The sequence below is a fragment of the Mesorhizobium sp. P2_D6 genome (assembly GCF_056404315.1).
Genome location: NZ_JBFUEG010000010.1, coordinates 112,950 through 167,657, shown reverse-complemented (window position 1 = coordinate 167,657; position 54,708 = coordinate 112,950). Strand labels below are relative to the sequence as shown.

The 54,708-nt window shown below is 63.9% G+C and carries 57 protein-coding genes and 1 riboswitch (2 of these 58 running past the window's edge); of the genes, 30 read left to right on the top strand and 27 right to left on the bottom strand.

Translation table 11 applies throughout. From position 1 onward, the window contains the following. Positions 1–363 carry the 3' portion of an electron transfer flavoprotein subunit alpha/FixB family protein gene (locus AC1D1L_RS21855; RefSeq protein WP_477343519.1) on the top strand. Its footprint begins 567 nt before the window's first position, so the window shows 363 of its 930 coding nt (coding positions 568–930); the start codon falls outside the window, past its left edge; the stop codon is at positions 361–363. Between the two features lie 119 nt (positions 364–482). Further along, positions 483–1,361, top strand: a complete 879-nt coding sequence (locus AC1D1L_RS21850) for a 3-hydroxybutyryl-CoA dehydrogenase (protein ID WP_436261516.1) — start codon at positions 483–485, stop codon at positions 1,359–1,361. Positions 1,362–1,385: 24 nt separating this feature from the next. Here AC1D1L_RS21850 and AC1D1L_RS21845 read toward each other — a convergent pair whose 3' ends face one another. From AC1D1L_RS21845 to AC1D1L_RS21835, 3 genes are all read right to left on the bottom strand, one after another. Beyond that, positions 1,386–3,314, bottom strand: coding sequence for a PAS domain S-box protein (locus tag AC1D1L_RS21845; protein ID WP_477343518.1), 1,929 nt, complete (start codon positions 3,312–3,314; stop codon positions 1,386–1,388). Between the two features lie 204 nt (positions 3,315–3,518). Continuing rightward, complete coding sequence (locus AC1D1L_RS21840; protein ID WP_477343517.1) at positions 3,519–4,157, bottom strand: NrsF family protein; 639 nt, start codon at positions 4,155–4,157, stop codon at positions 3,519–3,521. Between the two features lies 1 nt (position 4,158). Then, positions 4,159–4,695: a sigma-70 family RNA polymerase sigma factor gene (locus AC1D1L_RS21835; protein ID WP_477343515.1), complete on the bottom strand. Its 537-nt coding sequence runs from the start codon at positions 4,693–4,695 to the stop codon at positions 4,159–4,161. A gap of 204 nt (positions 4,696–4,899) precedes the next feature. Here AC1D1L_RS21835 and AC1D1L_RS21830 point away from each other — a divergent pair, with 204 nt between their 5' ends. The 3 genes from AC1D1L_RS21830 to AC1D1L_RS21820 all read left to right on the top strand — a co-directional run bounded on the left by AC1D1L_RS21830 (position 4,900) and on the right by AC1D1L_RS21820 (position 8,712). After that, on the top strand, positions 4,900–5,907 hold the full coding sequence (locus AC1D1L_RS21830; protein WP_477343514.1) for an iron ABC transporter substrate-binding protein: 1,008 nt from the start codon (positions 4,900–4,902) through the stop codon (positions 5,905–5,907). A 154-nt stretch (positions 5,908–6,061) separates the two neighbouring features. After that, positions 6,062–7,633, top strand: coding sequence for an ABC transporter permease (locus tag AC1D1L_RS21825; protein ID WP_477343513.1), 1,572 nt, complete (start codon positions 6,062–6,064; stop codon positions 7,631–7,633). Further along, positions 7,630–8,712, top strand: a complete 1,083-nt coding sequence (locus tag AC1D1L_RS21820) for an ABC transporter ATP-binding protein (protein WP_477343511.1) — start codon at positions 7,630–7,632, stop codon at positions 8,710–8,712. Before AC1D1L_RS21825 ends, AC1D1L_RS21820 begins: the two co-directional genes overlap by 4 nt. Before the next feature lie 12 nt (positions 8,713–8,724). Here the strand turns inward: AC1D1L_RS21820 and AC1D1L_RS21815 are convergent, their stop codons facing one another. From AC1D1L_RS21815 to AC1D1L_RS21795, 5 genes are all read right to left on the bottom strand, one after another. Further along, on the bottom strand, positions 8,725–9,528 hold the full coding sequence (locus AC1D1L_RS21815) for a phosphodiesterase (protein WP_477343510.1): 804 nt from the start codon (positions 9,526–9,528) through the stop codon (positions 8,725–8,727). 74 nt (positions 9,529–9,602) lie between these two features. Further along, positions 9,603–10,703 (bottom strand): sn-glycerol-3-phosphate ABC transporter ATP-binding protein UgpC, encoded by a 1,101-nt coding sequence (ugpC, locus tag AC1D1L_RS21810; RefSeq protein WP_477343508.1) that lies wholly within the window; start codon positions 10,701–10,703, stop codon positions 9,603–9,605. A gap of 10 nt (positions 10,704–10,713) precedes the next feature. Further along, positions 10,714–11,628: an ABC transporter permease subunit gene (locus AC1D1L_RS21805; protein ID WP_477343507.1), complete on the bottom strand. Its 915-nt coding sequence runs from the start codon at positions 11,626–11,628 to the stop codon at positions 10,714–10,716. A gap of 7 nt (positions 11,629–11,635) precedes the next feature. Further along, positions 11,636–12,520, bottom strand: coding sequence for a carbohydrate ABC transporter permease (locus AC1D1L_RS21800; protein ID WP_477343506.1), 885 nt, complete (start codon positions 12,518–12,520; stop codon positions 11,636–11,638). A 106-nt stretch (positions 12,521–12,626) separates the two neighbouring features. After that, positions 12,627–13,979 (bottom strand): extracellular solute-binding protein, encoded by a 1,353-nt coding sequence (locus AC1D1L_RS21795; protein ID WP_477343504.1) that lies wholly within the window; start codon positions 13,977–13,979, stop codon positions 12,627–12,629. A gap of 281 nt (positions 13,980–14,260) precedes the next feature. On the opposite strand from AC1D1L_RS21795, the gene AC1D1L_RS21790 reads away from it, so the two are divergent. Both AC1D1L_RS21790 and AC1D1L_RS21785 read left to right on the top strand, forming a co-directional pair. Next, a complete protein-coding gene (locus tag AC1D1L_RS21790) occupies positions 14,261–15,304 on the top strand; it encodes an endonuclease/exonuclease/phosphatase family protein (protein ID WP_477343503.1) in 1,044 nt (347 codons plus the stop codon). A gap of 127 nt (positions 15,305–15,431) precedes the next feature. Further along, entirely contained in the window at positions 15,432–17,876 is a 2,445-nt protein-coding gene (locus tag AC1D1L_RS21785) for a bifunctional diguanylate cyclase/phosphodiesterase (RefSeq protein WP_477343502.1), read from the top strand. Here AC1D1L_RS21785 and tlpA read toward each other — a convergent pair. Then, positions 17,873–18,568 (bottom strand): thiol:disulfide interchange protein TlpA, encoded by a 696-nt coding sequence (tlpA, locus tag AC1D1L_RS21780; protein ID WP_477343501.1) that lies wholly within the window; start codon positions 18,566–18,568, stop codon positions 17,873–17,875. The two genes, AC1D1L_RS21785 and tlpA, sit on opposite strands and share 4 nt — an antisense overlap. Before the next feature lie 35 nt (positions 18,569–18,603). Here tlpA and argH point away from each other — a divergent pair, with 35 nt between their 5' ends. The 3 genes from argH (at position 18,604) to lysA (ending at position 21,609) form a co-directional block, all read left to right on the top strand. Beyond that, positions 18,604–20,004 (top strand): argininosuccinate lyase, encoded by a 1,401-nt coding sequence (gene argH, locus AC1D1L_RS21775; RefSeq protein WP_477343500.1) that lies wholly within the window; start codon positions 18,604–18,606, stop codon positions 20,002–20,004. A gap of 70 nt (positions 20,005–20,074) precedes the next feature. Next, positions 20,075–20,281, top strand: a complete 207-nt coding sequence (locus AC1D1L_RS21770; protein WP_112562243.1) for a hypothetical protein — start codon at positions 20,075–20,077, stop codon at positions 20,279–20,281. A gap of 59 nt (positions 20,282–20,340) precedes the next feature. Next, entirely contained in the window at positions 20,341–21,609 is a 1,269-nt protein-coding gene (lysA, locus tag AC1D1L_RS21765) for a diaminopimelate decarboxylase (RefSeq protein WP_477343499.1), read from the top strand. 20 nt (positions 21,610–21,629) lie between these two features. Here lysA and AC1D1L_RS21760 read toward each other — a convergent pair whose 3' ends face one another. Then, positions 21,630–21,932 carry an ArsR/SmtB family transcription factor gene (locus tag AC1D1L_RS21760; protein ID WP_477343498.1) on the bottom strand — a complete coding sequence of 101 codons (303 nt, stop codon included), beginning with the start codon at positions 21,930–21,932 and terminating at the stop codon, positions 21,630–21,632. Between the two features lie 50 nt (positions 21,933–21,982). Here AC1D1L_RS21760 and AC1D1L_RS21755 point away from each other — a divergent pair, with 50 nt between their 5' ends. The 3 genes from AC1D1L_RS21755 (at position 21,983) to AC1D1L_RS21745 (ending at position 26,116) form a co-directional block, all read left to right on the top strand. Beyond that, entirely contained in the window at positions 21,983–22,924 is a 942-nt protein-coding gene (locus tag AC1D1L_RS21755) for a threonine/serine dehydratase (RefSeq protein WP_477343496.1), read from the top strand. 136 nt (positions 22,925–23,060) lie between these two features. After that, entirely contained in the window at positions 23,061–25,676 is a 2,616-nt protein-coding gene (locus AC1D1L_RS21750) for a TIGR02302 family protein (protein ID WP_477343495.1), read from the top strand. Between the two features lie 41 nt (positions 25,677–25,717). Then, the gene (locus AC1D1L_RS21745; RefSeq protein WP_477343493.1) at positions 25,718–26,116 is read left to right on the top strand and encodes a glyoxalase superfamily protein; all 399 of its coding nucleotides are present in this window, start codon (positions 25,718–25,720) and stop codon (positions 26,114–26,116) included. Here AC1D1L_RS21745 and AC1D1L_RS21740 read toward each other — a convergent pair. Next, the gene (locus AC1D1L_RS21740) at positions 26,113–26,976 is read right to left on the bottom strand and encodes a LysR substrate-binding domain-containing protein (protein ID WP_477343492.1); all 864 of its coding nucleotides are present in this window, start codon (positions 26,974–26,976) and stop codon (positions 26,113–26,115) included. The two genes, AC1D1L_RS21745 and AC1D1L_RS21740, sit on opposite strands and share 4 nt — an antisense overlap. A gap of 286 nt (positions 26,977–27,262) precedes the next feature. On the opposite strand from AC1D1L_RS21740, the gene AC1D1L_RS21735 reads away from it, so the two are divergent. Next, on the top strand, positions 27,263–28,213 hold the full coding sequence (locus tag AC1D1L_RS21735; protein WP_477343491.1) for a DMT family transporter: 951 nt from the start codon (positions 27,263–27,265) through the stop codon (positions 28,211–28,213). Between the two features lie 6 nt (positions 28,214–28,219). Here AC1D1L_RS21735 and AC1D1L_RS21730 read toward each other — a convergent pair whose 3' ends face one another. The 3 genes from AC1D1L_RS21730 to AC1D1L_RS21720 all read right to left on the bottom strand — a co-directional run bounded on the left by AC1D1L_RS21730 (position 28,220) and on the right by AC1D1L_RS21720 (position 29,995). Continuing rightward, on the bottom strand, positions 28,220–28,591 hold the full coding sequence (locus AC1D1L_RS21730; protein WP_477343490.1) for a response regulator: 372 nt from the start codon (positions 28,589–28,591) through the stop codon (positions 28,220–28,222). Between the two features lie 196 nt (positions 28,592–28,787). After that, on the bottom strand, positions 28,788–29,330 hold the full coding sequence (hpt, locus tag AC1D1L_RS21725) for a hypoxanthine phosphoribosyltransferase (protein ID WP_023673315.1): 543 nt from the start codon (positions 29,328–29,330) through the stop codon (positions 28,788–28,790). A gap of 26 nt (positions 29,331–29,356) precedes the next feature. Continuing rightward, entirely contained in the window at positions 29,357–29,995 is a 639-nt protein-coding gene (locus AC1D1L_RS21720) for a hypothetical protein (protein WP_477343489.1), read from the bottom strand. Between the two features lie 180 nt (positions 29,996–30,175). On the opposite strand from AC1D1L_RS21720, the gene ftsE reads away from it, so the two are divergent. The 3 genes from ftsE to AC1D1L_RS21705 all read left to right on the top strand — a co-directional run bounded on the left by ftsE (position 30,176) and on the right by AC1D1L_RS21705 (position 32,677). Further along, on the top strand, positions 30,176–30,835 hold the full coding sequence (gene ftsE, locus AC1D1L_RS21715) for a cell division ATP-binding protein FtsE (RefSeq protein ID WP_023685344.1): 660 nt from the start codon (positions 30,176–30,178) through the stop codon (positions 30,833–30,835). Beyond that, positions 30,828–31,817: a cell division protein FtsX gene (locus tag AC1D1L_RS21710; RefSeq protein ID WP_477343488.1), complete on the top strand. Its 990-nt coding sequence runs from the start codon at positions 30,828–30,830 to the stop codon at positions 31,815–31,817. Before ftsE ends, AC1D1L_RS21710 begins: the two co-directional genes overlap by 8 nt. Positions 31,818–31,951: 134 nt before the next feature. Beyond that, positions 31,952–32,677 carry a YdcF family protein gene (locus AC1D1L_RS21705; RefSeq protein WP_477343486.1) on the top strand — a complete coding sequence of 242 codons (726 nt, stop codon included), beginning with the start codon at positions 31,952–31,954 and terminating at the stop codon, positions 32,675–32,677. A gap of 7 nt (positions 32,678–32,684) precedes the next feature. On the opposite strand, the gene AC1D1L_RS21700 is transcribed toward AC1D1L_RS21705, so the two are convergent. After that, positions 32,685–33,317: a pyridoxamine 5'-phosphate oxidase family protein gene (locus AC1D1L_RS21700; RefSeq protein WP_477343485.1), complete on the bottom strand. Its 633-nt coding sequence runs from the start codon at positions 33,315–33,317 to the stop codon at positions 32,685–32,687. A 115-nt stretch (positions 33,318–33,432) separates the two neighbouring features. On the opposite strand from AC1D1L_RS21700, the gene AC1D1L_RS21695 reads away from it, so the two are divergent. Continuing rightward, the gene (locus AC1D1L_RS21695) at positions 33,433–34,338 is read left to right on the top strand and encodes a LysR family transcriptional regulator (RefSeq protein WP_477343484.1); all 906 of its coding nucleotides are present in this window, start codon (positions 33,433–33,435) and stop codon (positions 34,336–34,338) included. 116 nt (positions 34,339–34,454) lie between these two features. After that, positions 34,455–35,255, top strand: a complete 801-nt coding sequence (locus tag AC1D1L_RS21690; RefSeq protein ID WP_477343483.1) for a lysophospholipid acyltransferase family protein — start codon at positions 34,455–34,457, stop codon at positions 35,253–35,255. Between the two features lie 18 nt (positions 35,256–35,273). On the opposite strand, the gene AC1D1L_RS21685 is transcribed toward AC1D1L_RS21690, so the two are convergent. From AC1D1L_RS21685 to AC1D1L_RS21675, 3 genes are all read right to left on the bottom strand, one after another. After that, entirely contained in the window at positions 35,274–35,900 is a 627-nt protein-coding gene (locus AC1D1L_RS21685) for a LysE family translocator (protein ID WP_477343482.1), read from the bottom strand. Positions 35,901–35,996: 96 nt separating this feature from the next. Continuing rightward, the gene (locus tag AC1D1L_RS21680; protein WP_477343481.1) at positions 35,997–36,944 is read right to left on the bottom strand and encodes an aldo/keto reductase; all 948 of its coding nucleotides are present in this window, start codon (positions 36,942–36,944) and stop codon (positions 35,997–35,999) included. A gap of 119 nt (positions 36,945–37,063) precedes the next feature. Then, positions 37,064–37,585, bottom strand: coding sequence for a gamma-glutamylcyclotransferase (locus tag AC1D1L_RS21675; protein WP_477343480.1), 522 nt, complete (start codon positions 37,583–37,585; stop codon positions 37,064–37,066). 123 nt (positions 37,586–37,708) lie between these two features. Here AC1D1L_RS21675 and AC1D1L_RS21670 point away from each other — a divergent pair, with 123 nt between their 5' ends. Together AC1D1L_RS21670 and AC1D1L_RS21665 are read left to right on the top strand one after the other, a co-directional pair. Then, positions 37,709–38,707 (top strand): DUF2125 domain-containing protein, encoded by a 999-nt coding sequence (locus tag AC1D1L_RS21670; protein WP_477343479.1) that lies wholly within the window; start codon positions 37,709–37,711, stop codon positions 38,705–38,707. Positions 38,708–38,768: 61 nt separating this feature from the next. Further along, positions 38,769–39,692, top strand: coding sequence for a sugar kinase (locus AC1D1L_RS21665; protein ID WP_477343478.1), 924 nt, complete (start codon positions 38,769–38,771; stop codon positions 39,690–39,692). Between the two features lie 8 nt (positions 39,693–39,700). Here the strand turns inward: AC1D1L_RS21665 and AC1D1L_RS21660 are convergent, their stop codons facing one another. Next, positions 39,701–40,636: a prephenate/arogenate dehydrogenase family protein gene (locus AC1D1L_RS21660; protein ID WP_477343477.1), complete on the bottom strand. Its 936-nt coding sequence runs from the start codon at positions 40,634–40,636 to the stop codon at positions 39,701–39,703. A gap of 4 nt (positions 40,637–40,640) precedes the next feature. After that, positions 40,641–41,750 (bottom strand): histidinol-phosphate transaminase, encoded by a 1,110-nt coding sequence (gene hisC / locus AC1D1L_RS21655; protein ID WP_477343476.1) that lies wholly within the window; start codon positions 41,748–41,750, stop codon positions 40,641–40,643. Positions 41,751–41,885: 135 nt separating this feature from the next. Continuing rightward, positions 41,886–41,963, top strand: a riboswitch (SAM riboswitch). Positions 41,964–42,023: 60 nt separating this feature from the next. On the opposite strand from hisC, the gene metX reads away from it, so the two are divergent. The 4 genes from metX to AC1D1L_RS21635 all read left to right on the top strand — a co-directional run bounded on the left by metX (position 42,024) and on the right by AC1D1L_RS21635 (position 44,908). After that, a complete protein-coding gene (metX, locus tag AC1D1L_RS21650; RefSeq protein WP_352557656.1) occupies positions 42,024–43,193 on the top strand; it encodes a homoserine O-acetyltransferase MetX in 1,170 nt (389 codons plus the stop codon). A 58-nt stretch (positions 43,194–43,251) separates the two neighbouring features. After that, the gene (gene metW / locus AC1D1L_RS21645; protein ID WP_477343475.1) at positions 43,252–43,866 is read left to right on the top strand and encodes a methionine biosynthesis protein MetW; all 615 of its coding nucleotides are present in this window, start codon (positions 43,252–43,254) and stop codon (positions 43,864–43,866) included. A 54-nt stretch (positions 43,867–43,920) separates the two neighbouring features. Continuing rightward, positions 43,921–44,151 (top strand): hypothetical protein, encoded by a 231-nt coding sequence (locus tag AC1D1L_RS21640; RefSeq protein WP_477343474.1) that lies wholly within the window; start codon positions 43,921–43,923, stop codon positions 44,149–44,151. A gap of 88 nt (positions 44,152–44,239) precedes the next feature. Continuing rightward, on the top strand, positions 44,240–44,908 hold the full coding sequence (locus tag AC1D1L_RS21635) for a glycosyltransferase family 2 protein (protein WP_477343473.1): 669 nt from the start codon (positions 44,240–44,242) through the stop codon (positions 44,906–44,908). An 18-nt stretch (positions 44,909–44,926) separates the two neighbouring features. Here AC1D1L_RS21635 and AC1D1L_RS21630 read toward each other — a convergent pair whose 3' ends face one another. Then, entirely contained in the window at positions 44,927–45,253 is a 327-nt protein-coding gene (locus tag AC1D1L_RS21630) for a DUF1330 domain-containing protein (protein WP_477343472.1), read from the bottom strand. Between the two features lie 252 nt (positions 45,254–45,505). On the opposite strand from AC1D1L_RS21630, the gene AC1D1L_RS21625 reads away from it, so the two are divergent. Beyond that, positions 45,506–46,441 (top strand): glycosyltransferase family 2 protein, encoded by a 936-nt coding sequence (locus tag AC1D1L_RS21625; protein WP_477343471.1) that lies wholly within the window; start codon positions 45,506–45,508, stop codon positions 46,439–46,441. A 28-nt stretch (positions 46,442–46,469) separates the two neighbouring features. Here the strand turns inward: AC1D1L_RS21625 and AC1D1L_RS21620 are convergent, their stop codons facing one another. From AC1D1L_RS21620 to AC1D1L_RS21610, 3 genes are all read right to left on the bottom strand, one after another. After that, entirely contained in the window at positions 46,470–47,270 is an 801-nt protein-coding gene (locus AC1D1L_RS21620) for a DUF1194 domain-containing protein (RefSeq protein ID WP_477343582.1), read from the bottom strand. Positions 47,271–47,434: 164 nt separating this feature from the next. Further along, positions 47,435–49,258, bottom strand: a complete 1,824-nt coding sequence (locus tag AC1D1L_RS21615) for an ABC transporter ATP-binding protein/permease (RefSeq protein WP_477343470.1) — start codon at positions 49,256–49,258, stop codon at positions 47,435–47,437. Between the two features lie 137 nt (positions 49,259–49,395). Further along, positions 49,396–50,178, bottom strand: coding sequence for a class I SAM-dependent methyltransferase (locus AC1D1L_RS21610; protein WP_352557739.1), 783 nt, complete (start codon positions 50,176–50,178; stop codon positions 49,396–49,398). 108 nt (positions 50,179–50,286) lie between these two features. Here AC1D1L_RS21610 and gloB point away from each other — a divergent pair, with 108 nt between their 5' ends. Then, positions 50,287–51,054, top strand: coding sequence for a hydroxyacylglutathione hydrolase (gene gloB, locus AC1D1L_RS21605; protein ID WP_477343469.1), 768 nt, complete (start codon positions 50,287–50,289; stop codon positions 51,052–51,054). 25 nt (positions 51,055–51,079) lie between these two features. Next, the gene (locus tag AC1D1L_RS21600; protein ID WP_477343468.1) at positions 51,080–51,520 is read left to right on the top strand and encodes a cupin domain-containing protein; all 441 of its coding nucleotides are present in this window, start codon (positions 51,080–51,082) and stop codon (positions 51,518–51,520) included. Here AC1D1L_RS21600 and AC1D1L_RS21595 read toward each other — a convergent pair. The 3 genes from AC1D1L_RS21595 to AC1D1L_RS21585 all read right to left on the bottom strand — a co-directional run bounded on the left by AC1D1L_RS21595 (position 51,495) and on the right by AC1D1L_RS21585 (position 53,941). Then, positions 51,495–52,169 (bottom strand): lysoplasmalogenase, encoded by a 675-nt coding sequence (locus AC1D1L_RS21595; protein WP_477343467.1) that lies wholly within the window; start codon positions 52,167–52,169, stop codon positions 51,495–51,497. The genes AC1D1L_RS21600 and AC1D1L_RS21595 overlap by 26 nt on opposite strands. Further along, on the bottom strand, positions 52,166–53,053 hold the full coding sequence (yddG, locus tag AC1D1L_RS21590; RefSeq protein ID WP_477343466.1) for an aromatic amino acid exporter YddG: 888 nt from the start codon (positions 53,051–53,053) through the stop codon (positions 52,166–52,168). The genes AC1D1L_RS21595 and yddG overlap by 4 nt, the downstream gene beginning before the upstream one ends. 87 nt (positions 53,054–53,140) lie before the next feature. Further along, positions 53,141–53,941, bottom strand: coding sequence for a DUF3108 domain-containing protein (locus AC1D1L_RS21585; protein ID WP_477343465.1), 801 nt, complete (start codon positions 53,939–53,941; stop codon positions 53,141–53,143). Positions 53,942–54,202: 261 nt separating this feature from the next. Between AC1D1L_RS21585 and rpmB the strand changes: the two genes are divergently transcribed. Together rpmB and AC1D1L_RS21575 are read left to right on the top strand one after the other, a co-directional pair. Beyond that, on the top strand, positions 54,203–54,499 hold the full coding sequence (rpmB, locus tag AC1D1L_RS21580; protein ID WP_023670682.1) for a 50S ribosomal protein L28: 297 nt from the start codon (positions 54,203–54,205) through the stop codon (positions 54,497–54,499). Positions 54,500–54,621: 122 nt separating this feature from the next. Then, positions 54,622–54,708, top strand: the 5' portion of a protein-coding gene (locus AC1D1L_RS21575) for a queuosine precursor transporter (protein ID WP_477343464.1). Its footprint extends 594 nt past the window's final position; 87 of the gene's 681 nt are visible here — the first part of the coding sequence; the start codon lies at positions 54,622–54,624; the stop codon falls past the right edge of the window.

Here is a 54,708-nt window from a genome sequence, read left to right as displayed (position 1 = left end):
CTGACCTCGGCCAAGATCATCATCTCGGGCGGCCGCGCGCTCGGCTCGGCGGAGAAGTTCCAGGAAGTCATCCTGCCGGTCGCCGACAAGCTCGGTGCCGCCGTCGGCGCCTCGCGCGCTGCGGTCGATGCCGGCTATGCCCCGAACGACTGGCAGGTCGGCCAGACCGGCAAGGTCGTGGCTCCCGACCTCTACATTGCCGTCGGCATTTCCGGCGCCATCCAGCACCTTGCCGGCATGAAGGATTCGAAAGTCATCGTCGCCATCAACAAGGACGAAGAGGCGCCGATCTTCCAGGTTGCCGATTACGGCCTGGTCGGCGACCTGTTCGTCATCCTGCCGGAGCTGCAAAAGGCGCTTTGACGCTCTCTGCCAAAGCGTATTAAATTGTGAAGGGTGGGGTAGACGAAGCTGCCCCACCCTTTTAGTTTGCACTGCACAAAAAGCAGGCCGCTAAGGCCTTTTCGACGGGATCGCTGCAAATGGCCAAGATCGAGACGATCGGCATTATTGGCGCCGGCCAGATGGGCGGCGGCATCGCGCATGTGTCCGCGCTTTCGGGCTTCAAGGTGCTGATCTACGATATCTCGCCCGACCGTATCGAGAAGGGCATTGCCACAATTAGCGGCAACATGGCCCGCCAGGTAGGCTCCGGCAAGCTTGACGAAAAGCTGCGCAACGATGCGATGGCGCGCATTTCGGCGGCTCCCGCCATGGCCGATCTCGCCGGTGCCGATCTGGTGATCGAAGCGGCGACCGAGGACGAGACGGTCAAGCGCAAGATCTATGCCCAGCTCTGTCCGCAGCTCAACCCGGAAGCGATCCTGGCGACCAACACGTCGTCGATTTCGATCACCCGCCTGGCCGCGCAGACCGACCGTCCCGAGCGCTTTATCGGCATACATTTCATGAACCCGGTGCCGCTGATGAAGCTGGTCGAACTGGTGCGCGGCATCGCCACCGAGGACCAGACCTTCGAGGCAGCCAAGAACTATGTGAAGCAGCTCGACAAGACGATCACTGTCTCTGAGGATTTCCCGGCCTTCATCGTCAATCGCATCCTGCTGCCGATGATCAACGAGGCGATCTATACGCTCTACGAGGGCGTCGGCTCGGTCGACGCCATCGACACCGCCATGAAGCTTGGCGCCAACCATCCGATGGGGCCGTTGCAGCTCGCCGACTTCATCGGCCTCGACACCTGCCTGTCGATCATGCAGGTGCTGCATGACGGCCTGTCGGATTCGAAATATCGCCCCTGCCCGCTGCTGGTGAAATATGTCGAGGCCGGCTGGCTTGGCCGCAAGACCGGACGCGGCTTCTACGACTATCGCGGCGAACACCCGGTTCCGACGCGCTAACCAAACGCTAGGTCCGTTCCGCCGTCAGGACGCTGCCGCGAGCGGCGGCTCGGCCTGACCATTTGACTCGTTATCGTCAGGCGCCACGGAAACACAGCCGCGGCCGGCGGCCTTGGCCGCATAGCAGGCGGCATCGGCGCGGGCGATGATCTCGTCGACTTCGCCGCTGCGGATCGGCGCCACCCCGATGCTGGCGTCGATCGCATGCGGCCGGCCGTCCCAGCTGAACTGCAGGCTGCGGATGGCATCGATGATCGAGCGGGCGGCAATCCTGGCGCCGGCGCTCGACCCCGATTTCAGGATGACCGCGAATTCATCGCCGCCGAGGCGGGCGATGATATCCTCCGGCTCAAGCGCGCCGCGAATAGCCTCGGCAACCCGCTTCAGCAGGGCGTCGCCGGCGGCGTGGCCGCCGGTGTCGTTGACCAGTTTGAAATGGTCGAGGTCGATGAACATGAAATGATGCTCGCCCGCCGGTGTTGCCGAGCCGGCCTTGCGGCTCCGGTCGACCAGCTCTTCCATGGTGCGGATGAAGCTTGAGCGATTGGCAAGGCCGGTCAGCGCGTCATGCGCGGCGGCGTAGGCGAGCTGGCGCTGCAAGGCGCGCGCATCGGTGAAATCCTGGAAGACGATGACCAGGCCACAGAACTCCTGGCGCTCATTCATGATCGGCGACACCACGTGGCGGATGCTGCAGCGTGTGTCGTCGCGACGAATTAGGACGGCGCGGCTGTTCTGATCGGCGGGGCTGGGGCCGCCGAGCGCCGGCCGCGTCATGCCGATCCTTTGCCCGGTCTCCTCATCCACTGCCCAGTAGACATGGCCAAGCGTCTTGCCGAGCGCCTCTGCGCCGGCAACGCCGGTCAGCTTTTCGGCGATCGGGTTCATGAAGGTGATGCGGTTGGCGGCATCGGTGCAGATGACAGCGTCGCCGATCGACTGCAGCGTTACCCTCAGCCGTTCCTTCTCGTCTGCCAGCATCGCCGCCGACACGATCAGGCTTTCCTCGGTCTGCTTGCGCTGGGTGATGTCGGTCAGGCTGCCGATGGCCCGGATCAGCCGGCCTTCGCTGTCGCGCTCGAGCGTCTTGCCGCGATCGAGTATCCAGACCCAGTGGCCGTCCTTGTGGCGCATCCTGAACTCGGCTTCGAAGAACGGCGTCCTGCCCTCCAGATGGGCGCGATCGGCCTCGGCCACATTCTCGCGGTCGTCGGGATGGATCATCGTCAGCCAGCGGTCGGGGTCGCCGTCCAGCTCGCCCTCGGCATAGCCCAGCATCTTCACCCAGGCGGCGGAATAGGTGGTGCCGCCCTTGCGCATGTCGAGGTCCCAGACGCCTTGTCCGGCGCTGGCCAGGGCAAAGTTCCAGCGCGTTTCGGCCTCGGCTATGCGTGCCTCGGATTGCTTGCGCGCGTCGATATCCTCGATCTGCGAGACGAGGTAGAGCGGGCGGCCGCTCTTCTCGTCGCGAATGACGGAACCGGCAAGATGGGCCCACACCGGCGTGCCGTCCTTCTTGAGGTAACGCTTTTCGAACTGGAAGGCGTTGACGATGCCCGCCCGGATGCCGTCCATGGTCTCACGGCCGATCTGTACATCGTCGGGATGCGTGATCTGGAAGAAAGTCAGCGCCTCGATCTCTTCCTTGCTGTAGTCGAGCATGGCCGCGAAGGCCGGATTGGTTTCGTGGATACGGCCATTGAGGCCGACAATGGCGATGCCGATCGCCGAATCCTCCATGGCGCGCCGAAAACGCTGCTCGCTCTCGGCGATCTGCCGGCGGTCGTCGAGTATCCGGTAAATGAACAGCGCGGCGAGCATCAGCGCCACGGCGGCGACCGGCACCGATATCAGCAGACAGAGCTTCAACACTTCGGCGCTGACGTCGAGCCGCGACAGCAGCATCGCCACGACGGCGGCGCAAAATCCTCCGGCCGCGAGCACCAAAGCCACGTGACCGTCAGCCCGCGGGCTTTTTCGTTTCCATCGCGTCACCGTGCATGCCACCCCGTGCGCAACACATTTCTGCGGGAAACCTTGGATGATCGATTTTAAGGAAAGGTTGCGCCTGAGCCACCGGCAACACGGTTAACCCGCAAACAATTACCGGCATGATTAAGGATCGGTGATTATTGCGGGCTATCTCAGGCGGGCCGGTTACCAGCGCACGAAGAACCGTCCCCCAAGCGCGCCGAGCCCGGCGAGAACGGCGATGGCGAGCGTATACCAGGTGGCGACGAAAAGCGGCGAATCGTCGAAGCAGTGGGCGGCGTAAAAGGTCGCCGCCAGTCCGCCGGCAAGCAATCCTGCGACCGCACCGGCAAGCACCGGCCGCGTCGGCGCGCCGTAGCGCAGCATCCACAGGAAGACGGCAAGCGGCCCGATGCCGATCAGCGGGATGAAGCCCATGCAGATCATCATGTTGGAGCCGACCATGCGCGTACTCCACATCCGCTCCGGCACCATGAACAGTTCGAGAGCTACGGCCACAGCCACAAGCAGCGGCGCAGCCGCCATCCAGGCTGCGGCTCTCGCCGTCGAAGCACCCGGTGTCGACAGTGCCCGGATCAGGCCAAACGCGGTGATGGCAAGCACGATGGTGAAGACGAATTTCGCCAGGAACCGCATCGTGTGCATGGCGATCATGATGTCGGGACGTGGGCCGATAGTGAGGAAGAACACCACCGCGGCGATCACCACCGCGGCAGCCCCAGCCATCCACCAGGCCGAACGCAGCGGCATCGCCTTGCTGCGTGTGTCGGCGTCGAGTGCCCTGATGAGATCTTCGGTTCTCATGTCACTGCCGCCCGAAGCGTTTGGCGATCGCGGCAAGCCCGCGATGCAGCGATACCCGCACCGCCGTCTCGCTGACGCCGAGCTTGACCGCTGTCTCGCCGATCGAGCGGCCGTCGACTGATATGGCCGAGACCACCGACCGCTGCGCCGGCGGCAGGCCGTCCAGCGCGCGATTGATGTCGCGTTCGCTGACGGTCTCGGTTTCCGGCTCGGCAAAGGTCTCGGCGATCTCGTCGATCTCGATCTCGATGCGCCGGCCGCGCCGCCGGAAGGCATCGATCAGCTTGAAGCGGGCAATCGCATAGATCCACGGCAACACCGGCGCGTCCTGGCGCCAGGTATGCCGTTTCACATGAATGGCCAGCAAGGTTTCCTGCACGACATCCTCGGGATCGACCCCGCCCTGTACGATCTTGCGCCTGACAAAGCCGCGAACCAGTGCGGCGATCCGGTGCAGAAAGTCGGCGTAAGCCCTTTCGTCTCCCGCGATTGCGGCCCGCATCAGCCGGGAAAGCTCGGCCTCATCCTTGCCGCTCACAAGAGTTCACTCCCCGATCTTCGCGCTTCGGCGCTGATTTGTTACGTGGCCAACGAAATAATGTCCAAGCCAAAGTGCCGCAAAATCACGAAAGTTTGCGGGCGAGCGACGGATTGAAGCAGCTCACCAATGTTGACTATGGTAATCAGGTATTGGTAGGTGCAGCCGTGCAAAACCAGAACCGCCGAGATCGAGGATGACGCCATGAAATATGCTCTTTCCACCCTGGTCGGCGCCACCGCGCTGGCAATCAGCCTGATCGCCGGTCCGGCGATGGCGGAAGATGCCGGCATTATCGTCTACAACGCCCAGCACGAGAGCCTGGCCAAGGAATGGGTCAATGGCTTTACCAAGGAAACCGGCATCAAGGTCACCTTGCGCAATGGCGGCGACAGCGATTTCTCCAACCAGATCGTCGCCGAAGGCGCTTCTTCGCCAGCCGACGTATTACTGACCGAGAACTCCCCGGCCATGACCCTGGTCGAAGCGGCGGGCCTTTTCGCGCCGGTCGACGCCGATACGCTGGCCCAGGTTCCGGCTGAATTCCAGCCGAGCAGCGGCAAATGGGTGGGTGTCGCGGCGCGCAGCACCGTCTTTGCCTACAACAAGACCAAGCTCATCGCCGACCAGCTGCCCAAATCGATGCTCGATCTCGCCGATCCGAGCTGGAAAGGCCGCTGGGCCGCCTCGCCGTCGGGCGCCGATTTCCAGGCCATCGTCAGCGCGCTGCTTGAGCTCAAGGGCGAAGCCGCCACCGCCGACTGGCTGAAGGCGATGAAGGAGAATTTCACCGCCTACAAGGGCAACGGCACGGTGATGAAGGCGGTCAATGCCGGCGAGATCGAAGGCGGCATCATCTACCACTATTACTATTTCGGCGATCAGGCCAAGACCGGCGAGAACAGCAAGAACGTCGAGCTGCACTATTTCAAGAACCAGGATCCCGGCGCTTTCGTCTCGATTTCCGGCGGCGGCGTGCTGGCCTCGAGCAAGCATCCGAAGGAAGCCCAGGCTTTCCTGAAATGGGTGACCGGCAAGGGCGGTCAGGACGTGCTGAAGACCGGCACGTCCTTCGAGTACGCGGTCGGCAAGGGCGCCGACTCTAATCCCAAGCTGGTGCCGCTGGCCGATCTGCAGGCGCCGAAGGTCGACCCGGCAAAGCTGAACTCCAAGAAGGTGACCGATCTGATGACGGCAGCCGGCTTGCTTTAGTCCGCGTTCGTCCTAAAAGGGCAACGTTTGCGCTCCTGCGAGGCTTTCCGCAGGAGCGCTCTGTTTTCGGGATGGCATTGTCCATGACGACACATTGCGTTTCCGGCCGCGCCTGCGGCGCCCCCGCTCCGGCGGCAGTGGCGCGGCCGAGCTGATGCAATCTGCGGTCGATCTCGCACGTTCAGGCCAGGCAGTCGGGCGATCCCAACGGCAGCCCATGTCCTGGATCGCTCTTGCCGCCATCATCGTCTCGCTGCTGTCGCTGCTGCCGCTTGCCTTCATCATCTGGATCGCCGTGCAGACCGGCTGGGACTCTGTCTCGGCCCTGGTCTTCCGGCCGCGCGTCGGCGAACTTCTGATCAACACCGTGCTTCTGGTGGCGCTCACCGTCCCCATCGCCATCGTCCTGTCGATGGCGCTGGCTTGGCTGACCGAGCGCAGCGACCTGCCCGGCGCTCGCCTCTGGGCCTGGCTGTCGGTGGCGCCGCTCGCCATCCCCGCCTTCGTGCACTCCTATGCCTGGATTACCCTGGTGCCGGGACTGCACGGCCTTTGGGCCGGCGTGCTGGTGTCGGTCCTCGCTTATTTCCCGTTCCTCTATCTGCCGATCGCGGCGTCGCTGCGCCGGCTCGATCCCGCTTTGGAAGACGCAGCCGCAGCGCTCGGCCTCGGACCGTGGCGCGTGTTCGCACGCGTCGTGCTGCCGCAGCTGAGACTCGCCATTTGCGGCGGCGCGCTGTTGGTTGGCCTGCATCTGCTGGCCGAATATGGCCTCTATGTCTTCATCCGCTTCGACACTTTCACCACCGCCATCGTCGACCAGTTCCAGTCGACCTTCAACGGACCTGCCGCCAACATGCTGGCCGGCGTCCTGGTGACCTGCTGCTTCGTGCTGCTCACTCTGGAGGTGTTGGTGCGCGGCGAAGAGCGCTATGCCCGCGTCGGCTCAGGTGCGGCGCGCCACCGTCAGCGCAGCAGGCTCGGACGCACCACGCTGCCTTGCCTGGCTCTGCCTGCCATCACCACGCTACTCGCCATCGGCGTGCCCTTCGTCACCATCGGCCGCTGGCTGGTCGCCGGCGGCGCCGATGTCTGGCGTTTCGACGAGATCGGCCTGGCGCTGGGCCAGACGCTGTTCCTGGCGCTCGCCGGCGCCCTGCTTGCGACCATCGCCGCCATGCCGATGGCATGGATCTCGATCCGGGCGCCGGGGCCGCTGCAGCGGCTGCTCGAGGGCTGCAACTACATTGTCGGCTCGCTGCCCGGCGTCGTCATTGCGCTGGCGCTGGTCACCATCACCGTGCGCATCGCCATGCCGCTCTACCAGACGCTGTTCACCATCCTGGTCGCCTATGCCCTGATGTTCCTGCCGCGCGCTCTGATCAGCCTCCGCGCGTCGATCGCGCAGGCGCCGATCGAGCTCGAACGCGCCGCCGCCAGCCTCGGCCGGCCGCCGTTGAAGGCGCTGTGGTCGACGACCATCCGCCTTTCGGCGCCAGGTGCCGCGGCCGGCATGGCGCTGGTGGCGCTCGGCATCATGAACGAACTGACCGCTACCCAGATGCTGGCGCCCAACGGCACGCGCACGCTGGCCATGGCGTTCTGGTCCTACAGCGGCGAGATCGACTATGCCTCCGCCGCCCCTTACGCCTTCATCATGGTGGCGATGTCGCTGCCGCTGACCTGGCTGCTCTATGTCCAGTCGAAACGGATGGCCGGACGATGAGCTTTCTCGAAATCAGCGGCCTCACCAAGCATTACGGCCCGGTCGCAGCCCTTGCCGGCATCGACCTCAGCGCCGCCAGCGGCAGCCGCACTGCGATCGTCGGGCCGTCTGGCTGTGGCAAGACCACCTTGCTGCGGCTGATCGCCGGCTTCGAGGCGCCAGACCAGGGGCGCGTCGTGCTCGACGGCCAGGTGCTGGCCAATGGCGGCCATGCCGTGCCGGCGCATCGCCGCGGCATCGGCCTGGTGGCGCAGGACGGCGCGCTGTTTCCGCATCTCAGCATCGCCGACAATATCGGCTTCGGCATGGCCCGCGGCGAGGACCAGCGCACCGAGCGTATCGCCGAGCTTGCCTATACGGTCGGGCTCGACAAGGCGATCCTCAAACGCCGCCCGCACCAGCTCTCGGGCGGCCAGCAGCAGCGCGTGGCGCTGGCCCGCGCCATGGCGATGAAACCCAGGCTGATGCTGCTCGACGAGCCGTTCTCGGCGCTCGACACCGGCCTGCGCGCCTCGATGCGCAAGGCAGTTGCCGAATTGCTCGAAGCTGCCGGGATCACCACCATCCTAGTCACCCACGACCAGGCCGAGGCGCTGTCCTTCGCCAGCCAGGTCGCGGTCATGCGCGAAGGCTTGTTCTCGCAGGTCGGCACGCCGCGCGAACTTTATCTGCATCCGAAGGACCGCATGGTCGCCGAGTTTCTCGGCGATGCCATCATCTTGCCGGCAAAGATTTCAGGCGGCTTCGCCACCTCCTCGCTCGGCCGCATCGCCGTCGACTCGAAGGAGCGCCGCGACATCGCCCGCATCATGCTGCGACCGGAGCAGGTGCTGGTGAACCGCACGTCGCGCGAAGGCATGTCGGGCCCGCCGGGCACGATCTTCGCCGAGGTGACGGACTCGGAGTTCGCCGGCTCGATGTGCACGATTGCGGTGCGGCTGTTGAACAACCCCGATCCGCCTGACGCAGCCGCGATCGGCAACACGCCGCTGATCCTACGCAAGCCTGGCATCGACGCGCCCGCCGTCGGCGAGATCGTGCGCTTGACCGTCTCCGGCAAGGCGCACGTCTTCGCCTAGCGAGATCAGCTCCTAGTCAACCCTCTGGCCCGTCGCCGGTGACCAAAGCGGCCAAGTCTCGAGGAAGTCGTTGTTGTGCACGACCACGCGTCGGGCGGCAGCGTCGATGAGCACGATGCCGTAGGTCGGCGGCGCCTGCTCGACAACCTCCTCGCCGACGAGGTCGAGCATGAAGCGGGCATGCAGGCCACGCTGCGCCGTGAACGGGATGCCGGCGACGGTGCCGGCAATGTCGCGGTGGACATGGCCGAAGAAAATATGGCCGACATTGCCATGGCGCGTCAGAACATCGAGAAAGCGCTGCTTCTGTTCGAGCCCGAGCGGGTCGAGCAGCGGCAGACCGAGCTCGACCGGCGGATGATGCAGGAAGATGTAGGCCTGCCGTCCCGCCGCATCGGCGAGTCGCGCGTCGAGCCAGGCAAGCCGCTTGTCGCAGAGTTCGCCAGTGACGCGGCCTTCGGCCAGGCTGTCGAGGAACAGCAACGATGCTTCCGGCGTATCGACGACCGACTGCACGAAGCCATTGTCGTCGGTCGGGTTTTCGGGAAATGCCGCCACCAGATTGGCCCGCCGGTCGTGATTTCCCGGCAGCAGCCGGTATGGCAGCGAAAGCCGGCTCAAGGCCGATTTGAGATCGGCGTAGCTTTCAGGCGCCCCGGTCTCGGTCAGGTCGCCGCTGAAGACGCAAAGGGCGGCATCACCATGGCGGGCATTGATGTGGTCGATGCAGCGGTCGAGCCGCTCATGCAGGTTCGCGCCATAGCGGATCTCGCCGCGTCGTCCCAGATGGACATCGGTGACCTGGATGATTTTCATGCGACTTTTCCTTGGGAGATTGCTTTGCCGTCCGTCCGAAGCGGACGGAAATGCGCTTGCCGATGGCTGCAAAATCAGAGTGCCGGTTCCGGCACCGAAGCCTTGAACACGTCGAGGCGGCTGCCGGTCTCGGACGAGAAGAAGTGCAGGTCGGCTTCAGAGAACTGCAGGCCGACCGTGCTGCCCGGCACCGGATGCACGGTCTCCGACGTCACCACCGAGAATGGTGCGCCGTCGAGATCGACATAGACGACGCGTCCGGCGCCGAGTTCTTCGACCAGATCGACGGTCGCTTCGAGAGCGCCCGGCGTGCCCGCCGCAACCAGACGTACGGACTCCGGCCGGATGCCGATCGCGACCTTGCTGCCGACCGCCAGGCCGGTGCGCGAAACGTTGAGCTTGCGGCTGTCGCCAAGCAGCGACAGGCCGTCGAGCGTCACCGTGCCCTCGAGAATGTTCATTGCGGGTGCGCCAACGAAGGTGGCGACGAAACGGCTCGCCGGGCGGCTATAGACTTCGGCCGGCGTTCCGACCTGTTCGACGCGGCCGCCATTCATCACCACCAGCCGGTCGGCCAGCGTCATCGCCTCGACCTGGTCGTGGGTGACGAACACCGAGGTAGCGGCGAGCCGGCGGTGCAGTTTGCGGATTTCGGAGCGCATCTGCACCCGCAGCTTGGCGTCGAGGTTGGACAGCGGCTCGTCGAACAGAAACACCTTCGGCTCGCGGATCATGGCGCGGCCCATGGCGACGCGCTGGCGTTGGCCGCCGGACAGCGCCATCGGCTTGCGGTCGAGCAGATGCTCAAGCTCCAGCGTGCGCGCAACCGCCTGGATGCGCTGCGTCCGCTCGGCGGTCGGAACACCCGATACTTTCAGCGAATAACCGATGTTCTGCGCCACGCTCATATGCGGGTAGAGCGCGTAGTTCTGGAACACCATGGCGCAGCCGCGCTCGCGTGGCTCGAGCTTGTTGACCACCGTGCCGTCGATGGCGATCGTGCCGCCGGAAATATCCTCCAGCCCGGCGATCATGCGCAGCAGTGTGGACTTGCCGCAGCCGGATGGCCCCAGGATGACGACGAACTCGCCGGACGCGAAGTCGAGGCTGACGCCGTGCACGACCTGCATCTTGGCGTAGCTCTTGGTGACGTCGCGGATGGTGATGGAAGCCATTGTTTGCTCCTTATTTTTCGGTGGCGATCAGGCCGCGCACGAACCAGCGTTGCATGAGCACCACGACGACCAGCGGCGGCAGCATGATGATCAGCGTGCCGGCCATGGCAATGTGCCATTCGGGCGCGCCGCCGACATTGGGGATGAGCTGTTTGAGTTCGGTCACCGCGGTGGCATGCGACTGGTCGGTTGTGATGAGCAGTGGCCACAGATACTGGTTCCACGCCCACAGGAACATGATGGTGCCGAGCGCGGCCATATTGTTGCGCGACAGCGGCAACAGGATATCGATGAAGAAGCGCAGCGGTCCGGCGCCGTCCATGCGCGCTGCCTCGGTCAACTCGTCGGGAACGGTCAGGAAGAACTGCCGGTAGAGGAAGGTGCCGGTGGCGGTGGCGATCAGCGGCAAGATCAGGCCGGGATAGGAATTGAGCATCCCCAGGTTGAGCGCGACATGCACGCCCGAAACCTTCTCGATCAGCCAGGATAGACCGGTCAGATCCATGATCGTCTGATAGGGTTCGAGCACATTGGCGACGACCGCATAGGTCGGCACGATGCGCACCTCCAGCGGCAGCATCAGCGTCACGAAGATCAGCCAGAAGATGAAGGTGCGGCCAGGATAGCGGAAATAGACGATCGAGAAGGCGGTGAGCGCCGAGATGATCACTTTGCCGGCGGCGACACCGGTCGCCATGATGAAGCTGTTGAGCAGCTTCGGCCCGAGGTCGGCCGTTACCCACGCCGTCTTGATGTTGACCCAGAAGTCGCTGCCCGGCAGCAGCGACATCGGCACGTCGTTGACGTCCTTGAGGTTGTGCGATGCGGCGATGGCCACGATGACGAACGGCGCGATGCAAAATACGAAGCCGACGAACAGGATCACATGGGTGAAGAAATTCAGGAACGGAGTGCGCTCTACCATGGTCATTTCACCTGTAGTGCACGCGCCGCTCGATGAAGCGGAACTGGAAGATGGTCAGCACGATGATGAGCAGCATCAAGATGATGCTCTGTGCGGCAGCACCAGAATAGTCCAGCCCTTTGAAGCCGTCGGAATAGATCTTGTAGACCATCAGATTGGTGGCGTTGGCCGGGCCACCCGAGGTCATGATGTCGACGATGCCGAAGGAATCCTGGAAGCTCTCGGTGATGTTGATGACGAGCAGGAAGAAGATCGTCGGTGTGATCAGCGGGAACTGGATGTCCCAGAAACGCCTGATGACGCCGGACCCGTCCATCGCCGCCGCCTCGATTAGCGAGCGCGGTATGGCCTGGAATGCGGCGAGGAAGAAGATGAAGTTATAGCCGACATATTTCCAGGAAAAGGCGACGATGATCGACGCCATGGCATCAGCGCCGTCAAGGCCGGGATCCCAGAAGCCGGGCCAGACCTGGTTGACGACGGCCATGAAGCCGGCTTCCGGCGCCAGGATGAAGCGGAACGCCAGCGCCAGCGCAGGCGCGGCGATGCCGTAGGGCCAGATCAGCACCACTCGGTAAAAGCGCGAGCCGGCAAGCTGGCGATCGGTGAGCGCGGCAAGCACCAGCGCGATGAACATCGCCAGCCCGGTGCTGATACCGGCAAAGATGAGGCTGGCGGTGATCGAGTTCCAGTAGTCTGCGTTGGACAGGATTGACCGGAAATTGTCGAGCCCGACCCAGATGTTGCCGCCGCCCCATGGCTGCTGCAACGTCAACGACCAGTACACCGCTTGGCCGGCAGGCCAGTAGAAGAAGGTGAAGATCAAAAGCAGCTGCGGCACCGCGAAGAGGATGCCGATAGTCCACCTGCTGAAGGTAACGCGTTTTTCCATTGATCCGCCCAGGCCGATGAACCGCCGGCCCGTTTTCCTGCATGGAGACTAGATACGAAATAGCCGCCCGTCGATTCTTGGCGGGCGGCCATACCGGTATCCGGGGTTAGGGCAGGGTCTTGCCCGGATAGGTCTGCTGGAAGCGCTCAAGGATGGCGTCGCCATTCTTGACCAGCGTGTCGAGGCCTTCCTGGACGCTGACCTTGTTGGCGAAGATCGCCTGCATCTGGGTGCCGAACTCGGCGCGGATCTGGGTGAAGTTGCCCAGACGGATGCCGCGGGTGATTTCGGTCGGCTCGGACGCGGTCAGGCTGGCGATCGCGGTTTCACGGCCCTTGTAGGGCGCCTTGTCGTAGAAGCCGGTGGACTTCATGTATTCGAAGCCCGACTTGGTCACCGGGATGTAGCCGGTGTTGGTCGACCAGAACAAAGCGGTCTTGGGGTCGTGGATGAAGTTCAGGAACGCGGCAGCGCCCTTGTATTCCGCATCCGACTTGCCCGACAGCACCCACAGCGAAGCGCCGCCGACGAGCGAATTCTTGCGCTCGGTACCGGCATAGACCGGCAGTTCGGCGACATCCCAGTTCATGCCTTCCTTTTGGGTCTTGCCGACGGTGCCGTGGTCGCCGACCGAGGTCATGATGACCTGGCAGGTACCGGTGGCGAAGGACTGGACCATATCCTGGCCGAGGTCCTTGGACTTGATCTTGATCAGGCCGGCATCATACCACTTCTTCAGATCGGTGACGTACTGGACGAACTTGGTCTTGTTGACTTCCAGACGCGCGTCGAGGCCATCATAGCCGTTGTTCTTGGTCGCGATCGGCTGGTTGTGCAGCGCCGAGAACTGCTCCATCAGCTGCCAGCTTTCATTGGCCGAGATGTTGATCGCCATCGGGCATTCATAGCCGGCGTCCTTCAGGGCCTTGAGGTCGGCGCCGACATCTTCCCAGGTCTTGGGCGCTTCGGTCTTGCCGATCTTGGCGAAGGCGTCCTTGTTCCAGTACATCAGCGGGGTCGAGGAATTGAACGGGAACGAGAGCATCTCGCCCTTCGACGTCGCATAGTAGCGGGCAATACCGGGGAAATAGTCGGCGTAGTCGATCTTGTAGCCGTTTTCTTCCATCAGCTTGTCTGCGGGCTTGTAGGCGCCCGACAGCATCATGGTGGCGGTGCCGACGTCATAGACCTGGACGATGGCGGGCTGCTTGCCGGCGCGGAAGGCGGCGATGGTGTTCTGCAGCGTCGCGTCGTAATTGCCCTGGCTGGTACAGACGACTTCATAGTCGGCTTGCGAAGCGTTGAAGTTCTTGCACAGCGTATCGACGACGCGGGCAAGGTCGCCCGACAGGCCGAACCAGAAATCGAATTTGACCGGTTCCGCGGCAGCCGGCTGCGCCAGCGCGATGCTGAAGGCGCCGGCGGCAAGGGCGGCAAGGCCCTGCTTGAAGATCGACATGGATTTTATCCCTCTTGAGTGGCTGATGACATCAGGCTTGCGCAAGTCCCTTGCCGCTCTCATAGAGAAGGTATGTGACAGTTCTGTTGTGCCCTTTCAGGCCTTGTGGACAGCCAGTCTCTCCTCCTCGACGGCCACGCCGGCATGAAACCGTCACATCGGCGCTCTAGGTAGCTAGGGCGCCTCGGAACGGCGAAAAGACCCGGCCGAAAGGATGATTATCCGGCTAATGTATCCTGCCAGATGACAGCGCCAGATGACGGGCTTGAGTGGAGAGACGAATGCTGGTCCAGCAATTGACGCATGTGCCCGTCGCCGACCGCCAGGCGATGCGCGAAGGCCCGCGCGACAGCGCCACCCATCTGCGTCATGCAGCCGCCATTCCCGCGCTCGGCCAGATCGAGATCGGCGGCGCGGCGTCGCGCGATAAGGCCGGCGAGGCCCTGACCGTTGTGGCCTGGAACGTTGAGCGGCTTCGCCATGGCGATACCATCGCCGCAACGCTTGCCGCCCAGTCTCCCGACGTGGTGCTTTTGTCCGAGGTCGACAACGGCATGGCGCGCTCCGGCAATGGCCATCCATTGCGGACGCTGGCTGACCGGCTCGGCCACGCCTATGCCTATGGCGTCGAATTCGTCGAACTCGGCGGCGGTAACGAGGCTGAGCGCGCAAAAACTGGCGAAGTCGCCAACAGCGAAGGCTTCCACGGCAACGCCGTGACCAGCGTCGTGCCCTTGCAGCGGCCCTTTCTGGTGCGCCTCGACGCGACCGGCGACTGGTTCCAGCCGGAGCGCGGCAAGCCGCGCATTGGCGGCCGCATGGCGATCGGCGGCCAGGTGCAGCTCGGCGACCGTCGGGTAACGGTCGTCTCCGTGCATCTCGAAAACCGCACCGATCCTGCCGGCAGGGCCGACCAGACCCGCCACCTCCTCGATGCCATCGACAGATACGATCCCGAGGCGCCGGTGCTGATCGGCGGCGACTTCAACACGTTGACCGCCACCCATGAGGAACGCAATGACGATCCGGTCGCATGGCGAGCGCGCATCGCGGCCGAGCCCGGCCGGCTGATCGATGACGTCGAACGCCACGAACCACTGTTCGCCGTCCTTGCCGGGCGCGGCTATGGCTGGCAGGCCGCCAACAATCTCGATTTGCCGACACAGCGGCGCGCGGCCGGCAATCCGGCACCGGTCGGCCGCATCGACTGGTTCTTCACCCGTGGCCTTGCGGCAAGCGCCCCCTCAGTTCTGCCCGCGGTGCTTCCGGATGGCAGCCCAAGCTCTGACCACGAAGCGCTGCTCGTGACCGTGCGCCTGGAATGAGTGAAGACCGCCGCAAGGTACAACCCGAAAAGCCCGCTGTAGTTGTGACGCGCATAACCGATACTTCAAGCGTCCCGCACTAATCAAGTCGATGGCTTGATTGCTGCGGGGGAGCAGGTGGGGCGAGATGCTGACGGTCTATAATTGCATCGTGCACGAGCACGATCTGAGACTGGTCGCACTGGCAGCCCTTATTTGCGGTATTTCTTCCTTCTCGGCGGTCAATCTGCTTCGCCATGTCGACCGCTCGAGCGAGCGCAACCGCTATACCTGGCTGATGATATCAGCCACTTCCACCGGCTTCGGTATCTGGGCGACGCATTTCATCGCCATGCTTGCCTTTTCTCCGGGAATACCCAACGCGTACAATGCGGAACTGTCGGCGCTTTCGCTCGCCGCTTCCGTCGCCCTAACAGCCGCCGGCATGTGGATTGCCACCTTGCGCCGGGGCATCGACTACGCCCTGGTCGGCGGGGCGATCCTCGGTGCCGGCATCGCCGCCATGCACTATATCGGTATGGCCGCTTTCGAGGTCGAAGGACGCATCGTCTGGAACACGCTTCTGGTCGCCGTCTCGCTGCTGGCAGGCGTCACCCTCGCCGCACTGGCGCTGCTGGTCGTGCTGCGGCGCCCGTCCATGCAGGCGACCATCGGCGCCGCCGTCCTGTTGACGCTGGCGATCTGCACCCTGCATTTCATCGCCATGGGCGCGGTGTCGATCTTCCCGGACTCCTCCATCGAGATATCGCGGTTCACGGTCGAGCCGGTATCGCAGGCCTTCGCCGCCGCTGCAGTCAGCCTGGTGATCCTGGTGCTTTCAGCCGCGGCACTGTGGATCGACATGCGCTTCCGTCGTCACAAGCTCGAGGCTGAGCGTATGCACGGCCTCGCAAACGCCGCCGTCGAGGGCCTGATCGTCTGCGACGGCACCCGCATCGTCAGCGCCAATGACAGCATCGCCGCGCTCACCGGCATGGCGCCGGAAGCGCTGAACGCGATGCTGCTCGGTGACCTTTTCGGCGAACGCACAGCTGCCAGCATGTCCGACTGCAGCGGACAGGCACAGGAAGCCGAGTTGAGAAGCCATGACGGCACCGCCATCCCCGTCGAACTGATCGCCAGGAGCATCGACTATTGCGGCAAGCGGCACAGCGTCGTCGCGGTACGCGACATCCGCGAACGCAAGAAGGCCGAGCAGGAGATCCTGCGCCTCGCCCACTTCGACCCGCTGACCGGGCTCCCCAACCGCCGCAGTTTCTCCGGCCGGCTCGAGGCCGAAATTGCCGCAATGGACCGCGGCGGCAAGGGCGGGCATCTTGCGCTGTTGTTGCTCGACCTCGACCGCTTCAAGGAAGTGAACGACCTGTTCGGGCACGGCGCCGGCGATGCCATGCTGCAGAAGGTGGCGCTATGCGCCTCCGGCGTGCTCCGCCAGGGGCAGATGCTGGCGCGTCTCGGCGGCGACGAGTTCGCCATCATCGCCCCGAACCTTTCTGATCCGCGGGCAGCCGGCCGCATCGCCGAGGCGGTGCTGGCGTCGATGCGCGAGGAAAACCGGCAGTCGGTCGGCGGCGGCCTGGTGTCGGCCAGCATCGGCATTGCGCTTTATCCGCTCGACGCCGACGAGCCGACAGCCCTGGTCAGCCACGCCGACACCGCGCTCTATCGTGCCAAAGCCGAAGGCAAGGACACCTACCGTTATTTCGAGGCATCGATGGGCGCCGAGGCGCGCGACCGGCGCGTGATGGAGCACGAACTGCGCCAGGCCATCGCGCGCAATGAGTTTCGCCTCGTCTACCAGCCGCAAAAGGAGATCAGCAGTGGGCGGATGGTCGGGTTCGAGGCGCTGATCCGCTGGCGCCATCCGCAGCGCGGTGACGTGTCGCCGGCGACCTTCATCCCGGTGGCCGAAGACAGCGGCGTCATAATTCAGATCGGCGAATGGGTGCTGGCGACAGCCTGCGCCGAGGCCGCCCGCTGGAAGAGCCCTCTCACCGTCGCGGTCAATGTCTCGGCGGTGCAGCTCCACAACCCGAATTTCAGCCGCAAGGTCCACGAGATCCTCCTTGCCTCCGGGCTAGCGCCCGGCAGGCTCGAACTCGAGATCACCGAAACGGCGCTGGTCAAGGATATGCCGCGCGCGCTCGCCACCTTGCGGCAGGTCAAGGCGCTGGGCGTGCGCGTGGCGATGGACGATTTCGGCACCGGCTACTCCTCGCTGTCCAACCTTCGCGCCTTCCCCTTCGACAAGATCAAAATCGACGGCTCGTTCATCAAATCGGTCGACAGCAACGGCCAGGTGGCGGCCATCGTACGCGCCGTGCTGGGGCTTGGCCGTGGTCTTGGTCTGCCGGTTCTGGCCGAGGGCGTCGAGACGCTGGGCGAACTGAAGTTCCTCGACGCCGAGGCCTGCGAGATTGGCCAGGGCTATTATCTTGGCCGGCCGAGCCCGATCGAGGCGTTCAGCGAACTGACCGGCGTCACTGCACCAGCTGAGGACGACGCCACGATCAAACCGCGCGGCGGCAGCATCCTGATGCTCGAACCGGCGGCGGCGCTTCGCTCAGCTTAAGGCGCGAGTGCGGCCTCTATGAGCCGCTTGGCATCCGGTCCCGACCATTCGGCCGGGCCATTCATATGCGCGACCAGGCAGCCTTCGCCGTCGATCAGCATGGTGACGGGAAGGCCTAGCGCCAGGCCGCGTGTCTTGACGTCGTTGAACAACGCCAGCGTCGAATCGCGGTAGTAACCGAGCTTCTCGATGCCGATGTCGCCAAGGAATTTCTTCGGCTTCACATCGTCGCCGGCGTCGACATTGACCGCGATGACCTCGAAGGCGTCGCTGCCCTTTTCCTTCTGCAGCGCATCAAGCGCCGGCATTTCGGCGCGGCAGGGCGCGCACCATGTCGCCCACAGATTGAGCAGCACCGTCTTGCCGGCATGGTCGGCGATCGTCATCGGCTTGCCGTCGGGACCGTTGAAGGCGAGGCTTTTCAGCGATTGCGGCGGATCGGCCGGCAACAATGCCGCAACCTGGCCCGTGGCCGCGGCGGCGACCTTCTTGGCGCGGTCGCTCTTGGCGGCACAGGCGACGTCGTCCTTGCTGCCGCCAGTGGCAGCTTGCGCTGGCGTGCTGCCGGAGGCTGCGTTGTTGCCAGAACCGCTCTCGCTGACATATACCGCGACCGCGCCCGCCAGCACGCCCGCCACCAAAGCGGCAAGGATCAGGCGCGGGGCCGGGAAGTATCTATTGCCGTCTGCCATTATTCTAAAACTGCTCCGGAGCACGGGTTATAGCGATGAGCGACAAGAAGGCCAGCAACCAGATGTGGGGCGGACGTTTTGCCTCGGGTCCGGCCGCCATCATGGAAGCGATCAACGCGTCGATCTCGTTCGACCGCAAACTCTATGCGCAGGACATAAGAGGTTCGATCGCCCATAGCGAGATGTTGGCTGAAACGGGCATTATTTCGGCGGCCGATCAAGAAAAAATCGCTCACGGCCTGAACACGATCCTGAAAGAGATCGAGGCCGGCACGTTCGAGTTCTCGACCCGTCTGGAAGACATCCACATGAATGTCGAGGCACGCCTCGCCGATCTGATCGGCTCGGCCGCCGGCCGCCTGCACACCGCACGCTCGCGCAACGACCAGGTCGCGGTGGACTTGAGACTCTGGGTCAAGGACGAGTGCTTCCGTGTCGCCGAGGCGCTGAAGGGTCTGATATCAGCCTTCCTCGAGCGTGCCGAGGAGCATGCGGCAACCGTCATGCCGGGCTTCACCCATATGCAGGCAGCGCAGCCGGTGACCTTCGGCCACCACTGCATGGCCTATGTCGAGATGTTCTCGCGCGACCTGTCGCGCGTCCGCGACGCCATCGAGCGGATGGATGAAAGCCCCTTGGGCGCGGCAGCCCTTGCCGGCACCAGCTTCCCGATCGACCGCCACCAGACCGCAAAAGCGCTCGGCTTCCGCGAACCGATGCGCAATTCGCTGGACAGCGTTTCCGACCGCGACTTCGCGCTGGAGTTCTTAGCCCTGGCAGCGATCTGCGCTACGCATCTGTCTCGGCTCGCCGAAGAGATCATCATCTGGTCGACGCCGCAGTTCGGCTTCATCAGGCTATCGGATTCCTTCTCCACCGGCTCCTCGATCATGCCGCAGAAGAAGAACCCGGACGCCGCCGAACTGGTACGCGGCAAGACCGGCCGCGTCACCGGCCATCTGGTCGGCCTGCTGACGGTGATGAAGGGCATGCCGCTGACCTATGGCAAGGACATGCAGGAAGACAAGGAATCCGTCTTCGACGCCGCCGAAACGCTCGATCTAATGCTGGCGGCGATGACCGGCATGGTGCGCGACATGACGGTGAACGCCGCCGCCATGAAAAAAGCCGCTGGCTCGGGCCACGCGACCGCGACTGACCTTGCCGACTGGCTGGTGCGCACGCTCGGCCTGCCCTTCCGCGAGGCGCATCATGTCACAGGCCGCGCGGTGGCGCTGGCTGAAGAGAAGAAGGTCAGCCTGGAGAAGCTTTCGCTGGAGGATCTGCAATCGATCAACCCCGGCATCACCCAGGACATCTTCTCGGTGCTTGCGGTGCAGAATTCGGTCAAGAGCCGCACAAGCTTCGGTGGCACCGCGCCGTCGGAAGTCAGGAAGCAGATCCGCATCTGGAAAAAGCGCATCGCCAAGGCATGATGCCGGGGTGCAATGCGCCGAGAACTCGGTTAAAAGCGGCAGCACATAGAAGTTTCGGACGGATGGATCGATGACCGCACGCAGGATTTTGGTGACGCTGACGCTGCTGACGGCGATGGTCGCCGTGACCGCCTGCGGCCGCAAGGCCGGTCTTGACACGCCCTATGAAGCAGCCGTCCAGGCCCGCAAGGACGCCGAGCGCGCCAAGCAGCCCGTGCCGCCGGAGCCGGAAAAACCGGTCGTGGACAAGAAGTTCATCCTCGACCCGCTGCTCTAGAGCCGACGAGACCGGCTTAGTTTATCTGGTCTCTTGCTCCAACTTCCGGAAACACTCTCGTGAACCATTTCGACTACCGCGACGGCGTGCTCCATGCCGAGGACGTGGCGATACCAGACATCGCCGCAAGCGTCGGCACGCCGTTCTATTGTTATTCGACGGCAACGCTGACCAGGCATTTCCGTGTCTTTGCCGGGGCCTTCGCCGGGCTCGACACGCTGGTCTGCTACGCCTTGAAGGCGAATTCCAACCAGGCGGTGCTGCGCACGCTGGCAAGGCTGGGCGCCGGCGCCGACACCGTCTCGGAAGGCGAAATGCGCCGCGCGCTCGCCGCCGGCATCCCGGCCAACAAGATCGTGTTTTCCGGTGTCGGCAAGACCGCGCGCGAAATGGATTTCGCACTCGAGGCCGGCATTCTCTGCTTCAACGTCGAATCCGAGCCGGAGCTGGAATTGCTGTCGGCCCGCGCCACGGCACTCGGCAAGGTGGCGCCGGTCTCGCTGCGCATCAACCCGGATGTCGACGCCAGGACACACAGGAAGATCTCCACCGGCAAGGCCGAGAACAAGTTCGGCATTCCGTGGCAAAGGGCGCGCCAGGTCTATGCCCGTGCCGCCGGCCTGCCGGGCATCAAGCCCATCGGCATCGACACCCATATCGGCAGCCAGATTACCGAGTTGCAGCCGTTTGACGACGCCTTCGCGCTTCTGGCGGAACTGGTCGGCGCGCTGCGCACCGATGGCCACGCCGTCGAGCACGTCGATCTCGGCGGCGGCCTCGGCATCCCCTACCGCACCGACAACAGCCCGCCGCCTCTGCCCGATGCCTATGCCGAGATCGTCAGGAAGCATCTGACAAAGCTTGGAGTGAAGGTGATGTTCGAGCCCGGCCGGCTGATCGTCGGCAATGCCGGCATCCTGGTCTCGGAAGTGATCTTCGTGAAGGAAGGCGACGCCAAGAACTTCCTTGTGGTCGACGCCGCCATGAACGACCTGATCCGGCCGACGCTCTACGATGCCTTCCACGACATCAAGCCGGTGGTGCAGCCGCCGGCCGACACGCCGCGCATGGCGGTCGATGTCGTCGGCCCGGTTTGCGAGACCGGCGACTATCTCGGCCTCGACCGTGACCTGCCCCGGCTGAAGTCTGGCGACCTGATTGCCGTCTCGACGGCCGGCGCCTATGGCGCGGTGCAGTCCGGCACCTACAACACAAGGCTTCTGGTGCCCGAGGTTCTGGTCGACGGCGACCGCTTTCATGTCGTGCGCCAGCGCCAGACCTATGACGAGCTGATCGGCCTGGATTCGGTGCCCGACTGGCTTGCATAGAAGCCGACGCGCCGGCTGCGCTATAGCCGGTTCTGGATGAGCATCCTTGCGTCGGCGATCTTGTCCTCGTCGCGGCGGTAGAACGTCCATTGCTTGATGCGCTTGGGGCGCAGCAGGCCGGCCTGGGTAAGCACGCGCATATGCTCGGAGAGCGTCGCCTGCGTAATGCCGAGCTTCTCTGCGATCAGCAGCGCGCAAACGCCGTCCTCGACCAGATCGCCGTCTGCCTGGGCCGGGAAGTGCGCCCGCGGATCCTTCAGCCAGTCGAGGATCTGCAGTCTGCGTTCGTTGGCGATCGCCTTGAAGACATCAACCTCTTGCATTTAGCCATTTTGCCAAGTTACTAATTGCTGTCAATCCCAAGGAGAAGGTCATGACCAACGGCAACAGCATCACGCGCGAACGCATTGCCGCGATGGAGCCGCGCATCCGCCCCTATGTCAGACACACGCCGGTGTTGCGCGTCGAAATGGCCGATTTCGACCGGCCGCCACTGGCGGTCGACCTCAAGCTCGAATGCCTGCAGCATTCCGGCTCGTTCAAGGCGCGCGGCGCCTTCACCAATCTGCTGGAACGGCCGGTGCCCGCAGCCGGCGTCGTCGCGGCGTCGGGCGGCAATCATGGCGCCGCTGTCGCCTATGCCGCCATGCGGCTCGGCCACAAGGCGACGATCTTCGTCCCTGAAGTCAGCCCGCCGGCCAAGCTTCAGCGCATCCGCGGCTACGGCGCCGAACTGATCGTCGGCGGAGCCCGCTATGCCGAGGCGCTCGCCGCCAGCGAGGCTTTTGCCGAAAACACCGGCGCGCTGCAGATCCACGCCTTCAACCAGGAAGAAACACTGGTCGGCCAGGGCACGCTCGGCCTCGAAATCGAGCAAGACCTGCCTGAAATCGACACGCTGCTGGTCGCCGTCGGCGGCGGCGGCCTGATCGGCGGCATCGCCGCTTGGTTTGCCGGCCGCATCAGGATCGTCGCAATCGAACCCGAAGGCGCGCCGACGCTGCATCGCGCCTTCGAGGCCGGCCACCCCGTCGATGCGCCAGCCGAAGGCGTCGCCGCCGATTCGCTGGCGCCCAAGCGCGTCGGCGAAATGATGTTCCCCATCGCCGAGGCCTTTGTCGAGCGCTCCATCCTGGTCACCGACGATGCCATTATCGAAGCGCAGAAGGCGCTGTGGGAACGGGTCCGGATCATCGCCGAGCCGGGCGGCGCCGCGGCCTTCGCAGCGCTGTTGTCCGGCCGCTACACGCCGGCGCCGGGCGAACGGGTCGCGGTCCTGGTCTGCGGCTCGAACACCGATCTAGCGAAATTCTGATTCTTGCTTTGACTGAATTGCGGGTGGAAACCCGCCAAAGCTCTTCAAGTTTTCGGAACCGCCTCGCCTTTGCCGTGTTTGCTGGTAAACTTCTGCTTGTTGAGTCCGGGCTATCCCGCCCGGGCAGGAAGGGCCGATGACGGAAAGCCCCATTTCCAGCGGCGATCGCAGCCTGGCCGGACGGCTTGCTCTAAGCCGGTTGGCGACACGGGTCTCGATGACGGTCGAACGCGGCTGGCCGCTGCTTCTGCCGCTGCTCATCGTCGCCAGCCTGTTCCTCAGCCTCTCCTGGCTCGGACTTTTCCCACGCCTGCCTGACGTCGCGCGCATTGTCCTGGTCGCGGCTTTCGGCCTTGCCGCGCTTGCAGCGCTCTATCCGCTGCGTTTCTTCAAGCTTCCCTCCGCCGCCGAGGTCGACCGCCGCATCGAGGCGGCCAACCAGTTGCAGCACAGCCCGGTGCTGGTGCAGACCGACCGTCCGAGCGGCAAGGAAAGCATCTTTTCCCAGGCGCTGTGGCGCGAGCACCAAAAGCGCATGGCCGACAAGCTCGGCGATCTTGGCGCCGATCTGCCGCGTGCCCGCGTGCCGGAACGCGACCCGTGGGGGCTGCGCGCCGTGGCGGCGCTGCTTTTGGTCACCGCTTTCGCCTTTTCCTTCGGACCGTCCGGCGGCAGGCTCTCCGATGGTTTCCGCGCCCATGCGGCGCGTGACATCGTTCCGCCGCGCATCGATGCCTGGGTGACCCCGCCGGCCTATACCGGCAAGCCGCCCATCTTCCTGACCACCCCAGTCATCGACAACAATGCCAAGCAGGCAACTGCCACCTTTACCGTGCCGCAAGGCAGCGACGTCTCTCTGCGCGTCACCGGCGGCTCCGGCGAGGAAACGCTCAGCTTCGCCGACAAGAGCGGCAATGCCCGCGCCATTGACCCGACCGGACCGCAGGCAGCAGCGATCAAGGCAGCGGCGGTCAACCCGGCAACACCCAAGCTGCGCCAGTTCACCGGCAAGCTGACGGCCGACGGCACGCTGACGCTGAAATCGGGCGAAGCCAATCTCGGCCAATGGGCTTTCGCGGTGATCCCCGACAAGCCGCCGACGATCCGCTTCGTCGGCGAGCCCAAGCGCGCCGTCAACGGCGCCTTCGAGCTCAATTACCAGATTGACGACGACTATGGCGCGGCCACCGCCAAGGCGGTTTTCTCGTTGGCCGATCCGGCGGCGCCCGGTGCGCATCCGCTCTACGGACCGCCTGAAATGCCATTGGCGCTACCGCGCCACGGCGGCAAGGCGAACGCCGCCAAGACCACCAAGGACCTCACCGAACATGTCTGGGCCGGCGCCAGCATCAAGCTGTCGCTTGTCGCCACCGACGATGCCGGGCACACCGCGACCAGCGAAACCAAGACGATTATGATGCCCGAGCGGCCCTTCGCCAATCCGCTGGCGCGGGCGGTGATCGAGCAGCGCCGCCTGCTGGCGCTCGATGCCAACGGCAAGCCGCGCGTGCTCGACCTGATGGACGCCATCACGCTGCGGCCCGAAGACACGTTCGACACCATGTCGCATTACCTCGCCATCATGAGCGCCCGCAGCCGGCTGAAGATGTCCGACAGCGACGACCAACTGCGCAGCGAGGTTGCCTATCTCTGGGAAATCGCGCTCGGCATTGAGGAAGGCAATCTCTCCGCGGCGGAAAAGCGCCTGCGCCAGGCGCAGCAGGCGCTGCAGGATGCCATCAAGCGTGGCGCCAGCGACGAAGAGATCGAAAAGGCGATGAAGGAACTGCGCGAGGCTATGAACGAATTCCTGCAGGAGTTCGCCGAGCGCGCCAAACAGAACCCGAACGCGCCGCAGATGCAGCAGAACGGCCGCGAGCTGCGCCAGAGCGACATCGACCGCATGATGGACCAGATCGAGAACCTGGCGAAATCAGGCGACCGCGACAAGGCACAGGAGCTGCTGTCGCAGCTGGAAAACATGATGAACAACCTGCAGGCCGGCCGTCAGCAGCAAGGCGGCGAGCAGGACAGTGAGATGCGCCAGCAGATGGACAAGCTGGGCGAGATCATGCGCCGCCAGCAGGAGATGATGAACGACACCTACCGCATGGACCAGATGCAGCGCGGCCAAGGCCAGCGAGATCAAGACCAGCAGCAACAGGATGGCGACCAGCAGCTCGGCGGACAGGATCAGGACAAACCCGGCCCCGGTGACGACCGCGATCCGCTTGCCCGCAAAAAGCAGATGACGGCGCAGGAATTCGCCGATGCGATGAAGCAGCTGCAGGAAGGCCAGGGCCAGTTGCAAAGCGAGCTCGACAAGCTGAAGAAGGGCCTGGAAGGCATGGGCATGCAGCCCAATGAAGGATTTGGTGAGGCCGGCAAATCCATGGGCAATGCCGAAAAGTCGCTTGGCGAAGGTGAAGGCGACCAGGCAGTCGGCCACCAGGGCCGCGCGCTGGAAGCGCTGCGCAAGGGCGCCAAGGAGATGATGAAGCAGCTGCAGGCGATGCAGGGCGACCAGGGCGGTAGCCAGGAAGGCGGCCGCCAACAGGACGCCGACCGCGATCCGCTGGGCCGGCCGCGCGCCAGCCGCGGACCCGATTTCGGCGATTCGGTGAAGGTGCCCGACGAGATCGACGTGCAGCGCGCCCGCCAGATCCTCGAAGCGATTCGCAAGCGGCTCGGCAACGCGCTCAGCCCCGACATCGAGCGCAGTTATCTCGAGCGGCTGCTGGAGCTGAAGTAGCCTCCAAGGCAACATCCGTCGAACTGAATGGTATCAGCGCCATGCCGAAACTCGGTGCCGTAACGCCCATCCTGCGCATCTTCGACATCGCCAAGGCGCGCGAATTCTACCTCGACTTCCTCGGCTTCGAAGTCGAGTTCGAACATCGCTTCGACGACAATGCGCCGCTCTACATGGGTGTAATCCGCGACGGCTGCGTGCTGCATCTGAGCGAACATCACGGCGACGGCGCGCCGGGCATAGCCATGCGCATCAAGGTCGAGGATATCGCCGCGCTGCACCGCGAACTGATCGGCAAGAAATACCGCTACGCCCGGCCGGGTCTCGAAACAACGCCGTGGCAGACCCGCGAGGTGACGGTCGGTGATCCCTTCGGCAACCGCCTGCATTTCTACGAGGATGCGGCAGGCCAGGCAGTTTCCCGGAAGGAGCTGTTCTAATCGGACCTGTTGACGAATGCGTCGCGGATCGCTTCCTGCATGCCGTCGATCGCCTCGCCTGACGCGTTCGGGTTGCGATGCATCACCACATTCGAGGAGTCGATGTGGCCGAACCCGTCGGCGGCAGTGAGCTCGCGACAGCCATCGGGAATGTTGCTGTGCGAAATCGGCGCGATCGCCAGGCCAGAGGTGACGGCGAGCTTCAGGCCGCCGGTGGTGTCGCTGGTATAGGCAACACGGAAGGCCAGCCCGCGCTGTTCCAGCGACTTGATGGCGAAGTCCTTGCACCAGCCGGCCCGGTTGTAGAGCGCGATTGGCACCGGCCGCTCCTCATGCATGTGATGCAGGCTCGATGTCACCCACACCGTCGGATCGTGCATCAGCACCTCGCCGCCGCCAGGATCCTGCCATTCGAAGACCACAGCGAGGTCGAGCTCGCCGGCAGCCAGCGCCGCCAGCTGCGCGCCTGAATGCGCATAGCGCACCGTGACCTCAACCTTGGTGTGGCGCTTGGAGAAGGCGCCGAGCGCCCGCGACAGGATGGCGTGGCCATATTCCTCTGGAATGCCGATCCGCACCGGCCCGCCGAGAGGTGCCGCCGCCATCGACGCCGCCGTCTCGTCGAGCAGCGAGACGATGCGGCGGGCATTGACGATCAGTTCGCCGCCACGGCGCGTCAGGGCTACGCCGCGCGAACCGCGTTCGAACAGGCTGTCGCCGACCAGCTCCTCGAGCTTCTTCATCTGCATCGACACCGCTGATTGGGTGCGGCCGGCCTGCTCCGCCGCCCGGGTGAAATTGCCAGCTTCGGCAATGGCGACGAAGGTGCGCAGAAGATCGCTGTCGAGGGTTGGTCGCATCGAATCCGTCATAAGCAAATTTGATCGCTGGTATCATTCCAATTCGTTTGCAACATGTCAAACGCCGGACGATAGTCAGCCTACCCATTGGATATGCGGCCGCGAAATCGGTTGCGGACCAATCGAGAGTCCTCACTCATACCCGCTGCCCGAAACGGTGGCGGGTTCTTTTTACTCCGCGGCCGGGCGGCTGCGGGCACTTCAGAATCCAATGGAGGAGCATGATGTCATCCGAAAACCGCTTCACACTTTTCGGCATCATGCCCTAGGGGCCGGCAGCAACGACATGCGCAACCGGATCGTTCTCGGCATCATCAGCCTGTGCCTTGGCGTGCTGGTGTTCTCGCTCCAGGACCCGCTCGTCAAGGCGGTATCGGGCGGCTATCCCGTCACCGAGGTGATGTGGATTCGCTCGATCGTCGCCTTGCCGGTCCTGATCGTTCTCGTCCACGCCGATGTCGGCCTGCGGGCCATCGCCTCGAAGCGGTTTGGCCTGCTGACGATCCGCGCCTTCATCCAGTTCAGCTCCTATACTGTCTATTATCTGGCAATCGCCGCCTTGCCGCTCGCCGACGCGGTGGCGCTCTACTTCATGGCGCCGCTGTTCATCATGGCGATGGCCGGACCCTATCTCGGCGAACGCGTGTCCTGGCAGACGCTCGCCACCGTGCTGATCGGCATGCTGGGCGTGGTCGTGATGCTGCGCCCGGGCGCCGGCCTGTTCGACTGGGCGGCCTTCTTGTCGCTGGGTTCGGCGCTGCTCTACGGCTTTTCGCAGCTGATGGCGCGCAAGATCGGCGACACCGAATCCTCCACCGTCATGGCCTTCTACCAGAACGGCGCCTACCTCGTCGGCGCAGCCGCGGTTGCCGGCACATTCTGGCTTGCGGGCATAACCCACGCGGTCCATCCAAGCCTCGAATTCCTGGTGCGGCCATGGGTTTGGCCGACGACACCGGATTTCCTCAAGATGGCGGCCTGCGGTTTCGTCGCCTCGGCCGGCATGATCCTTCTGTCGCAGGCCTACCGGCTGGCGCCGGCCAACCGCGTGGCTACCTTCGAATACACGGGGATCATCTGGTCGCCGCTGTGGGGCTTTCTGTTCTTCAGCGAGGTGCCGCGCTCGACCACCGCCATCGGTGCGGCGCTGATCATCGGCGCCGGCCTGCTGGCGCTCAACACCGAACGGCGCAGGAGCGTGGCGCCTGCCCTTGCTGCAAGCCAGGATGCGGCTTGAATAGCGTCAGGCAAAGCAGGCCAGCGCCTGTTCGACGCGGGAACGGATTTCGGCCAGCGTGAAAGGCTTTTGCACGACATCGATAATGATGCCGTTCAACTCCTCGGCGCGCTCGCGCTGGTCGGCATAGCCGGTCATCAGCAGGATCTTCATCGCCGGGAAAAGCCTGGCCGCCGCGATCGCCATCTCGATGCCGTCCATCTCCGGCATGCGGATATCGGAGACGACGAGGTCGTAACCGCCGCCCACCGCGCTGATCATCGCCAGCCCCTGCGCGCCATCGGCGGCAATGTCGATTGAATGCCCGGCGCGTTCGAGCGCGCGGGCGGCGAGGGTACGGACGGACTCATCGTCCTCGACGATCAGAAGCTTTGCCATGGGCCGGAATTTGGCGGGCAAAAGTTGACTTTTTCTGAAAATTTGAAGCGTCGATGAGACCTTTTTAGAATTCGCTCCGGTGAGTCAGTTGGTGTGGTTTGCGAGAACCGGCGCGCAGCGGACATTCAAGTCCATGAGCACCGGAAGCGCAGGAAGCCGCGCCAAATGGCCGCCGGAGTAGAATTATCAAAAGGTCTCAAGCGTCGCCTTTGACGACACCGACGAATGGCAATTCGCGAAAAGCGTGGGCGACGTCCATGCCGTAACCGACGACGAAATAATCGGGACAGTCGAAGCCGACATAATCGGCGTTGAGCTCGGTCTGGCGACGCATGCGCTTATCGAGCAGCACCGCGATGGCACAGCTTTTGGCGCCGCGCGACAGCATCAGATTGCGAGTGAAGGAGAGCGTCTTGCCGGATTCGAGAATATCGTCGATCAACAGCACGTCGCGGCCGGCGACCTCATTGTCGATGTCGCGCAGCACCCTCACCTCGCCGCTGGTGGTGCCGGCGCCATAGCTGGAGATGAAGATGAACTCGACCTCCGGCGACAGCCCGACATCGTGCATGGCGCGAATGAGATCCGCGGCAAAGATGAAGGAGCCTTTCAGCACCGAAATCACCAGCAGGTCGTGATAATCGTGCTCGGCGATCTCCTTGGCGAGTTCCAGATTGCGCCGCGCGATCGCGGACGCCGAAAACAGGACTTCGATGTCCTTGCCGCGCACAACTGGCATCAATAACCTTTCCGAGAGATCATCGCCTAACCGGCGAAAGTGACCGAGACGGCCTTTACACCGTTTCTAGGCACGTCGAGACGGCTGGAAAAGCCGAATCTTTCGCCGGGCGCCAGCGAACGGCTGGATGTCCCCAACGTATAGCGCGTAATGCGGCTGTCATTGCCGGTGACGCGGATTTCCAGCGGCGGCAATTGTTCCGCCTTCACACCGTCATTGACGGCCTCGCCATCGACGAACAGAACCGGGGTGGAGCCGGAGGCGTCGACATGCGACGTGACGCCGGCAATGCTGAGTACGGCGCCCGCCGACTGTTCGACTGTCCAGAACGGCGTCTGGCGCACCAGCGCGTGACCGCCCGAGACCCAGAAAGCGGCGAGCGCCGCACCGACGCCGGCGATCCAGAAGATCGGCCCGCCACGCGAAGCCGGCGGCCGCACGGTTGCGGCTTCCGGCTTGCGCAGCATGTCCATGCCTTCGATCGACGGCGTGGCCATGCCCCGCGCCGGCGACGACAGGGCTTCCACTCTTGGAACCAAGCGGGGCAGCACCTCATAATCGGCATCGACGATGTCGGTTGCCAAAGGACGCAATTCCGGCGCGACACTTGTCCCGGTCATGATTTCGCCGGAAACCGGGCGCGCGGTTCGTTGCTCAGCCATCATGGCCCCGCTGTTCGCTCTTCGTTTCTTTTGCGTAAATGGAAATGGTTAACGCTTCCCCACCGGAACCCTTGTGACGTATTCAAAAACAGCGAAAATTAACCGACGGTTAACCATGGCGGCCGATGGTCGTCGGACAGAAAGGGCTGGCACGCCGCCGCCACACATTTCAGGTCGTCGCACGTGATCCGCTTCGAAAATGTCGGCCTCCGTTATGGCATGGGTCCGGAAATCCTCCGCGACATCTCCTTGCACATTCCGGAGAGCTCCTTCCAGTTCCTGAGCGGGCCTTCCGGCGCCGGCAAGACGACGCTGCTGCGCCTTCTGTTCATGTCGCTGAAGCCGACGCGCGGGCTGATCACCATCTTCGGCAAGGACCGCTCGCGTATCTCGCGCGCAGAACTGCCGCATCTCAGGCGTCGCATCGGCGTGGTGTTCCAGGATTTCCGCCTGCTCGACCACATGACCACCTATGAGAATGTCGCCCTGCCGCTGCGCGTGCGCGGCCGCGAGGAAGCGAGCTACCGCACCGACGTCACCGAACTTTTGAAATGGGTTGGTCTCGGCGAGCGCATGCATGTGCTGCCGCCGGTCCTCTCGGGCGGCGAAAAGCAGCGCGCCGCGATCGCCCGTGCGCTGATCGAACAGCCCGAGATCCTGCTCGCCGACGAGCCGACCGGCAATGTCGACCCGCCGCTGGCGCGCCGTTTGCTCAGGCTGTTCATCGAACTCAACCGTCTCGGCACCGCGGTGGTGATCGCCACCCACGACCTCGGCCTGATGGAGCAGGTCGACGCGCGACGCATGATCCTGGCCGGCGGAAGGCTGGATATCTATGATTGAGCTATCCGCCGAACAGCTGCATGAAGCGGCCGCGCAGCAGGCAGGTACGCCGCAGCGCGTCCAGCGTCGCATGGCGCCGATCGTGCCCGCGCAGAACATTGCCGGCCGCGCTCTGGTGCTGGTCATCGCCATCATGACCTTTCTGTCTTGCCTGACCTTCGGCGCCGTCACGCTGGTGCGCGACACCGCCTCGGTCTGGGAGAACCAGATCTCGCGCGAGGCGACGATCCAGATCAAGCCGGTCGACGGCCTCGACATGGAGGCGGCCCTTGCCCAGGCCTCGCAGATCGCCGGTGAGTTCCCCGGCGTGAAAGCGACCAGGATCATCGACCGCGATGCGACGGCCCGCCTGTTGGAGCCGTGGCTGGGCTCGGGGCTGAACATCGACGAACTGCCGGTGCCGCGGCTGATCATCGTCACCATCGACGAGACCAGCCCGCCCGACTTTGCCGCCATCCGCGCAGCGATAACGCCCAAACTGCCCAGCGCATCGCTCGACGATCACCGCACCTGGGTCGACCGGCTGGTCGCCATGGCCCGCACCACCGTCACCATCGGCATCGCCGTGCTGGTGCTGATGTTGTCGGCGACGGTGCTGACGGTGGTGTTCGCGACGCGCGGCGCCATGGCCGGCAACGGCCATATCATCGAAGTGCTGCATTTCGTCGGCGCCGAGGCGCGCTTCATCGCGCGCGAATTCCGCTGGCATTTCCTGGTCACCGGCATGAAGGGCGCTGCCGCCGGCGGGGCCGCCGCGATCCTCGTTTTCATCGTCTTTTCCTGGTGGTCGTCGCGCAACATGGCAACGCCGCAGGCCGACCAGGCCACCGCTTTGTTCGGCAATTTCGCCATCGGATCGGCCGGCTATCTCGGCGTCGGCCTGATGGTGCTGGTGATCGGCGGGCTGACGGCGGCGACCTCGCACGCCACCGTCGTCGCCTATCTCAGCGACATCGATGTCCGCCAGCCGGATGCGGGCTGAACCATGACGGCAGAAGCGAAAAACAGTTCGGGGGCCAGGGACTGGAATAACGGAGCGATCACGGATCGAAAAACGACGTAACGCAATGTGCGCTTTTTTCCTTATCAAAGCGGCATTTCAGGATTAACCATAGGATGATGGACGCGCGGAACTCGACCGGGACGGCTGGACAGATGCCAGTGGTGGGTGCGCGTTCACGTGTGCGCACCGGCCCGGGTCGTTTGCGGACGGTGCTGCGTCTCGCCTCCCTCTGTCTGCTGCTGCTGGTGGCGCTGTTTGCCGGCGGTTTCGGCTGGTTCGCCAGCAAGGTCAGCCACATGACCACCCCGGCCGATCCGGCCAAGGCCGATGCGATCATCGTCTTGACCGGCGGTCAGGCGCGCCTCGACGCCGCACTCGACCTGCTTGCCTCTGGCAAGGGCGAGAGGCTGCTGATCTCAGGCGTCCATCCCTCCGCCAGCCGCCGCCAGCTACAGGCTGCGACCGGCAGTGACAAGGCGCTGTTTTCCTGCTGCGTCGACATCGACCGCGCCGCGCTCGACACGATCGGCAATGCCCAGGAGAGCGCCAAATGGGTCGAGAGCCACGCCTATGGAAGCGTCATCCTCGTCACCAACAATTATCACATGCCGCGCAGCCTGCTGGAGATGGGCCGTCTGCTACACGGCGCCAAGCTTGAGCCCTATCCGGTGGTCAACACCAATCTCGACAATGGCGACTGGCTGACCAAACCGGAAGCGCTGCGCGTGCTTCTGACCGAATACAGCAAATATCTGCTGGCGCTGGCGCGCGGCATCGTCCCGGCCCGCCAGACCGCCGACAGCGTCGCGCTGGCCGAGGTTTCGACCGCAAAGGACTGAGTGTCGATTACCCCTTGGCCGCGCCGTCCGAGGCGCCGCGCAGCCGCGCAATCTCCTGTTCGAGCCGCTCAATCCGCTTGTCGCGTTCGGCGAGTGCGGCCGCCACGTCGGCGGCCTCGAAACGCTGCGGAATGTGTTGCGGGCAATTGGCATCCCAGGCCGAGACCGTGAACAGGATGACCTGCTCGGGGCGAGCCTTGTAATCCTGCGGCATCAGCTTTGCCAAAAGCTCGGCATCGTCCTCGACAACGCGCGCCGTGCCCCAGATCTTGACGCGCTGTCGATGCGCATAGTCGATGAGGAACAGGAACGCCTGATTGTTGTCGGCAAGATTGCCCTGGGTGATGAACTGCCTATTCCCCAAGAAATCGGCAAAGCCGATGGTCTTTTCGTCCAACACCTTGAGGAAGCCGGCAGGCCCGCCGCGATGCTGGATATAGGGCTGGCCCTCGCCATTGGCCGTCGACAGGAAGACGCTGGTCTGCGCCGCGATGAAGGCGGCGAGGTCGGGCGTGATGTGGGCTCGCCATCCGCCGCGCTCCTCGGCGCTGGCATAACCCTTGCGCGACCCCTTGCGGGTCTGGATCGCCTTGACCGTCGGCGTGAAGGCGACGTCGCTGGTGAAGGTATGCGCGTTCATGAAAGCCTCCTCGAGGCCAAATCTCTGGCTATTGTGTGCTCTGATATAGAAGCTTCCATCTTTCGGATGTAGATGACATATTCGCAACCTCTCCTTCCATTTTCTGGAAGCAATGATGGATCGCTTCGAAGCCATGTCGCTGTTCGTCGCCGCGGTGGAGGCTGGCAGCCTTTCCGCTGCCGGCCGCCGCTTCGGAATTCCGCTGGCGACGGTCAGCCGCAAGGTCTCCGACCTTGAAAAGCATCTGCAGACGCGACTGCTGAACCGTTCGACCCGGCAGTTGACGCTGACAGATGCCGGCCAGGCCTATCTCGCCGCCTGCCGCCGTATCCTGGGCGAGGTCGGCGAGGCCGAGCGCACCGCCGCCGGCGAATACAGCACGCCGACCGGCGACCTGTTCATCACGGCCCCGATCGTCTTTGGCCGCCTGCACGTGCTGCCCGTCGTCACCGAGTTCCTCGCGGCCTACAGCCAAGTCAACATCCGCCTGACATTGGCTGACCGGATAACCCAACTGGCCGAGGAGCATCTCGATCTCGCCATCCGCATCGGCGAGCTTGCGCCTTCGAGCATGGTCGCCATCCGCGTCGGCGCGATCCGTCGCGTCGTGTGCGCCAGCCCTGCCTATATCGCTGCGCACGGCATGCCACTGGCGCCGGAGGATTTGGCTGCGCATGAATGCATCAGTTTCGAGGGGCCAGCCGCGCTCGCCAGCTGGAGCTTTGCCGGCGGCAAGGGCGAACTGATCGTGCCGATCCGCTCGCGGCTGCGCGTCAACGCCGCGGAAGCGGCGATCGATGCCGCGATTGCCGGCGCAGGCATGACGCGGGTGCTGTCCTACCAGATCGCGGACGCGGTACGCTCCGGCGTGCTCGTCCCGGTCTTGCGGCCCTTCGAGCCGCAGCCATGGCCGGTCAGCCTCGTCCATGCCGGCCAGGGCCTGCTGCCGGTTAAACTCAGGGCGTTCCTCGATTTCGCTGCTCCACGGCTGAAGCAGCGGCTGCTGCAGGCGACGTGGTAAGCTGAGGCTCACTTCTGAACGATGGCGAGCCGACCTATGTCAGGCCATTGCTGTGTTTCCTTTTTGCGCGCGCTTGGTGTAACCAACGCACACCTCCTCAACGGGCCCTTCCCCGCATGCTCTATATCCGCTCGCTGGCGTTCAACTTCGTCTTCTACGTCAACCTGATCGTCCAGATGATCCTCTGGACCCCGTACTATTTCCTGTCACCGCGCCACCGCGCCTGGTTCGTGCCGAAATTCTGGTCGCGCACCAGCCTGTGGCTCTACGACAAGATCGCCGGCACCAGGAGCGACATCACCGGTCTGGAAAACCTGCCGGAGGGCTCCTTCATTCTGGCGCCGAAACACCAGTCGTTCTGGGACGCGATCTCTTTCTTTCCGCTTCTCCAGGACCCGCTTTACATCCTCAAGCGCGAACTGACCTGGATCCCGTTCTTCGGCTGGTACATCATGAAGATGCGGATGATCCCGGTCGACCGCGGCAGCCGCTCCAAGGCGCTGAAGCAGGTCGTTGCCTCGACCAGAGAGGAAATGGCGCGCAACCCCCGCCAGTTGATCATCTATCCCGAAGGCACGCGCCGCGCGCCGGGCGACGAGCCGGCCTACAAATACGGCATTGTCGAGCTCTACGCGCAGCTTGGTGTTCCGGTGGTGCCCGTCGCCCATGTCGCCGGGCTCTACTGGCCGCGCCGCAAATTCATGCGCTATCCCGGCACCATCAAGGCCCGTTTCCTGCCGCCGATCCCGCCCGGGCTCGGCAAGGACGAGTTCATGGACCGGCTGATCGGCGAGACCGAAGCCGCCTGCGATCAGTTGCTGATCGAAGCTTCCCGCGCGCCGAACCCGCCGCCAATGCCGCCGACGGCGGTCAAGCGACTGGCCGAACTCGCAGCGGCCACGAAGACCCAGGCCTGATCTCGACACGACTCGGACTTACGGCCACGCTGCCAATGCCGTGGTCAGCACCAGTGTTGCCGCGAACACCAGATTGATGATCCGCGACGCCTGTGGCTGGCGCAGGGTGCGGGCGAAGGCCGCGCCGGCCAGAAGCCACAGCACATGGATGGCGACGATCATCAAGGTGAGAACCGCGAGCCTCGCCGGAACGCCGAGAGCATCGGCGCCGGCCGCCGTCGCAGAGCCGGCAAGGACCGCGGCAATCGCCACATAGGCCTTCGGATTGGCGACGGCGAGCAGGAACCCACCAAGAAAGGTCGGCAGCACAGCCCCGCTGCCACGTGCCGCCAGCGGCGGCGCGGTCGCTATTTTGTAGGCGAGATAGAGGATGTAAGCTGCGGAAGCGACCGCCAGCACCGGCGCAACCCCTGGCATCGAGGTGAGGATAGCCGTGATGCCGGTGGCCACCACCAGCAGCACAGCGACCGTGCCAAGAATGATCCCCCAGGCATAGCGAAGCGAATTGCGCAGGCCGAAGGCTGCGCCTATCGCCGTAACGCTGATCGTCGCTGGACCCGGACTGCCCATGACGACGGTTGCCGCCAGCACCAGCGCCAGCAATTGCTGCCAGGGCTGCGTCTGCGAAAGGATTTCTATGGCCACGCTGCTTCCGCCTCTGCCATGATACTGGGAAGCAGTGTGGCAAGGCGGACTTCCGTCGTCTTGAACGATCGTGCCGAACCTGATCGGCAGCCTTCGCTAGGCGCTGGCCCTGTCCAGCTCCGCGACATCCTCCGCGCTGAGCTTCAGCGACGCCGCGCGCACCAGGCTGTCGACCTGGTCGAGCGTTGTTGCGCTGGCGATCGGTGCGGTGATGCCGGGCTGCGCCATCACCCAGGCAAGCGCGACTTCCGCCTGGCCGGCCGAATGCCGCGCCGACACAGCGTCGAGCGCCGCAAGAATGCGCATTCCGCGCGCATTGAGATAGCCCTTCACGCCACCGCCGCGTTCACTTTTGCCAAGATCGGCCTCGCTGCGGTATTTGCCGCTCAAAAACCCTTTGGCGAGAGCGAAATAGGTGATGACGCCGATATCCTCCGCCACGCACAGATCATGCACCGGCCCGTCGAAGGACGAGCGATCGTAGAGATTGTATTCCGGCTGCAGCACGGCATAGCGCGGCAGCCCACGCAGGCTGGCCACATCGAGTGCGGCGCGCAACTGGCCGGCGTCGAGGTTGGAGGCGCCGATATGGCGGACCTTGCCCGCGGCGAGCAGCTTCCCGTAGGCGCCGAGCGTCTCCTCGTAAGGCGTGGCCGGGTCCGCCCAGTGCGACAGATAAAGATCGACCACATCGGTCTGCAGCCGCTTGAGCGATGCCTCGACCGCCCTCTCGATATGGGCGGCCGACAAATCCTTCTTGCCTTGCCCCATATCCGAACCGACCTTGGTGATGACGACGATCTTGTCGCGGTTGCCGCGGCTTTTCATCCATTTGCCGATAATCGTCTCGGATTCGCCGCCCTTGTTGCCGGGCACCCAGCGCGAATAGGCGTCGGCCGTGTCGATGGCGTTGAGGCCGGCGCCGGCGAACCGGTCGAGCAGATCGAAGGAGGTCTTCTCGTCGGCGGTCCAGCCGAAGACATTACCGCCCAGAACCAGCGGCGCGATGGAAAGGTCGGTTTGACCGAGACGGCGTTTCTGCAAGATGGGCTCCGTGGGCTGGGAGGGGCGGACGAACCCGAGCTTTCGACGGGCTGGGCCTAAGCTAGGTCCCGCAGCGCCGAGGTCAAAGGCCTGGCCATCTTTTCCGGCGGGCCAGCACTTCACAAAGGCGCGATCAGGCTCGCCACCTCTTCCAGCCAGTGATCGCTGATACCGAGCGCTTCGAGGTGCTCGACCGTGCTCAGCACATAGTCCTCATTGTTTCCGGACTGGCCGGCGGCGCCACGGACGACGCTCGCCGCATGCGCCGCATCGAGGCCGCCGGCATACTGCTCGTGCTGGCGGTCGACGATATAGGCAACCGCCGGGACCGTTTCGCCGCCGTCGAGGCGGATGTCGAGCACACGCTCAAGGTAGACGCTGGTCACCAGTTCGCGCTCGCGCAGATAGGCAAGCACCTCATCGCGCAACTCACCGGGCACGCGAAACGCCAGCCCGATGCAGGAGCCGCCACGGTCGAGGCCAAGCACCAGGCCCGGCCGCTCGCGCGTGCCGCGATGCACGAAGGAGTAGACGCAGAGCGACCGGCGGTAGCCGTAAAGGCGGGCGCGCCGGGTCTCGACATGCGCGAATCCCGGCCGCCAGATAAGCGAGCCGTAGCCAAAAACCCAAAAATCGCCCATATCGCCAAGCCTGATTGCACGAGAGTGACGCCACCGCATCGGAATCGGTGTTCTTCGGTCTATTTGCTTGTTGCGTAAGCCACAGTCCACTCGCAACACGCCCGCGTTAATGAAAGCCGCAGCATGACGTCAACTGACGAGCGTCCGTCAAAATTTCGCCGCCGGCTGTTCTGGCTCGCCGCTTTCGTCGTGATGCTGTTCGGCGTCTACAGCGCGATCTGGTTCTATGTCGCCGGCCGCGTCAGAAGCGAAGCCAACAAGGCGGTGGCGCAGCTGAACACCAGAGGCATCGAGGCAGGCTGCGCCAATCTCACCGTCAGCGGCTATCCCCTGAGCTTTGCCGTATCCTGTGACACGCTGGCCTACGAGGACGACACCAGAAACGTCGCCGCCTCGACCGGCAGCTTCAATTTCGTGGCCGAACTCATCCGACCATTGTCGCCCGCCGCCGAGTTGCGCGGACCGCTGCGCACTTCAGTACCCGGGATGACCCCGCTATGGATCGACTGGGACAATCTGCAGGCCGGTGCAAAGCTGTCCTGGCCCTTGCCTCGCAGCATCTCGTTGCAGGCCGAAGGCCTGTCCGGCCAGACCGACCCGGCCGACGACACCGATCCGGTTTCGCTGTTCAGCGCAGGGACCGCAGCGGGTGAGCTGCGGCCCGACGGCCTGGACGTCGGCTACGTCGGAAGCTTCACCGATCTGGAGATCGATGCCGACGCGATCGGCGGGCGCGTGCTGCCGCCGCTCGACGGCAGCGGCGACGCGACCCTGAAAAACGGCGTGGCGCTGATGCAGACCGAGGCAAAGAGCGTGCGCGGCCAGACCGCCGACATCCACAAGCTCGATCTGTCGTCGGGAACCGCGCGCATCACCGTCTCCGGCCGGGTGTCGGTCGACGCCAATGGCCTGGTCAACGCCGACCTGACGATCAAGCTCAAGGATCCCAAGGCCGTGGCGGCAATCCTCGCCACCGCCATCCCCGAGCAGAAGAGCCAGATCGAACAAGGCTTTGCCGGCTTGGCTTTGCTCGGCAACGAGCCGTCGATGCCGCTCAAGGTGGTGAAGGGCAAGGCCTCGCTCGGCTTCATTCCTCTGGGCAAGATCAAGCCGCTCGATTAGAGCATGATCCCAAAGGTGGGAACCGCTTTGGGGGAGGATCCATGCTTAGCCAAGCCAACGCATGAACCGGCCAGTAAAACTGCTTAGTGTCGGCGCGCTGACGCTGGATACCATCCTGCGCCTCGAAACCCTGCCCACGCACCAAGGCAAGTTCATCGCTTCGGACGGCGTCCAGATCGCTGCGGGCATGGCGACAAGTGCGGCCTGCGCCGCACGCCGTCTCGGCGCCGAGGTGTTCCTGTGGGCAAGTGCGGGTGACGATGCCATCGGCGACCAGCTGCTGGCCGGCATCGAGGCCGAGGGCGTCGATTGCAGTTTTGTCCGCCGCGTTCAAGGTGCGCGTTCGGCGCTGGCCTCGATCCTCGTCGACGCCCATGGCGAGCGCGTTATCGTGCCGTTCTATGACCCGAAGGCGCAGGCCGACCCTCAGGCGCTGCCGGTCGCCGATCTTTCCGGCTTCGACGCCGTTCTGGTCGATGTGCGCTGGCCGGGCGCTGCCGCCCTTGCCCTGACCGCCGCGCGCGACGCCGGCAGGCCGGCGATCCTCGACGCCGACACAGCGCCACTCGAAGTGCTGGAGCTTCTGTTGCCGCTGGCGTCGCACATCGTCGCTTCCGAGACAGCGGCGCGCATTGTCTGCGGCCACGCCCTGGATCCGGAGACCGCCTGCGCCGATCTCGCCAGCCGCACCGATGCCTTCGTCGCGGTGACCGGCGGAGCGGCGGGAAGCTGGTGGCATGACCGGTCCTCAGGCTGCGTGCGCCACATCGCGGCGCCGAAGGTCAAGGCCGTCGACACGCTGGCCGCTGGCGACATCTTCCACGGCGCCTTTGCCGTTGGGCTCGCCGAAGCCATGCCTATCGAGCAGGCCTTGCGCTTTGCCAGTGCCGCCGCCGCGCTCAAATGCCAGCGTTTTGGTGGCCGGCTCGGTGCCCCGGACCGTGCCGAGACAATGGCCATGGTCGCGGCGACCTGGCCTGCCTGAAACGGATTTTAGCTCTTGGCGGGGTGTTCCACCGCTTGGCGACCAAAATCCGGCACATCGATGTCCTGACCGGCCTCGATGATCGAGCGGCGTACGGCGCGCGTGCGGGTGAACAGGTCGAACAGCTTGTCGCCGTCGCCCCAGCGGATCGCCCGCTGCAGGAAGGCCAGATCCTCCGAGAAGCGCGCCAGCATTTCGAGGATGGCATCCTTGTTGTGCAGGCATACATCCCGCCACATGGTCGGATCGGAAGCGGCGAGACGGGTGAAGTCGCGGAAACCCGAAGCCGAATATTTGATGACTTCGGTCTTGGTCACCGATTCCAGGTCGTCGGCGGTGCCGACGATGTTGTAGGCGATGATGTGCGGCAGATGCGAGACGATCGCGAGCGTCATGTCGTGATGCTGCGGGTCCATCGTGTCGATGTTGGAGCCGCAGCGCCGCCAGAATTCCGACAGCTTCTCCAGCGCGGTCGGATCGGTATCGGCCAGCGGCGTAAAGATGCACCAGCGGTTTTCGAACAGCTCGGCGAAGCCGGCATCCGGGCCGGACTTTTCCGTACCCGCCAGCGGATGTCCCGGGATGAAATGCACGCCGTCCGGCACATAGGGCTGCATCTGTGCAATCACCGAGGCCTTGGTCGAGCCGACATCGGTGAGGATGGCGCCCATTTTCAGCGCCGGCGCGATCTCTTGCGCCACCTCGCCCGACGATCCCACAGGCACCGAGACGATGATGAGGTCGGCATCGCGAACCGCTTCTTTTGCGTCCGTGGTGTAGGACTCACCGAGACCGAGCTCCTTCGCACGCGCCAGCGTGGTCGGGCTGCGCGTCGCGATGGCGACATGGGCGGCCAGGCCTTCGCGGCGGATGACGCGGGCCAGCGACGAGCCGATCAGGCCGATGCCGACCAGCGCGATCTTTTCGAACATCGGTGATGTCATTGTTTCAGCTTTTCAGGAATGTCGTGAGGGCGTCGATGACGCCGCGATTGGCTTCTTCGGTGCCGACGCTCATGCGCAGCGCGTTGGGGAAGCCATAGCCGGTGACGCGCCGCAGGATGAAGCCGCGCTGGGTGAGATAGTCGTCCGCCGCCTCTGCCGAATGCTTCTTGTCATTGGGGAAGTGGATGAGCACGAAATTGCCGACACTCGGCGTCACCCTGAGCCCTAGCTTTGTCAGCTCTTCATTCAGCCAGGTAAGCCAGGTTTCGTTGTGCAACGAACTGCGCTCGACATGGGCGCGGTCGCGGATGGCGGCAATGCCCGCCTCGATCGCCGTCGCGTTGACATTGAAAGGGCCGCGGATGCGGTTGATGGCATCGACAATGTGCAGCGGGCCGTACATCCAGCCGATGCGCGCGCCGCCAAGGCCGAGCTTGGAGAAGGTGCGGGTCATGACCACATTCTGCGCGCTGCCGACCAGCTCGATGCCGGCCTCATAGTCGTTGCGCCGGACATATTCGGCGTAGGCCGCGTCGAGCACCAGAAGCACATTGCCAGGCAGGGCGGCATGCAGGCGACGGACCTCCTGGAACGGCAGATAGGTGCCGGTCGGATTGTTGGGATTGGCGAGGAAGACGATTTTGGTCCGCGGCGTAACCGCAGCCAGGATTGCGTCGACATCGGCGCGCTCGTCGGTCTCCTTGACCGTCACCGGTGTCCCGCCGGCCGACTGGATGTAGATCTTGTAGACCATGAAGGCGTGTTCGGTAAAAATCGCCTCGTCACCCGGCGCCAGATAGGTCTGCGCCAGCAGGCCCAAAATCTCGTCCGAACCGTTGGAGCAGATGATGTTTGCCGGGTTGAGGCCGTGCACTTCGGCGATCGCCTCGCGCAGCCGCCTTGCGGTGCCGTCGGGATAGACATCCAGCCTGGCCGCGACTTCACGCGCGGCCTCGATTGCTTTCGGCGACGGGCCGAGCGGGTTCTCGTTCGACGACAGCTTATGGACCTTGGCGACGCCAGCCGGCGCCGTGCTCTTGCCCGGCACATAGGCTTCTATGTCCATGATGCCCGCGCGGGGCGTCGGCCGTGCCTTGTCCGCTGTCTTGTCCATGTCGCAAATCCGTCGAGAATGCCTCCGTCCGAAGGCCGCAGCGGAAATACAAGCCGTGGCTCCGAATGTCGAGAGGCGCCTGCGGCGGCAATAGCTTGCCGTTGACGCCGGGCCGCGCGAGTTCTAGAAGAACGGGAACAGTTCCGTGGTGATTTGGCCGGTCGGCTTGCAGCCACGTTAAACAACTCGCTAAAGGGCCGTTTGCGTGACGTAACCGGCTTTGCGATCGCATTGCCGGTTTTTTATTGCCTGACGGCGGGCAAGGAGAGTCACATGACCGCGCTCCGCGCCGCAAAAACCAACAATGAGGCCGACAACCCGTCGAGCCCGGTGTTGCGTTTTGGCCCTGACAAGCCGCTCAAGCTCGACGCCGGCACGCTATTGTCGCCGTTCCAGATCGCCTACCAGACCTACGGTACGCTGAACGACGCCCGCTCCAACGCCATCCTGGTCTGCCACGCGCTGACCGGCGATCAGCATGTCGCCAACACCAATCCGGTGACCGGCAAGCCCGGCTGGTGGGAAGTGCTGATCGGCCCCGGCAGGATCATTGACACCAATCGCTTCTTCGTCATCTGTTCCAACGTCATCGGCGGCTGCCTCGGCTCGACCGGCCCTGCCTCGACCAATCCCGCCACCGGCAAGCCCTACGGGCTCGACCTGCCGATCATCACAATCCGCGACATGGTGCGGGCGCAGCTGATGCTGGTCGACCATTTCGGCATCGAAAAGCTGTTTTGCGTGCTCGGCGGCTCGATGGGCGGCATGCAGGTGCTGGAATGGGCGTCATGCTATTCCGAGCGCGTGTTCTCGGCGCTGCCGATCGCCACCGGCGCGCGCCATTCCTCGCAGAACATCGCCTTCCACGAGGTCGGCCGCCAGGCCGTCATGGCCGACCCGGACTGGCATGGCGGCAAATATTTCGAGCACGGCAAGCGCCCGGAAAAGGGGCTGGCGGTGGCGCGCATGGCTGCCCACATCACCTATCTGTCGGAAGCGGCACTGCACCGCAAGTTCGGCCGCAATCTGCAGGACCGCGAAGCGCTGACCTTCGGTTTCGACGCCGACTTTCAGATCGAGAGCTATCTGCGCCATCAGGGCATGACCTTCGTCGACCGCTTCGACGCCAATTCCTATCTCTACATGACCCGTTCGATGGACTATTTCGATCTCGCCGCCGACCATGGCGGACGGCTGGCCGATGCCTTTGCCGGCACCAAGACGCGCTTTTGCCTGGTCTCCTTCACCTCGGACTGGCTGTTCCCGACCGAGGAAAGCCGCTCGATCGTGCATGCGCTCAACGCCGCCGGCGCGTCGGTCTCCTTCGTCGAGATCGACACCGACCGTGGCCATGATGCCTTCCTGCTCGACGAACCGGAACTGTTCGCCGCCATCAACGGCTTCATCGGCTCGGCGGCCCGCGCCAGGGGGCTCCGCGCATGACCCCGAAAAGTTGCAGACTTTTCGCACCGGGATCATGCGCCATCCAAGGGGCGAAGCCATGAGTGTCAACCGCGCCCAGCGCGTCGACCTCGAAGTCGTTGCCGGCCTCATTCCGCCGCTCTCGCGGGTGCTCGATGTTGGCTCCGGCGACGGCCTGCTGCTCGAACTCCTGCAGGAGACCAAGCAGGTCGACGGCCGCGGGCTGGAACTGTCGCAGCGCGGCGTCAATGAATGCGTGGCGCGCGGCCTCTCGGTCATCCAGGGCGATGCCGACACCGACCTCGAATTCTATCCCGATAAGGGTTTTGATTTCGTCGTCCTGTCGCAGACCCTGCAGGCGACCCGCAACCCGAAGCTGGTGCTCGACGAGCTGCTGCGAATCGGCAACCGCGCCATCGTCTCCTTCCCCAATTTCGGCCATTGGCGGGTGCGACTGTCGCTGTTCTTCAAGGGACGTATGCCGGTGACCGAGGACCTGCCCTATTCCTGGTACAACACGCCCAACATCCATTTCTGCACCATCCGCGACTTCGTCAACCTGGTCGAGGAGCTCGGCGCCTCGGTCGAGAAAGCGACTGCGCTGGACGGCAACGGCCAGAAGATCGGCCTGTCGATGCCATGGTGGTTCTGGAATTTCTTCGGCCAGCAGGCGGTGTTCTTGCTGAAGCGTTAGAAGGTGTCTTCGACTCGGCCTTTTTGCTATTCATCCTTCCGGTCGAGGCGGAAAATGATTCCAGAGCAATATTCAATTGTACTAGAGACGGAGAATGCCAAATCCATCGACTGGGATGAAATCGGTGTCGGACTAAAAGCGCTGGCGCGCGAGATCGTTGTCGTTTCCTCAACCGGCTTGGCGAGGCCAAAGGTAATTGTCTCGCATGGAGGGCAGGAATCGGACGCCGGTGCGCTGAGAACTAGTTTCGCAGCCGAAGCGCCGGAGTTGCAGCAGGTTAGCTGACCTGGTCTTTGCAGCCTGCCCCGGCGGCCGCTATTACGACCTCAAGAACCATGCGATTCCTCTGGCCGAAGGGAATATCGTCGTTTTCATGGATTCCGACACGGTTCCCCAGACGACTTGGCTCTCGAGCCTTCTGAGCCCCTTTCAAGATCCCGAAACCATCTGCGTGAATGGCCATACCTATCTTATGCACGATGATTTCTTTTCGAGAACCTTCGCTTTGATCTGGTTCTTTCCGATGGCGCGGGGAGACGAAAGATTCGCCTCGAAACGTGCCATCAATGCCAACAACATCGCCTTCCGGCGCGACTGGATAGCCGATCATCCCTTCCCAAAGCACAACGGCTTCAAGGTTTCTTGCACCCTGCTGATGCATCAGCTTTGGCGGGAGCGTCGTAAAATCGTGAATGTCGACGCGCGTGCCTATCACTACCCGCCGCGAGGCTGGCGCTTCTTTCTATGGCGCGCATTGGTGACCGGCCGGGATGCCGACAGGAAATTTGTCGAACTCCATTCGCCCAATCGCGTCCAGCGCATCGTCAAGTCCTTCAGCCGATGGGGCACCATGTCGTGGCGCACGACGCGGCGCGTGATACGTCATGCGCCGCAAACGGGCATGCCGCTTTGGCAGGTTCCGTTTTCGCTGCTTGTCGGCCTCACATTTTACGCCCTGGCGTTTTTCGGCCATTTCAGCTTGGCGATAGGGCTCGTTCGCGACGAGATCGAAACCGTGCCGGACTATGTTGGGCACAGCTAGGCACCGAGAATAACGCCGTCATCCCCATCCAAGTACGTCGATGGCCTTGTGTGGATGCCGAACACCCTCGGCCAGCACCACGTCGGCGTGGGAGTTGTCGGTACGCAAGGCCAGAATCTCCCGATAGGCTGATGAGTCGTACCAGCCGCGCGCATTCTCCCTGTCCGGAAACTCGATGATGATCAGGTGCCCGGGCCATTCGTTCTCGATGACGTCCAGGTCCCCGCCATGGACAAGAAACCGCCCGCCGAACGGCTCCAATGTGGCGTCGATCCTCTGCAGATACTCGACGATCTGCGGGCCCATTGTGACTTGGCGCATATGGGCGACGGCGTAGGCGGTCATGGCTGAACTCCCTGCTCGATCGAAGCGTAATAACCGGCTCCGTTGGCGCAATCTGCGGAAATGACGGCCATCGGTCGATTACGTCAGGGGTAATCGGCTGGCCTACGGGCATCCTGGGCTCAACAGTTTGTGATGACATTGCCACCGGTTTTTTGTAGCGTCGAATCGAATGCCGTCCCGAGGTAAGGCTTGGAAGGGCGACCCATCAAAGCATCCGGCCCTCCAGGGAATTCGGGGCATAATCGAAGCAGCATGTCCAAGACAACCGACCTCGCTCCGCTGATCTCGGTGATCACGCCGACGCACAATCGCCGCAGCAAGGTGGTGCGCGCCGTCGAGAGCGTGCTGGCGCAGAATTTTGCCCGGTTCGAGCACATCGTCGTCGATGACGGCTCGACCGACGGCACGGCCGCCGCACTCGCCGAAATCCGCGATCCACGGCTGATCTATGTCGGCTCGAAATGGCGTGGTGCCAATGCCGCCCGCAATGCCGGCATCGAGCGGGCACGGGCGCCGGTGGTGACATTCCTCGATTCCGACGACGTCTATTTGCCAGACCGGCTGGTGCGGACGCTGGAGCAGTTCGACAACAATCCCTCGCTCGAAGTGCTGATCAGTTCCTTCGTGTCGCTGAAGGGCAATCGCCGTACCAATTGCGTCAACCGCGAGGCTCTGCTGAGCCGCGACTCGCTGGAGCGGGCCCTTGTCGCGCAGACCATCTTCATTGCCGGGTCGGCAATCACCGCCCGGCGCGAGTCGCTGCTGGCCATCGGCGGCTACGACAGCGACGTCACGCGCATGCAGGATCGCGAATTGCTGCTGCGCTTTGCCCGGCGCAGCGGCGCGCAACTCTCCGAAGTGATCGACTGGAAAAAATACAATTCGGAGAATTCCATCTCCGGACAGCGCGATGGCTATGTCGAAGCCTATGCCAGTTTGATCGACAAGCACCCCTATATCGCCGACCGCTACCCCCACATTCCGCCCTACATGATCGCCCGGCAGCTCATCGCCGACGCGCTCAAGGGCAGGGTTTCGCAGGCGTTCTCCGGCTATCTGGCCAACCGTTCGTCGAAGGCGCTCGGCTATTCGCTGCCGCAACTGTTGCGCGGCTATGTCGGCGGCCGGCGCTGGCGCCGCGATCTCTACACCGAATTTCGCGACAAATACGGCGCGCGGCCGGCCTAGAGCCGGTTGCATCGCCCGAAGACAGATCTCACTTATCGAGTTCCGGGAAATACGGATCGGAATAGAACCGCCGGTCGCGTTCGCCCTGCAGGCAGTCTATCGGTGCGGCCGCGTCGATCGTTACCACGGTCGCATCGGCAATGCCGCTCACCTCCAGGATAAGCTTGCGGCGTATGGCGGTGGCGAATTCGGAGGCCGCGTAGATCGGCAATACGAAAGAGCCGGGCCCACCAGTGACGCAGTCGTCATAATACTGGTCGAGATGGCTGAAGGTCGGTAACGGGCTGATCAGGATCGGCAGACCGTTGATGACGATGCCCTTGGCCACCGCGGCATCGCGTGTGGTGGCGACCGGCAGCCCGGTGTTGTTGGGGCCGTCGCCGGAGATGTCGATCACGCTGCGTGGCGCGTCGAAGCCGGTGCTGTCGAAAAGCCCGGCGCCGAAGGCAAGCGCGCCGGAAATCGAGGTGCCGCGAAAGCTGCGGAACGGCCGCGCGGCTATTTTGTCGGCGAAGGCGTCGGCGCTCTCTGCGCTGTCGATGACCTGCCAGGCGATGACGCCATCCTCGCGCACGACGCCTGCCCATTCGAAATAGGCAAGCGCGATGCGGCCGGTCGTGCCCGAGCGCACGGCCTTGATGAAATCGGGATGCCTGAGCGCCTCGACATAGCCGGCGCGCTGCAGGGCGAACTCCCGCTCATCCATCGACTGCGAGATATCGACGGCCAGCACCAGCTCTACATCGACGGCAACGGCATTGGCCGGGGCTGCCACGGGCGTGACCGGAGTGCAGGCAAGGCAGGCAAACAGGCTGAGCGCGTCGAGCATGGCCGGACCCACGATGTTTCCACCGGAATCTTCGCCGCGATCGCGGCGAAATAAAGCCTAATGCATGTCGCTCAAAAGTGGCCCCGGTTTTGAGAGAACGACATGCATGAAACAAAGACCTAAAGCGCGTCGCGTGAATCCTTTCAAATGCGACGCGCTTTAGGCTACTCCTTTCGCGGGCGAGCCCCTCTCGGCGGCGGGTCGATGGCGCCGGCCCTCACGCGAGCGGGCTTCAGCGCCGGCGCACCGGAATCTTTCACGATCGTCAGGCCGCGCGGAAAGAACTGAGTGTTGTGCTGGCCGCGCCCGATATTGATGATCGCGGCTCCCTTCAGATGCTTTTCCAGCATCGCCAGCACTCGCCTCAGCGAGGGTCCGTCAAACGCATCCATCGCTTCGTCGATGATCACCCATTTCGGCCGCCGCAACGCGAGCCTGGCCACGCCCAGTAGGCGCTGTTCGTCATCGGCCAACTCATGGTCCCAGCGCCCCACGCGGTCGAGCGACGATGACAGCCGTTCAAGACCAACCTCGGCCAGCACGGCCGAAATGTCGGCATCGTTAGCGGGCGCATGCCCGTTCGCATGATTGAGCACCTCTCGCAACGTGCCGGCCGGCAAATATGGGACACGCGGCACGAAGATGAGGGTTTCTCCAGCCGGTAGGCCGATCCGCCCCCTGCCCCATGGCCACAGGCCGGCAATGGCGCGGAAGAACAGCGTCTTGCCGGCGCCGGGCTCGCCCGTGATCATGACGCGCTCGCCGGGATGGATTTCGACGTGGCTGTCGGCAAGCTTGGTGCAGCCCTCCGACGAGGCCACCTGGAGCTTTTCGAACGTCAGGCTGCCATTGGCGTTGTCGCCGAATTCAATGCGCTTTTCCTTGTCGTGCAGCACATCGGTTTCATCGAGCGCGATGCGGAAGTCGGCAACGCGCATCAGCGTCGCGCGCCAGTCGGCGATGCCACCGATGTTGTTGATGAACCAGCGCAGCGACGAATGCACCTGGTTGAAGGCGCCGACCGCCATCATCAGCCCGCCAAAGCTGATATCGCCCGAGAAATAAACCGGCGATGCCACCAGGATGGGCGCCACGACGGTGATCCAGCCATAGGTATCGGTCACCCAGGACAGGTTGATCTGTGCGGTGTAGATGCGCCGCATGGCGCCCAGCACCATGCCGAGGTCGAGTTCGAGCCGGCGCTTGGCGTCGGCTTCGCCATGGTAGAGCGCAATGGCGTCGACATTCTCGTTGACGCGCACCATCGAGGAGCGCAGCTCGGCCTCACGCGTGTAGCGATCGCTGTTGAGGCGGATCAGCGGCCGCCCGACCAGCCAGCTCAGCCATGAGGCGATGCCGGCATAGAGGAACGCTGCCCAGACCATGTAGCCCGGTATCGCCAGCGACCAGTCATTGATGTGGAAGACGAAGCCCGACGATAGCTGCCACAGCACGCCGACGAAAGACACCAGCAAGATGAAGGATTGCAGCAGGCCGACGCCGAGGTCCGTCGTCAAATCGGACAGGTGCGCGGCATCCTGCTGCATGCGCTGGTCGGGATTGACGCCGATGGCGCCGGCATTGGCCAGCCGGAAGGCCCGCGCCGGCCGCATCCACTGGTCGATCAGGTCGAGCGTCAGCGCCTCGCGCAGCTTCAGCCGGATCATCTGGTTGAGCCATGTCTGAGCGATGTTGAGCACCAGCAGCGTGCCGGCGATCATTGCAAAGATCATGAGCTGGTGCAGGAAGGCCGCCATGTCGCGGCGCGCCAGCGCATCGTAGAAGGGCTGGTTCCAGCGGTTGAGCAGAACCTGGCCGATCGACGTCGCGACGATGACCGCCATGATGCCGACCGACGTCCACACCAGCCATTTGCGCACCGGCGACCCGACCAAAGCCCGTTTGATCGTCGCCACCTGATCGCGCAGGCTGCTGGCCTCAACGGTTACCGGCTGGGCTGTGGCGTTCGCGTCCGGTTGATCAGCCATGACCTGAATCCTTGCGTTCAACAGCGGTGCTTAAACCGAATGGAGGGACTTGAAGGCATCCGCAGCTCAAACGGCCTGTGAATGCATCTGCGACAGATAGGTGGGAAAACCCCACGCAACACCAGTTTTAATCGTGATCACGAAGGTGTCACCTGACGCTTGGTCGATGTCACCCCTTCAGCGCGGCGGCCAAGCCTTGTCGCGCCGTGCGGCGACAGCACCGGCACGAAGACGCGGCGCGAGGCGCGCTGGGCGACCGGCACGCCCTGATAGAGCCGCTTCTGCGCCTCGACCACGATGACGCCGGAAAAGATCGGCCAGAACCGCCTGCCGGCGCGCTCCAGCACATTGTGGAACCGCATCATGAAGCGCCGCGGCGATGGCGGGAAGAACAGCGCGTCGGACCAGGAAGCCGGCGTGAAATTCGCCTCGCGAAGCAATTCGGTGAGCTGGCCGCGCGAGAACGGCCGGCCATTGCCGAACGGCGTGTGCTCGAACCGGGCCCAGACGCCGCGCCGGTTGGGCACGACGATGACGACACGCCCCGCCGGCGACAACACCCGCCAGATCTCGTTCAGCGTCTCGCGCGGGTTTTCGACATGCTCCAGCGAATGCACCAGCAACATGCGGTCGATGCAGGAATCGACCAGCGGCAGTTCCTCGTCGAAGACCAGCGCCGTCGACGTCGGCCCGCTCGCCGGCCAGACCACCGCACCTTGGGTGGCCGGCATGAAGGCAAAGACCCGCTCGGCATCGGTGCCGAACCGCTCCAGCCACGGCAAGGTATAGCCGAGCCCGACCAGCCGCTCATTGGGCACGGCAGCCCATATCGAGGACAGCGCCATGGTGATCGAGCGTTCGGCCAGGCGGCCGAGCGTGGTCGAATAGAAGGAACGGAGATCGACAATATCGGAATGCATGCGCGGGACGGTAGCTGCGATGCCGCTGAAGTTCAACAAAGGTGCCAAGTTCCGGATGACATCGGCGGGCAAGCGCCCTATGTCTGCGGCGACAGATGGAGAGATGAAATGCCGGTCGAAATCGAACAGTTCATGTGCCGCAGCGACAATTTCGGCGTGCTGGTGCATGACCCCAAGAGCGGCGAGACCGCCATCATCGACGCGCCCGAAGAAGCGCCGATCCTGGCCGTGATCGAGCGAACCGGCTGGAAGCCGACGCTGATCCTGACCACCCACCACCATGTCGACCATGTCGAGGCCAATCTGGCGCTGAAGGAGCGCTTCAAGCTGCGCATCGTCGGACCGGAGGCGGAAAAGGAAAAGATCCCCGGCATCGACGAGACCGTCGGCCAAGGCTCGGTCGTCCATCTCGGCGGTGAGCGGATTGATGTCATCGCCACGCCCGGCCACACGGCGGGCCACGTCTCCTATTACCTGCCGGCCTCGAAAGTAGCGTTCACCGCTGACACTCTGTTCGCGCTCGGCTGCGGCCGGCTGTTCGAATGCAAGCCGCCGGTGATGCATGAATCGCTGAAGAAGCTCGCCGCACTGCCGGCCGACACGGTTATCTATTGCGGCCATGAATACACGCTTTCCAATGCCCGCTTCGCGCTGACTGTCGACCCGACCAATTCAGCGCTGAAGGAGCGCGCCGCCAAGATCGAGACGCTGCGCGCCGACAACAAGGCGACGCTGCCGACCACGATTGGCGAGGAATTGTCGACCAATCCGTTCCTGCGCTGGCACGACCCGGCGATCCGCAAGCATCTCGGCATGGAAAAGGCTAGCGATGCCGACGTGTTTGCCGAGATTCGCAAGCGCAAGGACAATTTCTGACCATCGTGACATTCAGGGAGCAGCCATGACCAGCGCCGCTGAAATCATCGCCACGCTTGGCCTCAAGGCGCATCCGGAAGGCGGCTGGTATGCCGAGACCTTTCGCGACGGCGCCGGCGGCGCGCGTGGCCATTCGACGGCGATTTATTTCCTCCTGGAAGAGGACCAGATTTCGGCCTGGCACCGGGTCAAGGACGCGGCCGAGGTCTGGCATTTCCATGCCGGTGCGCCGCTGGCGCTGTCGATGTGCGAGGAAGGCAGTGCCATGATCGAGCAGGTGCTCGGCATTGAACTTGCGGCGGGCGAGCGGCCGCAGATCGTAGTGCCGGCAGGCTGGTGGCAATCCGCGCGCAGCCTCGGCGAATGGACCCTGGTCGGCTGCACCGTGGCGCCGGGCTTCGACTTCGCCGCCTTCGAAATGGCCGAACCCGGCTGGGAACCTAGCTTAGCAAAAAGCCAAGCGTAATTGCCAGCTGGGCGGCATAGTAAAGCACCCAGACCGCATAACGGATACCGGCGCGATAGGGCGCAATTGCCGGCACCAGGAATTTCTCTGCGGCAAGCAGCCCGTCCGACGCCATGAACAGTACGGCGCCGCCGATGACCCACGGATTGTTCAGCGTCAGCGCCGAGATGCCCATCGCCAGGATGGCGACGATATAGACGGCGATCGGCGCTCGCAGGCCGGGACCGACACGGCGCCAGAGTGCCGCCAGCATGACGACGACGAAGGCGGCCATGGCGAGTGCGATGGCGCCGCGCCATGTCTCGGTGCCCAGCACATCCAGCCCGCCGCCGCTGCGCAGGAAGAGCGGCACATAGAGGATATGCGCCGCCAGGAAGCTAGCCAGCCCGCCGAGGAAGGCCTTCTCGCCGTCACGCGACAGGAAGGCGTCGCCGACGGCGCTGAGGGCCAGCGCCGCGATGAGCAGCAACGGACCACCTTGCATGAAAGCCAGCACCGCAAGCATGGCCACGGCCAGCGTCTTTGCCGCCGAGCGGGCCAGCGTCGGCCGCATATCCAGGGTAAAGGCGTAGATCACCGCCGCCACCAGCGAAAAAATCAATGTCGCATTGGCATTGGCGTCGATGCCGCCGGCAAACGGCATCGTCATGCCTTGGCTCCGATCTCAGCCGGCTTGCGCAGAAACAGCGATTTCGCCGCCAGGGCCGCGCCGCCGGTGATCAGCACGCAGGCGGCAAGGATGCGTAGCGACGGCTCGGCGACGCCGGCCGCGATCAGCACCAGCGTCGACAGAAGCGGCGCCGCATAGCTGGCAGCTCCCAACACCTGGATGTTGCCGCGCTTGACGCCGATATCCCAGGCATAGAAGGCCGCACCCACCGGCATCAGCCCGAGACCGAGCACCGCCAGCCACTGGCCTGGACCGTCGGGCAGCACCGTCTGTTCCAGCAGCAGATGGCAGACGAGCGAAAGGGCTGCCGTGGCGGCGCAGAACCAGGTGACGATCGACGTCGGCACCGCCGGAAAACGCCGCGACAGCAGCGAATAGGACGACCACAGCAGCGCGCAGACGGCGGCCATAGCGTAGCCAAAGGCATAGCGCGCATCGAAGGCAAGACCGCCGCCCTTGGTGACGATGAGGACCGTGCCGGCCAGCCCGAGCAGCGCGCCGACGACATGGTTCCAGGCCAGCTTCTCGCCCGGCATCAGCGCCGAGCCGAGCACGATCAGCAGCGGCCACAGATAGGCGATCAGGCTTGCCTCCACCGCCGGCGCGTTGCGCAGCGCGGTGAAGTAGAAGAAGTGGTAGCCGAACAGGCCGGCAATGCCGATCACCCAGACCTGGCGCGGGATCTTCTGGCTTTTGTCTGTCCCCGGCATGAACAGCCGCGCGACCAGCCCGACCGCGGTGCCGATGGTGAAGGTGATGGCCGAGAGCAGGAATGGCGGCACGACGCCCGAGGCGTCGGTGAGCAACGCCAGCAGCGCCCACATGGCGACCGCCGAGAAACCGATCAGTGTTGCGCGCCCCATGCCCGTCTCCGGCGGCGCGCCAGGCGCCTCTAGCAATTCCAGGAAAAGTGTCCGGCGGTTTTCCGTCCGGAATTGCGTAAAAACAAATTATTCAACAGCTTCGAACCGCCCCGCGCTGACGGTCAAGGTGCCGATCTGCGTCCCGACCGTGGCGTGGATCGGCGCATATACGCCGGTTTGGCCGAGCGGTGCAAACGTCACCATCATCTTGCTCTTGTTCTTCAGGTAATTCAGCGCCTTGCGGCCCTTTCGGTAGCCCGCCACCGGCTCGAAGCTCATCTTGCAGGTGACGGTGTCGCCCTTGTAGCCCTTGACCGAGATCGAGCCTTTCGAGGCATAGGTCAGCGTCAGGTCGGCGCGCATCTCGCCATCATAGAATTTCACCTTGCGCCCGCAGACCTTGTCGAGGCTGTCGGCATGGATGACGGTGGCTGCCATCGGGTCGAGCACCGATGTCAGATCGTTGCCACCCAGCGGTATCCAGGTCTTGGGATTGCGCTTTTTCGGTTCGGGGACGACTTGGGTGGCGGTAACCGCGCCATTGGCAAAGCGGATATCGACCACAGAAGCCTTCTTGCCGGACTTGTAGTCGGCGCGAAACGCCTGCGGCTGCATCTGCTTGCCCAGGATCTTGCCCTTTGACGAGATCGTGCCGCTCGTATCGTCGAACAAAGTGGCGATACCGGCGCTGGAGACGGTGCCGTCGATGGAATAGCTATCGCCTTCGTAGTGGCTGTTAAATTTCGCCTTGGCCACCGAAAGGCCGAGGAACGACACCGTGTATTCGCCCTTGAAGGACTGCGGGGCAGCTGCCGGTGCGGCGGCGAGGGCTGACGTCGGCAAGGCAGCGGCAAGCACGGCGACAACGGCATGTGACGGACGAAGCATGGCGGGGATCGTTCCTTGAATTTTCAAGCCGCAGATGGGCAACTCCGGCCTGGCATGTCCCTATGCGACCGCTTATAGGCTGAATTTCGGCCTTTATATGAAAGGACCGCCGCATCCCGAGGGAAGCCGGAGCTTGACGCCTCGGCGAAATGCAACTATGGAACGCCAACTTTTCCATAAGGCCGCCTGACCGAAACCGCGCGCCGCCCGGCGCGGGCGAAAATGGTTTGGCAGGCTTAGAAAGAACTGAAGGTTAGAACCATGTCCCGTACCTGCGAACTCACTGCCAAGGCAGTCCAGACCGGCAACAATGTGAGCCACGCCAACAACAAGACCAAGCGCCGCTTCCTGCCGAACCTCGTCAATGTGACGCTGATTTCGGAAGCGCTGAACCAGAATGTGCGCCTGCGCATTTCGGCCAACGCGTTGCGTTCGGTCGAGCATCGCGGTGGCCTCGACGCCTTCCTGGCCAAGGCCGACGCCAAGGAATTGTCGCAGCGCGCGCGCCTCTTGAAGAAGCAGATCGCCAAGAAGCTGGCCGACCAGCCCGCCGCTTGAAGACTTTAAGGCGGGGGACGACCGCCTTGAGCATCGGAGCGATCCGATGCTCAAAACTTGCAAGGCAGCGCGATCCGCATTTCGGATAGCGCCTGGCTGGTTCCATTACCCAGGATAAAAAAATGACTTCCTTCTCGCGATATCTGCCCTTTGTGGCCGCCATGGCGCTTGTCGTCGTGGCATCGAACATCCTCGTGCAGTTCCCGATG

Bases quoted from the DNA above. Each gene is read 5' to 3' on its own strand.
- gloB (WP_477343469.1), top strand. From the start codon at position 50,287: ATGCCGGTCGAAATCGAACAGTTCATGTGCCGCAGCGACAATTTCGGC.
- AC1D1L_RS21660 (WP_477343477.1), bottom strand. From the start codon at position 40,636: ATGACATCACCGATGTTCGAAAAGATCGCGCTGGTCGGCATCGGCCTG.
- tlpA (WP_477343501.1), bottom strand. From the start codon at position 18,568: ATGGCAGACGGCAATAGATACTTCCCGGCCCCGCGCCTGATCCTTGCC.
- rpmB (WP_023670682.1), top strand. From the start codon at position 54,203: ATGTCCCGTACCTGCGAACTCACTGCCAAGGCAGTCCAGACCGGCAAC.
- AC1D1L_RS21825 (WP_477343513.1), top strand. From the start codon at position 6,062: ATGCAATCTGCGGTCGATCTCGCACGTTCAGGCCAGGCAGTCGGGCGA.
- AC1D1L_RS21785 (WP_477343502.1), top strand. From the start codon at position 15,432: ATGCTGACGGTCTATAATTGCATCGTGCACGAGCACGATCTGAGACTG.
- AC1D1L_RS21615 (WP_477343470.1), bottom strand. From the start codon at position 49,258: ATGGCTGATCAACCGGACGCGAACGCCACAGCCCAGCCGGTAACCGTT.
- AC1D1L_RS21595 (WP_477343467.1), bottom strand. From the start codon at position 52,169: ATGACGATGCCGTTTGCCGGCGGCATCGACGCCAATGCCAATGCGACA.
- AC1D1L_RS21740 (WP_477343492.1), bottom strand. From the start codon at position 26,976: ATGCGACCAACCCTCGACAGCGATCTTCTGCGCACCTTCGTCGCCATT.
- AC1D1L_RS21625 (WP_477343471.1), top strand. From the start codon at position 45,506: ATGTCCAAGACAACCGACCTCGCTCCGCTGATCTCGGTGATCACGCCG.
- metW (WP_477343475.1), top strand. From the start codon at position 43,252: ATGAGTGTCAACCGCGCCCAGCGCGTCGACCTCGAAGTCGTTGCCGGC.
- AC1D1L_RS21620 (WP_477343582.1), bottom strand. From the start codon at position 47,270: ATGCTCGACGCGCTCAGCCTGTTTGCCTGCCTTGCCTGCACTCCGGTC.
- hisC (WP_477343476.1), bottom strand. From the start codon at position 41,750: ATGGACAAGACAGCGGACAAGGCACGGCCGACGCCCCGCGCGGGCATC.
- AC1D1L_RS21600 (WP_477343468.1), top strand. From the start codon at position 51,080: ATGACCAGCGCCGCTGAAATCATCGCCACGCTTGGCCTCAAGGCGCAT.
- AC1D1L_RS21745 (WP_477343493.1), top strand. From the start codon at position 25,718: ATGCCGAAACTCGGTGCCGTAACGCCCATCCTGCGCATCTTCGACATC.
- AC1D1L_RS21710 (WP_477343488.1), top strand. From the start codon at position 30,828: ATGATTGAGCTATCCGCCGAACAGCTGCATGAAGCGGCCGCGCAGCAG.
- ugpC (WP_477343508.1), bottom strand. From the start codon at position 10,703: ATGGCTTCCATCACCATCCGCGACGTCACCAAGAGCTACGCCAAGATG.
- AC1D1L_RS21640 (WP_477343474.1), top strand. From the start codon at position 43,921: ATGATTCCAGAGCAATATTCAATTGTACTAGAGACGGAGAATGCCAAA.
- AC1D1L_RS21760 (WP_477343498.1), bottom strand. From the start codon at position 21,932: ATGCAAGAGGTTGATGTCTTCAAGGCGATCGCCAACGAACGCAGACTG.
- AC1D1L_RS21755 (WP_477343496.1), top strand. From the start codon at position 21,983: ATGACCAACGGCAACAGCATCACGCGCGAACGCATTGCCGCGATGGAG.
- AC1D1L_RS21700 (WP_477343485.1), bottom strand. From the start codon at position 33,317: ATGAACGCGCATACCTTCACCAGCGACGTCGCCTTCACGCCGACGGTC.
- AC1D1L_RS21695 (WP_477343484.1), top strand. From the start codon at position 33,433: ATGGATCGCTTCGAAGCCATGTCGCTGTTCGTCGCCGCGGTGGAGGCT.
- AC1D1L_RS21670 (WP_477343479.1), top strand. From the start codon at position 37,709: ATGACGTCAACTGACGAGCGTCCGTCAAAATTTCGCCGCCGGCTGTTC.
- AC1D1L_RS21800 (WP_477343506.1), bottom strand. From the start codon at position 12,520: ATGGAAAAACGCGTTACCTTCAGCAGGTGGACTATCGGCATCCTCTTC.
- yddG (WP_477343466.1), bottom strand. From the start codon at position 53,053: ATGGGGCGCGCAACACTGATCGGTTTCTCGGCGGTCGCCATGTGGGCG.
- AC1D1L_RS21820 (WP_477343511.1), top strand. From the start codon at position 7,630: ATGAGCTTTCTCGAAATCAGCGGCCTCACCAAGCATTACGGCCCGGTC.
- AC1D1L_RS21675 (WP_477343480.1), bottom strand. From the start codon at position 37,585: ATGGGCGATTTTTGGGTTTTTGGCTACGGCTCGCTTATCTGGCGGCCG.
- AC1D1L_RS21690 (WP_477343483.1), top strand. From the start codon at position 34,455: ATGCTCTATATCCGCTCGCTGGCGTTCAACTTCGTCTTCTACGTCAAC.
- AC1D1L_RS21850 (WP_436261516.1), top strand. From the start codon at position 483: ATGGCCAAGATCGAGACGATCGGCATTATTGGCGCCGGCCAGATGGGC.
- AC1D1L_RS21585 (WP_477343465.1), bottom strand. From the start codon at position 53,941: ATGCTTCGTCCGTCACATGCCGTTGTCGCCGTGCTTGCCGCTGCCTTG.
- AC1D1L_RS21830 (WP_477343514.1), top strand. From the start codon at position 4,900: ATGAAATATGCTCTTTCCACCCTGGTCGGCGCCACCGCGCTGGCAATC.
- AC1D1L_RS21730 (WP_477343490.1), bottom strand. From the start codon at position 28,591: ATGGCAAAGCTTCTGATCGTCGAGGACGATGAGTCCGTCCGTACCCTC.
- AC1D1L_RS21750 (WP_477343495.1), top strand. From the start codon at position 23,061: ATGACGGAAAGCCCCATTTCCAGCGGCGATCGCAGCCTGGCCGGACGG.
- metX (WP_352557656.1), top strand. From the start codon at position 42,024: ATGACCGCGCTCCGCGCCGCAAAAACCAACAATGAGGCCGACAACCCG.
- AC1D1L_RS21735 (WP_477343491.1), top strand. From the start codon at position 27,263: ATGCGCAACCGGATCGTTCTCGGCATCATCAGCCTGTGCCTTGGCGTG.
- AC1D1L_RS21705 (WP_477343486.1), top strand. From the start codon at position 31,952: ATGATGGACGCGCGGAACTCGACCGGGACGGCTGGACAGATGCCAGTG.
- AC1D1L_RS21815 (WP_477343510.1), bottom strand. From the start codon at position 9,528: ATGAAAATCATCCAGGTCACCGATGTCCATCTGGGACGACGCGGCGAG.
- AC1D1L_RS21665 (WP_477343478.1), top strand. From the start codon at position 38,769: ATGAACCGGCCAGTAAAACTGCTTAGTGTCGGCGCGCTGACGCTGGAT.
- AC1D1L_RS21635 (WP_477343473.1), top strand. From the start codon at position 44,240: ATGGATTCCGACACGGTTCCCCAGACGACTTGGCTCTCGAGCCTTCTG.
- AC1D1L_RS21720 (WP_477343489.1), bottom strand. From the start codon at position 29,995: ATGATGGCTGAGCAACGAACCGCGCGCCCGGTTTCCGGCGAAATCATG.
- argH (WP_477343500.1), top strand. From the start codon at position 18,604: ATGAGCGACAAGAAGGCCAGCAACCAGATGTGGGGCGGACGTTTTGCC.
- AC1D1L_RS21770 (WP_112562243.1), top strand. From the start codon at position 20,075: ATGACCGCACGCAGGATTTTGGTGACGCTGACGCTGCTGACGGCGATG.
- AC1D1L_RS21805 (WP_477343507.1), bottom strand. From the start codon at position 11,628: ATGGTAGAGCGCACTCCGTTCCTGAATTTCTTCACCCATGTGATCCTG.
- AC1D1L_RS21630 (WP_477343472.1), bottom strand. From the start codon at position 45,253: ATGACCGCCTACGCCGTCGCCCATATGCGCCAAGTCACAATGGGCCCG.
- hpt (WP_023673315.1), bottom strand. From the start codon at position 29,330: ATGCCAGTTGTGCGCGGCAAGGACATCGAAGTCCTGTTTTCGGCGTCC.
- AC1D1L_RS21795 (WP_477343504.1), bottom strand. From the start codon at position 13,979: ATGTCGATCTTCAAGCAGGGCCTTGCCGCCCTTGCCGCCGGCGCCTTC.
- AC1D1L_RS21840 (WP_477343517.1), bottom strand. From the start codon at position 4,157: ATGAGAACCGAAGATCTCATCAGGGCACTCGACGCCGACACACGCAGC.
- AC1D1L_RS21610 (WP_352557739.1), bottom strand. From the start codon at position 50,178: ATGCATTCCGATATTGTCGATCTCCGTTCCTTCTATTCGACCACGCTC.
- AC1D1L_RS21790 (WP_477343503.1), top strand. From the start codon at position 14,261: ATGCTGGTCCAGCAATTGACGCATGTGCCCGTCGCCGACCGCCAGGCG.